Consider the following 57,671-nt stretch of genomic DNA (forward strand, 5'->3'; position numbering starts at 1 on the left):
ATCCCATTGGCGGCGCAGATGTACGCCAGCGGCCCCGCGACCGAAGGCAAGGTCAACACCCGTGTGGGCTTCTTGATCGAGTACGCCGAGTAAGGCAACCCAGGGGCCTGACACGATGAAAAGAATCGCCTGCCTGATGCTGGTTGCCACCGCGGCCTGCTCGTGGCTCTGGCTGTTGCCGCTTCCTGCCCGCGCAGGCGTGATCATCCATGGCACCCGCGTGATCTACCCCATGCAGCAGCAGGAAGTCGTGGTGCGCCTGGAGAACAAGGGGCCGCTTCCGGCGCTGGTGCAAACCTGGCTGGACACGGGCGACCGGCATTCGACACCGGCAACGGCCCACACACCGTTCATTCTCTCGCCACCGATCTTCCGCATTGAGCCGCGCCAGCAACAGGCTTTGCGCCTGCGCTATGGCGCAGGCGCCTTGCCGGCCGACCGTGAAAGCCTGTTTTGGTTGAACGTGCTGGAAGTACCACCGCTTGCCGCTGACGCTGCACACAACAACCAGATCGAATTGTCGTTCCGCACCCGTTTGCGTGTGTTTGTGCGCCCGCCGGCATTGCCCTACCCCGTCGACAGCGCCCCGGAAAAACTGCAGTGGAAGCTGGTGGCCCATGAGCAGGGTTTCGCCCTGCAAGCCATCAACCCCACGCCGTACCATATTTCCATCGCCTCGATCGAGTTGCTGAACGACGGTAAACGTTTCAGTAAAGCCGCCAACAAAGACGCCAACGACAGTCTGCTGATGCCGGACGGTGACGTGAAACTGTTTGTGCTGCCCCTGCTGCGCCATCACCCCGTCGATGCAGCCACGGTCGAATTCACCACCGTCAGCGACTTTGGTGCCCGAGTCCGTCACTCGGCCCGCCTTACCCTTCAACCGCAGGATGATCGATGACATGAAGGCCGCTACCCGCTCACACCTGCCGACCCGGTGCATGGCGTTGGTGCTTGCGCTGTTGAGCACCCTGCCCGTGCAGGCGAGTGTGGTCATCAACAGCACCCGAATTGTCTACCCGCAGGACGACAAGGAAGTGACGATCAGGCTGCACAGCAAGAACCAGGCACCGGTGCTGATCCAGGCGTGGCTGGACAGCGGCGATGAGCAATCAACACCGGATCTGGCGACAGCGCCCTTCGTCCTCACGCCACCGATCTTCCGCATGGAGCCAGGCAAGCAACAGGTGGTACGTATGGCCTACACCGGCGAAACCTTGCCCACGACACAGGAAAGCCTGTTCTGGTTCAACGTGCTGGAGGTGCCCTCACGCTCCCAGGGCGGCCAGCAGGGCGATCAGGTGCAGTTCGCCTTCCGCTCGCGCATCAAGGTGTTTTTGCGCCCATCGAACCTGCCTTACCAGGTCGAGGAAGCACCCGGGAAGCTGCAGTGGCGCTCTGTCCCGGGCGAACATGGCCAGGCGCTGGAAGTCTTCAATCCGACGCCTTACCACGTGACGTTCGAGCGCATCGAAGTGCAAGTGGCAGGGCAGCACCATGTCCGCGAACCGGCGGCGTCGGGTACGGAGAATATGGTGACGCCCGGTGGGCACGCCCGCTTTGAGTGGCCTCGCCTGCAAACCCCGATGGGCAGCGCTGCAATCGTCGAATTCCAGACGCTCGACGATTTCGGGGTCAAGACCCACCACAGCAGCGAGGTCTCTCCATGACGGCCGTTCTTCTGTAGCAATCCCACTTCGCCTTATTGAAAGCACCGTCGATTGATACCCCATTCAGTGGGTAGGGATGCCCTTTGCCGACATTCGGGGAGCCCGTTTATGGAAACGCGAAAAATGAGTTTTTACACGCTTGCCAGGCTCGTAAGCCGGCCCCGTTTAAAGCAGACGCTGCGTGGCGTGCTGTTGGTAAGCGGAGCCCATGCCATGGCCGCCAATAGTGCAGAACAGGCTGAGTTCAACCCGGCTTTCTTTACCGGCGGCCGGGGCGGGCTGCAGATCGATATTGCACGGTTCAGCCAAGGCAACGTCGTGCTCCCGGGCAACTATCGCACCGACATCCACCTCAACGGCCAATGGGTCGGGCGTGAAACCCTGACGTTCATTGCCGTGGAAGGTCAGCAGGTCGCGCAGTTGTGCCTGGAGCGCGATGTGCTGCTCAGGTTTGGCATTGACCTGCAAACCACCGAAGCCAATCAGGCGTCCCGTACGCCGTTTGCGCGCTGTGCGGATATCGGCACCTACCTGCCGGGAGCCAGCAGCCAATTTGATTCAGGTGAAAACCGTCTGGATTTGCAAGTGCCGCAGGTTTTCCTGGTGCGCAAGGCGCGGGGCTATGTCGACCCGCAGCACTGGGACAGCGGGATCGATGCCGCCTTTGTGCGGTACAACGCCAATACGTTCACCACCCAGACCGATACGCGCACACTCGGCTCCAGCTACCTGGGCCTGAATACTGGGCTCAATCTTGGCGATTGGCACTGGCGGCATAGCGGCAGCTACAGCCATTCAGAGGTTGCCTCGAGCTATCAAAGCAGCGCCACCTATGTGCAGCACGAAGTGGACACGTTGCAGTCCCAACTGATGGCGGGCGAAATCTACACGCCGGGCGAACTGTTCGATAGCGTGCGCCTGCGGGGTGCCAGCCTGTCCAGCGACGATCGGATGCTGCCCGACTCATTGAGCGGATTTGCACCGGTAGTGCGTGGCGTTGCCGAGACCAACGCGCGGGTCAGCGTGCGCCAACGCGGCGTGTTATTGGACGAAGTGTCTGTAGCGCCCGGCCCGTTTGTCCTCAACGACTTGTTTCCCACCGGGTATGGGGGCGACCTGAGCGTCACCATCACCGAGGCCGACGGCCGCCAGCGTGAGTTCATCGTACCGTTCGCCGCCAACGCCAACCTCCTGCGTCCCGGCCACAGCCGCTATGCATTGAGCGTCGGCCAGCTGGATGAAGTGGGCCTGCACCATCCGCCCGCGCTGGTGCAGGCCACGTATCAGCATGGCCTGAGCAATCTCCTCACGGGGTACACCGGCGCGACGCTCGGCGACGACTACCAATCGCAGTTGCTGGGTACGGCGTTCAACACCTCAGTAGGTGCATTGTCGTGCGACCTGACGCATTCGAGCGCGCATCTGCCGGGGCATGGTTCACGCCAGGGGCAAAGCGTACAACTGCGCTACAGCAAGAACTTCACGGACACCGGCACCCACTTTGCCCTCGGGGCGTACCGCTACTCCACCGAAGGTTTCCTGAATGTGGCTGATGCGGCACGCATTCGCGACCTGGCCATCGACGGACTGAACCCCGATAACCTGTCGCGGCTGCGCAACAGAATGGACATCAGCCTCAACCAAAGCCTGGGCAACGGTTCGGTGTACCTGACCGGTTCTTCGCAGCACTATTGGAACCGCACCCATGGCAACCTGACCTTTACCGCCGGGTACAGCGGCACGTGGCGAGGCCTCCACTATCTGCTGAGCGCACAGCGCAGCCGTGATCTGCGCAGTGAGCACGGGGACAAGCAACTGGAGCTCACCTTGAGCCTGCCACTGGGCAGCCACGCCCATTCGCCGACATTGACCACCACCGCCTATGGCGGCGATCAAGGCAGCGGCGAGCGCGCCAGCCTGGGCGGCAGCCTGGGTGAGCACAATCAGTTCAGTTACAGCGTCAGTGCCAACCGGACCCAGGGCAGCAGCAACGCCACCAGCGCCGACATGAAATACCACACCCGCCATGGCGTACTCTCCGCCAGCCATGGCCAGAGCAGCACATACCGCTCCACATCGCTTGGCATGACCGGAGGCATTGTCGCCCACGCAGACGGTGTGACCCTCGCCCCAGAACTCGGCGATACCATCGGCATCGTCCAGGCGCCTGACGCCCAAGGCGCGCGAATCAATGGCAATCACAGCGCGCAAATCGGCAAAGGCGGCTTTGCCGTGGTGCCGCACCTCACCCCTTACCGCCAGAACATCGTGGAACTGGACCCGAAGGATCTGTCCACCGATGTGGAGCTCAAGACCGCGGCCCGGAATGTGGCGCCGCGCGCCGGAGCAGTGGTGAAACTGCAGTTCGAGACGACCAGCGGCCAGGCCTTGTTGATCACGGCACTGCGCGAGGATGGCAGCTCGTTGCCGTTCGGTGCGGATGTGTTCGATGAGGACGGCGCGAGCGTCGGGGTGGTCGGGCAGGGCGGTCAGGCTTTTGTGCGCGTGCCCCGTACACAGGGGCCATTGACGATCAAGTGGGGTCCCCATGCCGGCGCCGCATGCCAGTTGCATTACGACTTGGCTGCACAGTCGAACACTGCCGGCACCCAGCGCTTACTCAATCTGGACGCGGGCACCTGCCGGCCCGATACAGCACAGCGCATGCCACCCTCGAGCGAGAGCAATGCAAGCAGTTGATCCGGCGCAGGCGAGCACTGCCATTGCACCGCTTGCCTGCAAACGCCCTATTTCTTTTGCGGGACTGAAGATGAAACGCGCCTTACAACTCCTGTCAACCGTGCTGGTCGTGCTCTCGCCGATTGCGGCACACGCCGCATGTGACAGGTATCAGAACAACACATTCACACTCACCCTTCCGTCCACAATCGTCGTACCGGACAGCCTCCCGGTGGAGTCTGAAATTGTCGTTCGGGAATTCACGGGTACGGCCCCTTCTTTCACCATGAATTGCGGCCATACTTTATTAACGATTACCGGACGCTACAGCGCAAGGTCTCACGCAAAGTACTACGAGACCGAAGTTCCGGGTGTGGGCGTACACATGCGCATCCGACATTCCGGCGCGTTTTACCCTTTCTTTGGCATGCACAGCCAACAACGCACATTCAGTGGCCCCCTCACCAGCTTCATGGCCGCGGAGTTGAGGTTCTATAAGGCCGGGCCTGTAACAGACGGGACAGTGCCTGCTGGAGACATTTGGGTGCAGAGACTGGATAACCGCCCGGAGAGTTTTACCCTGAGGCTCGGCAACGCAGTGCGCTTTGTCAGGCCCGCCGCCACCTGCGACCTGTCAGCCGGCGACGCCAACCGCACGATCTCCCTCGATCCGGTGCAAGTCGGCGCATTCGAACACTCCACCACCGTCGGCGCCCGCGAATTTGAGCTGTCGGCGCAGTGCACCAACGCCTCCAACGTCACCTTCAGTTTTTCTGGCACCCCCGCACCAGGCAATGACCGGCTATTCGCCAATACCGGCACCGCTGGCGGAGTGGCCCTATGGCTTTACTCGCGCCTCGATGGAGGCGTCCAGAACATTCTCGCCAATGGCACCGAGAATAGCCGCACGGTACCGGTTTCCGGCAACCGTGCAGTCTTGCCGCTTGGCGCGGCGTACCACCTGAACGGCACGGTCAGCCAGGGCACACTCGCCAGTACCGCCACCGTCACCATTACCTACAACTGAAACCCTGAGCACTCTTTGATGAAGATCCGAACGCGCGCCCTGCTGCTGACAATGACTACGAGCCTGGCCTCCCTGCCTGCTGTGCACGCCGATACCACCGGCACTTTAAACTTTACCGGCCAAGTCAACGCCGGTACCTGCGACCTTGCCGCCGGAGACCTGAACCGCAGCCTCGCCCTGCCGGCCATCAAGATTTCGGACTTCGATGCGACCTCCACGGCAGGCTCGCTTGATTTTGAGATTTCTGCCGAATGCGACTCGGATATACGCAAGGTGGTTTTCCAGTTCGGGGGCACACCCGCAGAGGCGAACCCCTTGTTGTTCTCCAATACCGGAACATCGAAAGGGACGGCCCTGGCGTTATCACACCGCGCGGCCAAGGCGTACGCCATCCCTGCGAACGGCACGGTCGAGCAGCGCAGCCGTACGATTGCAACAAAAGGCAAGAAAGCCGTGATACCACTCACGGCGGCCTATCACAAAACCGGCGTAGCGATCACCCAAGGAACCCTGGCCAGCGCGGTGACTGTCTCGATCACCTACAACTGAGGCACTGACAACGCACAAAAAAATGCCCCACCTTCGCAGGTGGGGCATTTTTTGTGTCCCGGAAAAATCAGGACTGACTGGTTGGCGTCGGGGTGACCGGCGTTGCAGTCGGGGTGGCGGCAGGCGTGGGTGCCGACACCGAGTTGGCCGCCGAAGCAGCCGGTGCCGTGGTTGCCGGCTTGGCGGCAACAGCAGGCTTAGGCGCTGCCGTTTTTTTCGCTGCAGCTGGCTTCTTCGCCGCAGCAGGTTTGGCGGCTGGCTTGGCCACCGGTTTCGCGGCAGCAGGCTTGGCTGCAGGTTTAGCAGCGGCAGGCTTGGCCGCGGGTTTGGCGGCTGCGGTTTTGGCGGCTGGCTTAGCGGCCGGTTTGGCAGCGGCTTTGGCTGCTGGCTTGGTCGCAGGTTTGGCAGTTGCTTTCGCAGCCACGGGTTTAGCGGTGGCCTTGGCAGCCGGTTTGGCCGCTGCGGTTTTGGCAGCCGGTTTAGCGACTGCTTTTGCAGCAGCCTTGGCCGCAGGTTTTGCAGCTGGCTTGGCGGCAGCTTTCACCAGAGGTTTGGCAGCCGTTTTAGCCGCCGGTTTGGCAGCGGCCGTTTTTGCAGCAGGCTTGGCAGCCGGTTTAGCGGCAGCCGCTTTCACTGGAGCCACTTTGGCACCGGTCAGTTTTTCGATTTGCTTTGTCAGGGTATCGACCTTGCTGTGCAGGGTCTTCAGCTCAGCTTTACTCGGCACGCCCAGGCGCGAAATAGCACTGTTGAGGCGCTTGTCCAGAGCCCCTTCGAGTTCGCCCCAAGTACCCAATACCTGTTTCTTCGCATCACTGATGCGCGAACCGGCAGTGGCTTTGGCAGCACCTACTTGTTTACCCACTGCGCTCTTGGTCAACTTCTCGGCTTTCTCGCCGTCTTTAACCAAGGTCTCGAAGAGTTTACTGCCGTCACTGTCGATCTTCGAGTAAACGCCTAAACCAGCCAGCCAGATCTTGCGGGAATACTCTTCAACTTTCCCGACCCACGAGCTGCCTTCTTTCTGAGTAGTCTTTTTAACAGCCATCCCGATGTCTCCTTAGTGTTTACGCGCGACACGTTCGAGCAATGCCGTCAGCTCTTCGAGCTTAGCAGAGAGTGTCTCCACGTCATGTTTAGACGCAATGCCAATTCGATTCAAGGCACTGGCAACGCGAGTATCAAAAGCTTTTTCAACTTTATCCAGCTGAACTTCTACCAGACCTTTGACCGCGGAGACATTACTCTTTACTTGATCAATCTGACTGTTGGCCGCATCAAGTTGTTCCACTGCAACTTTTTTGCCTTTACTTTCAACATGTTGACCAGCCTTAACCAGCTCTTTGAAGTAGTCGCCGCCCTCGCTGCCGACCTTCGCATAGGCACCAAGACCCGCCAACCAGATCTTGCGGGCGTAGGTTTTAACGTCACTCAACGCGCCGGTCTGAGCATCGATTTTTTTCTTCAGGATAACTTTGGCCATGGTGCACCTCACGCAGAAAAGGGGGGAGGAACGGCCCGCAGGAGTTGAGGACCTGGGCACAAAGTAGGCTGGAAAATTAGAATCGGCACCCTAAGTACTCGCGGATCAGGCCAAGGCTTTATCCAGGGCTTTCTCGATTTCGGACTTGATGGTGCCACTCATGGCGGACATCAACAGGCCCAGTTCCACATCAATGCGCAGCGAATCATCCGCCACCAACACGGTGCCTTTAACCCCCGAACGCTTGAGGTTCAAGGTGTCGCCGGACCACGAGGGTTCCAGGCCATATTGCTCCTGGAGTTTATGCGCCAACTTCTCGGCCTTTGCGCGTGCCCCTTCTTTACCCAGGGAATGTGCACGCTCAACGGTTATACGGGCCATTACGATGACTCCTCTTTATAGGGATTTGAATACCTTGAATGCGGCAAAAGGTCTCGGTGCGTGCCTATCTTACCTGCAGCCTTGCCAAGACAAAGCAGGCCTTGGGGATTATCATGTCCCGCATTCTCTTTTGGTGACAGCGATATGACTGATCAGCGCAAAGGCAGCGATGCCGAACCCACCACTCACTTCGGCTTCAAGAACGTCCCGGAAAGCCAGAAAGCGGAAAAAGTCGCTGAGGTGTTCCACTCCGTGGCAGCCAAGTACGACCTGATGAACGACGTGCTCTCCGGCGGCATGCACCGCCTGTGGAAACGCTTCACCATCGAGCTGTCGGGTGTACGCACCGGCAACCGCGTGCTGGACATCGCCGGCGGTACGGGTGACCTGGCGGCCAAGTTTTCCAAGCTCGTCGGCCCTACCGGCCAGGTGGTGCTGGCGGACATCAACGGCTCGATGCTCAAGGTCGGCCGTGATCGCCTGCTCGACAAAGGCGTGGCCGGCAATATCGAATTCGTCCAGGCCGACGCTGAAAAGCTGCCGTTCCCCGACAACCATTTCGACTGCGTGACCATCGCCTTCGGCCTGCGCAACGTGACCCACAAGGAAGACGCGATCCGCTCGATGCTGCGCGTCCTCAAGCCGGGTGGCCGCCTGTTGGTACTGGAGTTCTCCAAACCGACCAACGCGCTGATGTCCAAGGTCTACGACACCTACTCCTTCGCCTTCATGCCGTTGATGGGCAAGCTGATCACCAATGACGCCGAAAGCTACCGCTACCTGGCCGAATCGATCCGCATGCACCCCGACCAGGAAACCCTGAAGTCGATGATGGTAGAGGCCGGTTTCGACCGCGTGACCTACCACAACATGACCTCGGGCATTGTCGCCCTGCACCGTGGCATCAAGCCCTGATGCTGCTCAAAGGCCTTCTCGCCAGCGTCGAACACGGCCTCAACCGTGTGCTGCGCCTGGACAGCACCGCCCTGGCACGGCTCGCGCACTTGAACGGCAAGGTCATCGCCGTGGACTGCAGCAGCCCCGCCCTGCAGCTGTTTATCCTGCCCAGCGATGAAGGCCTGCTGCTCGCCACTCAATGGGCTGCCGAAGCCGACTGCACCCTGCGTGCACCGGCCTCCAGCCTGTTGCACCTGGCGCTGAGCCGCAACAAGACCGCCATCCTTCACGGCCCCGAAGTGCACCTGGAAGGCGACAGTGCGGTCCTGATGGACCTGGCCGCCGTGCTGCAGGACCTGGAACTGGACTGGGAATACGAGCTGTCACGCTGGATCGGCCCCGTCGCCACCCAGCTGATCAGTGGGCACCTGCGCAGTCGCACGCGCTGGTACCAACAGGGGTTCGCCAGCCTCAACCAGAACCTTGCCGAATACTTGAGCGAAGAATCGCGCACCCTGGTCGGCGAACGAGAAGCGCAAGCGCGCTTTCGTGAACTCGACAAGGCCAAAATCGACTTGGAACGCCTCGAGGCCCGCTTCGAGCGCTTGAGCCGTTCCCTTGATCCAAGCGATAACGCATGAAGCTGCTCGCCGTCCGCCGTTTGTTCCGTATCCAGCGCGTCGTAATCCGCTACCGCCTCGATGACCTGCTGTTCGCCCTGCCCTTGCCATGGTTCCTGCTGGCGGTGCGCTATGTGCTGCCGTGGCGCTGGTTCCCGCGCAAGCAACTGGAGCTGAGCCGGGGCGCGCGCCTGCGCCTGGCGCTGCAGGACCTGGGGCCGATCTTTATCAAGTTCGGGCAGATCCTCTCCACGCGCCGCGACCTGCTGCCCGAAGACATCGCCGACGAACTGATGCTGCTGCAGGATCGCGTACCGCCGTTCGATTCCCAGCAGTCGATGAAGCTGATCGAAGAGCAACTGGGCAAGAAGATCAGCGAGGTGTTCAGCCGCTTCGACGTCGAACCGCTGGCCTCGGCCTCGGTGGCGCAAGTGCACGCCGCGCAGTTGAAGAGCGGCGAAGAAGTGGTGGTGAAGGTGATTCGCCCGGGCCTCAAGCCGATCATCGGCCAGGACCTGGCGTGGCTGTTTATCCTGGCCCGCGCCGCCGAACGTTTCTCTGCCGATGCGCGCCTGCTGCACCCGGTGGACGTGGTCGCCGACTACGAAAAAACCATCTACGACGAACTCGACCTGCTGCGCGAAGCAGCCAACGCCAGCCAGCTCAAGCGCAACTTCGAAGGCTCGCCGCTGCTGTACGTGCCGCAGGTGTATTGGGACTGGTGCCGCCCGAAAGTGCTGGTGATGGAGCGCATCTACGGCGTGCAGGTCACCGACCTCGCGACCCTGGCCGACCAGCGCACCGACATGAAGATGCTTGCCGAGCGCGGCGTGGAGATCTTCTTCACCCAGGTGTTCCGCGACAGTTTCTTCCACGCCGACATGCACCCCGGCAATATCTTCGTCAGCACCGTCAACCCGTGGAGCCCGCAGTACATTGCGATCGACTGCGGCATCGTCGGCAGCCTGACCCCGGAAGACCAGGACTACCTGGCGCGCAACCTGTTCGCCTTCTTCAAGCGCGACTACCGCCGCGTGGCGCAGTTGCACATCGATTCGGGCTGGGTGCCGGCGGAAACCAAGCTCAATGAATTCGAAGCGGCGATCCGCACCGTGTGCGAGCCGATCTTTGAAAAGCCCCTGAAAGATATCTCCTTCGGTCAGGTGCTGATGCGCCTGTTCCAGACCGCGCGGCGCTTCAATATGGAAGTGCAGCCGCAACTGGTGCTGCTGCAAAAAACCCTGCTCAACATCGAAGGCCTGGGCCGTCAGCTGTACCCGGACCTCGACCTGTGGAACACCGCCCAGCCGTTCCTGGAACGCTGGATGCGCGAGCGGGTCAGCCCGAAAACCCTGCTGGGCAACCTGCACAGCCAGTTCGAACAGCTGCCGCACCTGGCCAACATGACCCGCGACCTGCTGGAGCGCATGTCCCAGCCCCATGCCAAAGACCCCGCACCGCCCTGGCAGAAGCGCAAGGACGACTGGTTCCTGCGCCTGCTGGGGGCCGCGCACCTGGTCGGTGGCGTGATGCTGGCCATTGGCGGGCCGCTGAACCAACTGGGCCACTGGCCGGCCGGCATCATGGTCGCCGTGGGTGTTTATCTGATCGTGCGTCGATAGCCAATCCGGTTATACACTGTCGCAAATTGCCGGAGCCGAAAATGAAAGACTGGCTGGACGAGATCAAGTGGGACAGTGACGGCCTGGTGCCGGCCATTGCCCAGGACTACAAGACCGGGCGCGTGCTGATGATGGCCTGGATGAACCGCGAGGCCCTGAGCCTCACCGCCACTGAGCAGCGCGCCATTTACTGGTCACGTTCCCGTGGCAAACTGTGGCGCAAGGGCGAAGAGTCCGGGCACGTGCAGACCCTGCACGAGATGCGCATCGACTGCGACGCCGACGTGGTGATCCTCAAGGTCGAGCAGATCGGCGACATCGCCTGCCACACCGGCCGCCACAGCTGCTTCTATCGCGTGTTCGAGAACGGCGAATGGAAGGTCGTGGAGCCGGTGCTCAAAGACCCGCACGCCATCTACTCGGCAGGACACTGACCATGAGCGATACCCTCAACCGTGTGGCCCAGGTGCTGGAGGACCGCAAAGGTGCGGACGCCGACAGCTCCTACGTCGCCAGCCTGTACCACAAGGGCCTGAACAAGATCCTGGAAAAACTCGGCGAAGAGTCCATCGAGACCATCATCGCCGCCAAGGACGCACAAATCAGCGGCGATTGCAGCGATGTCATCTATGAGACCGCCGACTTGTGGTTCCATAGCCTGGTCATGCTCGCCCAACTGGGGCAGCATCCACAGGCCGTGCTGGATGAACTGGACCGTCGCTTCGGCTTGTCCGGGCACGCCGAAAAGGCCTCGCGCCCGTCCGCTTGAATAACTTTTACTAGAGGATTTGCAGCATGGGCATTTTTGACTGGAAACACTGGATCGTCATCCTGGTGGTGGTGGTACTGGTATTCGGCACCAAGAAACTCAAAAACCTCGGCACCGACGTGGGCGAGTCGATCAAGGGCTTCCGTAAAGCCATGAACGACGATGAAAAGCCTGCCGACCCGGCCGCCAATCCGGTGCCACCGGCACAGCCTGTGCACCCCCAGGCCACCCAGCCGATCACCGAGCGTCGCACCTTCGACGTGCAGGCTGAAAAAGTCGAAGAGCCGACCCGCAAAGACTCGTGAGCACTGACTAATGTTTGGTATCAGCTTCTCTGAACTGCTGCTCGTCGGCCTGGTTGCCTTGCTGGTACTGGGGCCGGAACGCCTGCCCGGTGCCGCACGCACGGCCGGCCTGTGGATCGGGCGCCTGAAACGCAGTTTCAACGCCATCAAACAGGAAGTTGAACGGGAAATCGGCGCCGACGAGATCCGTCGCCAACTGCACAACGAACATATTTTGTCGTTGGAACAGGAAGCCCGGAAGATCCTGTCGCCGGTGCAGGAGCCCGCCAAACCGGTGGAGCCTGTGGCCGAGCACAGCATCGCGCCTGCGCCAGCGGTGGATACCCAGCCCGCCGCCCCGACCCCGACCGCTCCAACCGAGCCTGCGCCGACGCCCGCTGCGTCGCCCGCGCCCCATGACCCTACATTGCCGCCGCGAGCCCCATGAGCGCTGATAAACCGGAAAACGACCAGCATATGCCGCTGGTCTCGCACCTGACCGAGCTGCGGACCCGCCTGCTGCGTTGCGTGGCCGCGATCTTCGTGATCTTTGCCGGGCTGTTCGCCTTTACCCAGCAGATCTACACCTTCGTCTCCACGCCGCTGCGCCAGTACCTGCCGGCCGGCGCGACGATGATTGCCACCGATGTGTCATCGCCCTTCCTCACACCGTTGAAGCTGACGATGATGGTCTCGCTGTTCCTGGCGATCCCGGTGATCCTGCACCAGATCTGGGGCTTTATCGCGCCGGGCCTGTACAAGCATGAGAAGCGCATCGCCGTGCCCTTGCTGGTGTCGAGCATCCTGCTGTTCTACACCGGCATGGCCTTCGCCTACTTCCTGGTGTTCCCGTTGATCTTCAAGTTCTTCGCCGCCGCCACCCCGGCCGGCGTGGAGATGATGACGGACATCACCAGCTACCTCGACTTCGTGATGACGCTGTTCTTCGCCTTTGGCGTCGCCTTCGAAATCCCCGTGGCCGTGGTGTTGCTGGTGTGGATCGGCGTGGTCAACGTGCAGTACCTGAAGAAGATCCGCCCGTACGTGATCATCGGCTGCTTCGTGGTCGGCATGATCCTCACGCCGCCGGACATCTTCTCCCAGACCCTGCTGGCCGTGCCGATGTGGATGCTGTTCGAGATCGGCATCCTGTTCAGCGGCCTGATCAGCAAGCGTGGCGATCACCCGGATGACCAACCCGCAGACGACGACCAGCCGCCAGCGACCCAGCCGTGAACCTGCTGCTGCTGTTCGATGCCGACTTTATCGCGGCCGACCGGGTGATCCTGCGTGATCGGCGCCTGGTGCATATGCAGGAAGTCCACCGCGCCGCCGTAGGCGACAGCCTGCGGGTCGGGCGCCTTGGCGGGTTGATGGGCAACGCGCAATTGCTGCGCCTGGAAGCCCGCGAAGCCGAACTGCAAGTGAGCTTCGACCAACCACCGCCGGCCAAACTGCCCCTGACCCTGCTGCTGGCCCTGCCACGTCCGAAGATGCTGCGTCGGGTGCTGCAAACCGTGGCGGCCATGGGCGTGCCGAAAGTGGTGCTGGTCAATAGCTACCGGGTGGAAAAAAGCTTCTGGCAGACCCCCTTCCTGGAACCCGAGGCCATTCGCGAACAACTGATCCTCGGCCTGGAACAGGCGCGGGACACGGTGCTGCCAGAAATCGTTATCGAAAAGCGCTTCAAGCCCTTCGTCGAAGACCGCCTGCCGGCCATGACCGCAGGCACCCTTGGCCTGATTGGCCATCCCGGCGACTACCCAGCCTGCCCCCGTGGGCTGAATGAACCGGTTACCCTGGCCATAGGCCCGGAAGGTGGCTGGATCCCCTATGAGGTGGACCTGCTGGCCAAGGCCGGCTTGCAGCCGGTGCAATTGGGCGCCCGCATCCTGCGCGTCGAAACGGCCGTCACCGCCCTGCTCGCCCGCCTCTTCTGAACCCACCGCTGTTCCCCTGTGGGAGGTGGCTTGCTCCCACAGGATGGAGCATCGCTACAGAATCCCGCATGCCGGCCGATACCCCGTGAATAAGTCCAAGCCTTGTTCCAGGGGAGTTCGCAACATGTATCGTTGGTTAGCCGAAAAGCTGGGGAATGTCAGCGTCAAAACCAAGCTGGCGGTGGGCTTTGGCCTGGTATTGCTGTTGACACTGATGATCACCTTCACCGGCTGGAGCGGCCTGGGCAGCGTGATCAGCCGGGGCGACAAACTGGGTTACATCTCCAGCCTCAATGAGCTGACCAAGGACCTGCGCCTGGCGCGCCTGGACTACGAAATGCGCCGGGGCGAACAAGGCCCGACGGCGGTCAACGAGCTGATGAGCAAGCTTGAAAGCGGCCTGAAAACCGCCGACACCTTGATCGATCAACCCGCCGACAATCTGCTGGTGGACGAGCAATTGGCCGCGATCGCCCAATACAAGCATGCGTTCGACGATATGGTCCAGGCCGGCGCCAACCGTGAAAACGCCCGTAGCAAGCTGGGCGATACGGCCGACAATGCGGTGCTCAAGATCGGCGAGATCGAAAAATCCCTGTTGCAAGGCGACAGCGTCACCCAGTTCAACAGCGTGGTCGAGCTGAACAAGCTGATCCAACAGGCGCGCTTCCAGGTGCGCGGCTACACCTACAGCGGCAAGGTTGAAGCAGAACAGCCGGCCCTGGACGCCATTGATAACGCCCTGAAGAAAATCGCCACCCTCAACGGCACGCTGCCTGAGCAGTACGCAACCAACCTGCAGCAGGCCAGCGTTTCGCTGCAAGCCTACCGCGCGGCCGTCAGCCAATACCGAGACTCCCAGGTCGCGAGTACCGCCGCCATGAAAAAGATGGGCGAGCAGGGCGACATCTTGCTTGAGCGCAGTAAAAAACTGACCCTCTCCCAGACCGTCGTGCGCGATACCGACGCAGCCCAAGCCAAGAGCCTGTTGCTGCTGGCCACCGTGCTTGCCTTGGTCTTCGGGCTGGTAGCGGCCTGGGCCATCACGCGGCAGATCATTCTTCCGCTGAACCAGACCCTCGAAGTGGCCGAGCGCGTCGCCTCGGGTGATCTGAGCCACAACCTCATTTCACTGCGCCAGGATGAATTGGGCCAACTGCAACGCGCCATGCAAAGCATGACCGTGGGCCTGCGCGAGTTGATCGGCGGCATCAGCGAAGGGGTCACCCAGATCGCCAGCGCCGCCGAGCAACTGTCGGCCGTCACAGAACAAACCAACGCGGGGGTCAACAGCCAGAAAGTCGAGACCGACCAAGTGGCCACCGCCATGAATGAAATGGCCGCCACCGTGCAGGAAGTGGCGCGCAATGCCGAGGAAGCCTCCGAAGCCGCAGTGGCCGCCGACCAGCAGGCCCGCGAAGGCGACAAAGTGGTCGGCGAAGCGATCGCCCAGATCGAACGCCTGGCCACTGAAGTCGGCAACTCCACGGTCGCCATGGCCGATCTGAAGCGCGAAAGCGACAAGATCGGCAGCGTGCTCGATGTGATCAAGTCCGTGGCCCAGCAAACCAACCTGCTGGCGCTCAACGCGGCCATTGAAGCGGCGCGGGCCGGTGAAGCCGGACGCGGTTTCGCGGTGGTGGCCGATGAAGTGCGCAGCCTGGCCCAGCGCACCCAGAAGTCCACCGAAGAGATCGAAGAGCTGATCGTCGGCCTGCAAAGCGGCACCCAGCAGGTGGCGAACATCATGGACAACAGCCGTGGCCTCACCGACAGCAGTGTCGAGTTGACGCGCCGCGCCGGCAGCGCCTTGGAGAACATCACACGTACGGTCTCGACCATCCAGGCGATGAACTCCCAGATCGCCACCGCCGCCGAGCAGCAAAGCGCCGTGGCGGAAGAGATCAATCGCAGTGTGTTGAACGTGCGCGATATCTCCGAGCAGACGGCTTCGGCCAGTGAAGAGACTGCCGCATCGAGTACCGAACTGGCGCGCCTGGGCACTCATCTCCAGGCGTTGGTCGGCCGATTCCGGGTCTGACCCCTTCCCCGCGTGGCGACCCGCCCTGGGTCGCCGCCTGCAATCTGTGAAATTTCCTACGCGTTTATCAGCCCCACCTCTGCGCCGAGAGAACTAGCGTTCAATTCAGCTCAATGTGCCTGCGCATGTTGAGAACGCCCACTGTTCACTTGTCGGAGGTTGATCATGCTTCGTCGAATGACTTACCTGCTGGGTGACGCCAGTGTCACTCTCAAACTGGCCCTGGGCTTCTCCCTGGTCCTGGCCTTGAGCCTTGTGATTGCCGTGACTGGCTGGCAGGCGTTGGCCGCGTCCCTTTACCGCTCGCAGACCCTGACCGTGCTCGCACAATTGGCCGTGACGGGTGAAGAACTGCGGGCCGACCGAATCGTTTACCGCACCCTGGACGATACCAACAGCCTCAACAAATTGAGCGTGAGCATAGAAAAAATCGACGGATTCCTGAGCGAGCTTTCCAACCGGCTCAAAGTCCCCAAATCCATTCAATACCTGCAGGAGATGACCCGCCTCTCCGCAACGTTCAAAACCACGCTCAAGGAGGTGCCCGCCCTGGTCGAGAAACGTGAGAGTGCCCGTGAACAACTGAAGCAGAGCTCCGTACGCACCGGTGACGTGCTGGCACAACTGGCCAGCGACTTACCCGACCAGGAGGATGAAAAAGCCCTCGATGCCATCGAAAACCTGCGCCAGGCCATAGAGCAGGCGGAGGATCGAGCCCAAACCCCTGCCTGGGCCGCCAGCTCGCTGGATGCCTACGCCCAGGCCGTCAGCGACGCCGAGCGCAACCTCGAACTCGCCCAGGCTGGCGTAGCAAAATTGCCGGTCGACAGCGGCGCCCTGAAAAATACCGTGCTCAGTATCCGCACCCACCTCACACGCCTCAAGGACACGCAACTCACAACCGAGGGCGCGCAAAAGCAATTGGAACAGCAACTGGACGAACTGCTCGCCCAGAGCGACCTCTTGAGCCAGGACCAGACTCAGCGGCGCGAACGCGAAGCCGAACAGGCCCGCACCCAAACCCTTGGTACAACCGCTGCCGCCTTGCTGTTGGGCACTCTGGCAGCCTGGCTGATTGCCGGGCAAATCGTGAAACCGCTGCGCAAAGCGCTGTCCGCTGCCAATCGCATTGCGCAAGGCGACCTGAGCCATGACGTGCAATCCCGACGGCGTGACGAGTTGGGCCAACTGCAACGCAGCATGAGCCAAATGACGCTGAACCTACGGGGGCTGATTGGCAACATCAGCGACAACGCTCGGCAAATTGCCAGCGCCGCCGAAGAGCTTTCCGCCGTGACCGAACAAACTCGCGCCGGGGTGAATCATCAGCGCGATGAAACCGAGCAGGTCGCCGCCGCCATGAACCAGATGCTCGCCACCGCCCAGGAGGTTGCGCGCCACGCCGAGCAGGCTTCGCTCGCCGCCGGACAGGCCAATCAACAGACTGAGCTGGGCGATCAGGTGGTGACGGATGCCGTGGCGCAAATCGAGCACCTTGCCCATGAAATGGCGCGCGCGGGTCAGGCCATGGTGGGGCTGCAACGGGAAAGCCAGAAAATCAGCAGTGTGCTGGATGTGATCAAGTCCGTGTCACAGCAGACCAACCTGCTGGCGCTCAACGCTGCCATAGAAGCCGCACGGGCCGGCGAGGCCGGTCAAGGCTTCGCGGTGGTCGCCGATGAGGTGCGCGGTCTCGCCCAACGGACCCAGCAGTCCGCCGAGGAAATCGAAGAGCTGATTGGCGGCCTGCACAGCGGTACACAACAGGTGGCCGACATCATGGACTACAGCCGCACCCTGACCGACAACAGCGTCGGCCTGGCCCGCAATGCCGGGGACTCCCTGACGGAGATCGCCCGCACGGTGTCGGTCATCCAGGAAATGAACCCGCAGATCGCCGCTGCCGCCGAGGAGCAAAGTGCGGTGGCCGAAGAGATCAATCGCAGCGTATTGAAGGTACGCGACGCCTCGGAGCAAACCGCCGCCGCCAGTGAGCAGACGGCAGCGGCCAGTATCGAACTGGCGCGGCTGGGAACGGATTTGCAGCAATGCGTGGGGCGGTTCAAGGTATGAACGCCCCGCGCCCTATAGCACCTGGCGCAGGAACGCCTGGGCGCGCGGGTCTTTGGGCGCCGCGAAGAACTCGGCCGGGGCCGCATCTTCCAGCAACTTGCCATGATCGAAGAACAGCACCCGGTCCGCCACTTCACGGGCAAAACCCATTTCGTGAGTGACGCAGACCATGGTCATGCCTTCCAGGGCCAGGGTCTTCATCACGTCCAGCACTTCGCCGACCATTTCCGGGTCGAGGGCCGAGGTGGGCTCGTCGAACAGCATCACCTTGGGCTCCATCGCCAACGCCCGGGCAATCGCCACGCGCTGTTGCTGGCCGCCGGAAAGCCTTGATGGAAACTCGTTGGCTTTCTGCGCAATGCCGACCTTTTCCAGCAGCGCCAGGGCCTTGGCTTCGCGCTCCTTCTTGCCGCGCTTGCGCACGACTTTTTGCGCCAGGCACAGGTTTTCCAGCACGGTCATGTGGGGGAACAGGTTGAAGTGCTGGAACACCATGCCGACTTCACGGCGATAGGCATTCACATCGGTTTTCGGATCGGCTAGTTGCAGGCCATCGATGCTCACCGAGCCGGAATCGAACTCTTCCAGGCCATTGAGGCAACGCAGGAACGTGGACTTGCCGGAGCCGGACGGGCCGATCACCACCAACACTTCGCCCTTGGCCACCTGGGTGGTCACATGGTCCACCGCGCGCACCACATGCCCGCGGGTATCGAAGACTTTTACCAGATCGCGGACTTCAATCACTTTGGGCGAGCCTCCGCTCAAGCCGGCTGGCCATTTTCGACAGCGGCAGGTTGATCAGCAGGTACAACCCTGCGACGCAGAACAGGATTTCAAACGGCGAGAACGAGGTGGTGATCACTTCGCGACCGCTTTTGAGCAGCTCGGTAATCGCGATCACCGAGACCAGCGAGGTGTCTTTCACCAGGCTGATAAATTGCCCGGCCAGCGGCGGCAACACACGCTTGAAGGCCTGCGGCAGCACCACATGGCGCATCGACTGGCTGGCGCTCAGGCCCAGGGAGCGAGCCGCCTCGTTCTGGCCACGGGTGATGGACTGCACCCCCGCGCGGACGATTTCCGCCACATAGGCGCCGGTGAACAGCGACAGGGCGGCGATCCCGGCGAATTCCCGGGACAGGTTGAGCACCGTGCCGATAAAGAAATAGAAAATGAAGATCTGCACCAACAGCGGCGTGCCCCGCACCAGCTCGACGTAGATCGTCGACAGGTCGCGCAGGGTCGGGTTATTGGACAGTCGGCACAACCCGGTGGCAAGACCGATCGCCAGGCCGAGAATCCCGGATACCACCGACAGCCACAACGTGGTCCACAGGCCCCACATCAAGGGCCCCAACGCCCAATGGCGGTTAACCCCGATGACGTCGCCTTCGGCCACATCATCGCCGCGCGCCACTTGCAGGCTGTTGTCGGCCACGCTCACGCGCTGTTCGACGCCGGCATCGTTGCGCAGGGTGACTTCGGCCACATCGCCCTTGCGGACCAGCTCCACGACAGTGGAGATGTCCGCAGCGCGCTGGGACTCTTCGGCCTGGTAGGCGAAGTATTGCGGGACCCGGTTCCAGCGCCATTCGTAGGACATCAGCGAGGTGGCGTAGTACAAGGCGCCAGCCAGGCCGACCAGCACGACCACGGTCAGCAGGTGCCAGGGCCATTGGGCTTTTTTCTGTTTCATCTACTCAGCATCCAAAAAATCGAGGCCCGCACACCTGAGGTGGCGAGCGGGCTCCCCACAGCAAGCCCTCTCACACCAGAAAACAGTCCCGCTTTATTCCATGTCCTTGAGCCACTCGGAGCTCTTGAACCACTTGTCATGGATGCGATCGTAGGTGCCGTCGTTCTTGATCTGGTGCAGGAAGTTGTTGATGAAGTTGATGCTGTCGTAGTCACCCTTCTTCAGGCCGAACGCCAGCGGTTCAAAGGTGAAGGGTTCTTCGAGGAACACCAACTTGCCGTTACCGACTTTTTTCTCGGCGACCACGTTGTACGGCGCGTCATACACGAAGGCATCGGCCTTGCCGTTGACCACGTCCAGCACACCTTCCTGCTCGTTGTCATAGCCGTGGTACTTGGCCTTGGAGATCAGCTTCTTGGCGACCATCTCACCGGTGGTGCCGAGCTTGGAGGTCAGGCGGTACTTCTCGTCGTTCAGGTCTTTGTAGGACTTGATGGTGCCTTCCAGGTCCTTGCGGATCAGCAGGGTCTGGCCAACCACAATGAAGGGTTCGCTGAAATTCAGGCGCAGGTTGCGTTCCTGGGTCAGGGTCATGCCGCTGCCGATCATGTCGAACTTGCCGGTCAGGAACGCCGGGATGATGCCGTCATAGCCGGTGGACACCAGCTCCAGCTTGACGCCCATGGACTTGGCCATGGCCTTGAGGATATCGACCTCGAACCCAATGATTTCGCCCCGTTTGTCGGTCATTTCGAACGGCATGTAGGTCGGGTCCATGCCGACTTTCAGCGTGCCGCGCTTGACCGCATCATCGATGGCACCGGCCTGGGCGGCATTGGCCGCAACCAGCGCGGCAACGCCGAGCAGCAGCATCGAAAGATACTTTTTCATCATCAAGTCCCCTGAACGATTCTTATACGGTCGGCGCGCAAAAGGGCTGCACCAATTCGGGGTGCGATCCTAACCCACTCATTGCCTGTCACAAAGGTTTCACGGGTATTTGTTATCTGCGTATGTCGGAAAAGTCCCACAACAACGCAGCCAACTGCTGGGATAGACGCTTGCGTTGGCAGCGCTGGCAACGGATTGATGTGTAAGAAGTTATGACTTCCAGTCGACCTCTACCAGCCAGTCCATGTCCTTGAACCACTTGTCGTGCAAGCGATCGTAGGTCCCGTCCTGGGCGACTTGATTGAGGAAATGGTTGATCCAGTTGAGGCTGTCAAAATCGCCTTTTTTCACGCCAAACGCCAAGGGTTCAAAGGTGAATGGCTGTTCAAGCGCCAGCAGCTCGCGGTTTTCCGGCAAGCTCAGGGCGATCAGGTTGTAGGGCGCATCATAAATAAAGGCATCGGCGGCACCGTTCACCACTTGGCGCACAGCTTCCCGGGGCGTTGCAAAACTGCTCAAGCGCGCCGCCCCCAGGAAGCGTTGCGCCGCCGCCTCGCCAGTGGTGCCCTGGACGGTGGTGACGCGGTAAGTGGCGTCGTCCAGGTCTTCGACACTGGTGACCTTGCCACTCAGGCTGGGGTGCAGCAATACGGTTTGCCCCACCACGATAAAGGAGTCGCTGAAATTCAGCTTCAGGTTGCGCTCCTGGGTAACGGTCATGCCGCTGCCGATCAGGTCGAACTTTTTCGCCTGCAGCCCAGGCAGCAACTCGGTATAGGGCACGCTGACCAATTCAAGCTCAACGCCCAGGGCCTGGCTCATCACCTTGAGCAGGTCGATTTCAAAGCCAACGATACGGCCCTCTTTATCGGTCATTTCAAAGGGGACATAGGTGGGCGTAGTACCCACTTTCAACACACCACGCCGAACCGCATCGTCGATGGCACCGGCCTGCACCAGAGCACTGTGAATCAATGCGATAACGCCGATCAGCAATGCCGAACAATACCTTTTGATCATGAATCCCCCTGTGACCGAGTCAAATTTGGGGGGCGATCCTACCCCACTCGCGGGCACGCAAATACGCCTCGGACAAGGGACTTTTGTTTCGAAATAACAAGGAGTTAGGGCGATAGAGAAACGCTGTAGGACCAGCGCTTCGAACGCCCCCGAAGTGAACCCTCGGGGGCGTCTGAATCAGGCCGGTTGGGCCTGGGACGACAGCGGCTGCAGCGGCAGTAACGGCGCGTGCGGGTCGGCCTTGATCGAATTACGCCAGGCAGCGAGCCACTCGGCGTGCCCTTCGCTCCAGATCTGCTCATGCAAGCGGGCCAGGGCTACCGGGTCGCTGAGCAACGCCAGGCGTTCGCCGTTGTTGAGGCCGGCAGGGCCGACTTTCAACGCGTGGCGCACACGTTCGGTACGCAGGTACTCGATCGGCTCGGCCTGACCGTGACGCGAGGTCGCCAGGGCACAGGCCAGGGCGTTCTGCTGCGGGTCGACCACCGAGCGCACGAAGCCGTCTTTCAGCGCGTGCCAACGGTTTTCGTGGGTGTACTTGTCGGTGGACAGCAACGCTTGCGGCGGATTGTATTCCTCAGGGATCAGGAACAGGCTCTCATCGCGGGACTTCAGGCCAAGGTTGACCCGGCTGGAGATCACCGATACCGGGATCGACAGCATCAACGAACCCACGATCGGTACCAGCCACCACAGGAAGCTCGGGTTCAACCACACCACCAGCAGGGCCCAGAAGAAGCCCAGCAGGGTCTGCGTGCCGTGACGCTTGATCGCTTCGCCCCACGGGGTGGAGTCGTCGTCACGCTGCGGCGAGTTCCAGGTCGCGGCCCAGCCGAGGAACGCGGCGAGCACGAAACGGGTGTGGAAAATCATCCGCACCGGCGCCAGCAGCATGGAGAACAGCATCTCCAGCAGCATGGACATGGTTACCTTGAACTTGCCACCGAACTCTTTCGCGCCCTTGGCCCAGATCAGGATGATGCTCAGCAATTTCGGCAGGAACAGCAGCACGATGGTGGTGGAGAACAGCGCCACCGCCTTGTCCGGGTGCCATTGCGGCCACAGCGGGTACAACTGGCGTGGCGCCATGAAGTACTGCGGCTCCATCAGGGTGTTGACCGCCAGCAAGGCCGTCGACAGCACCAGGAACAGGAACCACAACGGTGCCGACAGGTAGGACATCACGCCAGTCAGGAACACCGCGCGGTGCACCGGGTGCATGCCCTTGACCAGGAACAGGCGGAAGTTCATCAGGTTGCCGTGGCACCAGCGACGGTCACGCTTGAGTTCATCCAGCAGGTTCGGCGGTAGTTCTTCGTAGCTGCCCGGCAGGTCGTAGGCAATCCACACGCCCCAGCCGGCACGGCGCATCAGCGCCGCTTCAACGAAGTCGTGGGACAGGATGGACCCGGCGAATGCCCCTTTACCCGGCAATGGCGCCAAGGCGCAGTGCTCGATAAACGGTTTCATGCGGATGATCGCGTTGTGACCCCAGTAGTGGGATTCACCCAGCTGCCAGAAGTGCAGGCCGGCGGTGAACAGCGGGCCGTACACGCGGGTGGCGAATTGCTGCATGCGCGCATACAGGGTGTCCATGCCCGACGCACGCGGCGCGGTCTGGATAATCCCGGCATCCGGCGTGGCTTCCATCAGGCGCACCAGGCTGGTCAGGCATTCGCCGCTCATCACGCTGTCGGCGTCGAGAACCACCATGTACTTGTAGTCGCCGCCCCAACGACGGCAGAAGTCGTCGAGGTTGCCGCTTTTACGCTTCACGCGTCGGCGACGGCGGCGATAGAAGATCTTGCCGAAGCCACCCGCCTCACGGCAGACGTCGAGCCAGGCTTGCTGCTCGGCGATGCAGATGTCGGCCTCGTTACTGTCGCTGAGCACGAAGAAGTCGAAACGATCGAGGTCACCGGTGGCGGCCACCGATTCGAACGTCGCGCGTAAACCCGCGAATACCCGCGGCACGTCTTCGTTGCAGATCGGCATGACCAGCGCAGTGCGCGCGTCTTTCGGGATCGGCTCGTCGCCGGCACTTTTACCGGAAATCCGGTATTTATCGTGGCCGGTGAGCAGTTCGAGAAAGCCCATCAATGCAGTCCAGAAACCGGCCGAGACCCAGCAGAACAGGATCCCGAACATGATCAGGATGCTGGTCTGCAGGGCGTAAGGCAGCACCTGGGTGGCGGTTTGCAGCAGGGTCTGGTTGCGGATCTCGTCGAAGTCGACCAGCGACCAGCCCTGGTACGGCATGATGCCTTTCATGTACCAGCCGGCCACGATGGTCTGGCCGAGCATCAGCACCAGCAGGATGTAACGACGAATCGAACCCACGGTACGCCAGCGGGCTGCCGGCAATACGCGCTCATCCTTCGGCGGGGCCGGCGGGTTGCTGCGGCCGGTGATCCGCCGCCAGCCGCGCACCAGGATATTGGTGCGCCACGGCTCAGGTACCACGCGGGTACGGCGGATCGGCGGCGTGGCCTTGAGGCACACGCGCCCACTGGCGTCGAGCCCGAGCATTTCGGCGTCTTGCAGCTCTTCGGCCGTGCTGAGGGTCAAGCGGCGACCCACCGACGCCTGGGCGGCGTCGACGGGTGCATCGAACGCCTTGGACGACAAGCGCTCGTGCAACTCGGTGAAGGATGTGCAGCCCGCCAACTCGGCGCGCTGCTCAGCGGTCATCGGAAGATGCGCCAGGTACTCGGAGAGAGTCTCTGGCTGGACTTGAGAATTACTCATCGGCAGGCAACTGATAGCTCCAGGTTTCGGTCAGGACTTGCTCGGTCTTGATCGGCTCCGGTGTGGCTGGGGCAGCTTCTGGCTGCTTGGCTTCCTTGTCTTTCGCGTCTTTCTTGGCCTGTTTCTCGTGTTGCTTGGCCAGAACCTTATCGGCCTTCAGCACCTGGGTCGAAACATGCTCAGGCTCAGGCGGCGTGATGTCCTGGACCAGGGCTGCACGCATCTCGGTCGGCTTGCCTGCGTCCTTGATCTTCATACGCAGTGTCAGGCGCCAGCCTTTGGTGTGTTCGTTGTAGCGCACGCTGTTTTCTACCAGCTCGGCGTTGTCACTCACGCTCACCTGGCTACGCACCGGGGCGTCCGGCAGCAGTTTCTTCAAGGACGGGCCCTCGAAGTCCACCAGATACGCCACGCTGCCATCCGGCTGACGGATCAGGTTGGATTGCTTCACATCACCGGTGGAACGCAGGGTCTGCTTGACCCAGGCGCTGTCCGGCGAATGGAACGCGGCATCATCGAGGGTCCAGTGCAGGCGGTAGGCCACTTCCAGCGGCTTGCCGACTTCCGGCAACTCCGCCGGGCTCCAGAACGCAACGATGTTGTCATTGGTTTCGTCGGCAGTCGGGATCTCAACCAGGTCGACGGAGCCCTTGCCCCAGTCGCCTTCAGGCTCGATCCACGCACTCGGGCGCTTGTCGTAGTTGTCGTCGAGGTCTTCGTAGTGGCTGAAGTTGCGACCGCGTTGCAGCAGGCCGAACCCACGCGGGTTCTCCACGGTGAAGTTGCTGACCGACAGGTGTTTAGGGTTGTTCAGGGGGCGCCAGATCCACTCGCCGTTGCCAGCATGGATCGACAGGCCGCTGGAGTCATGCAGCTCGCGACGGTAGTTGAGCACCTTGGACGGCTGGTTGGCGCCGAACAGGAACATGGAGGTCAACGGAGCAACCCCCAGTTTGCTGACCTTGTCACGCAGGAACATCTGGGATTTCACATCCACAACCGTGTCGGTGCCCGGACGCAGGATCAGGCGATAGGCGCCGGTCGCACGTGGGGAATCCAGCAGGGCAAAGATCACCAGGTGCTTGTCACCCGGTTTTGGACGCTCGATCCAGAACTCGGTGAAACGCGGGAATTCTTCACCCGACGGCAGCGCGGTATCGATCGCCATGCCACGGGCGGACAGGCCATAGACCTGATCCTTGCCGACGACGCGGAAATAGCTGGCGCCGAGCATGGTCATGATTTCGTCTTGCTTGTCGCCCTTGTTGATCGGATACAGCACACGGAAACCGGCGTAACCCAGCTGCTCGGTGGCTTTAGGATCAAACTTCACGTCGCCGAAATCGAAGCGAGTCGGGTCGTATTTGATTTCCTGGACGCTGTCGGCGGTCACTTCGTTGATTTTCACCGGTGTATCGAAATGCATACCCTGGTGATAGAAGGACAACTTGAACGGAGTGTTCTGATCGGCCCATTCGGCTTTTTCGTTGCGGAAACGAATCTTCTGGTAGTCCGCGAACTTCATTTCGCGGAATTCGTTCGGCAGATTGCTGCGCGGAGCTTCGTATTTCTGCCCGGCCAGCTCTTTTGCCTTGGCCGACACATCATCCAGACTGAATGCCCACAGTTGACCCGCGCCGAACAGGCAAAACAGGGCGGAGCCCGTCACCAGTGCGTTTCGTAACCGTTTAGCAGACAATTTTGGTGCATTACAGGGACTAACAATCACGAGCAACCCTCGCCGAAAACAGATCAAAAAACCAACGGCCAGCTATCTATATGCCAGGTTGGCGAGCATTGTTCCGACTCCCCTGGGTCAAAATGATTCCCCAGTGGTTATCGGACAAGTCTCTACCTAAGTCAAAAATGGACCAAACAACGCTGATCCCCGTAGCGCGCGATTATCTAGTAGCCCGCGAGACAACGCATCAGGGACAACGAAGTATTTGTAGCGAAACCCTACGTTTTTAGGCATTAAAGTCGTTTTTAATACATTCATGTCTGTAAGAGAAAGGTCACAGGGCCATCATTGACCAAATGCACCTGCATATCCGCGCCAAAACGCCCCGAGGCCACCTTGCCATGCAATTGTTGCGCTTGTAACAGCAAGTGATCAAAAAGCGCCGCTCCCAGGGCCGGCGGGGCAGCGGTGGAAAAGCTCGGCCGCAGGCCGCTCTTGGTATCCGCCGCCAAAGTGAACTGCGATACCAGCAGTAATCCCCCATCGATATCCTTCAACGACAGGTTCATCTTGCCCTCGTCGTCGCTGAACACCCGGTAGTTAAGCAGCTTGTGCAGCAGTTTGTCGGCGCTCTCGGGTGTATCTGAAGGTTCGACGGCCACCAGCACCAGCAAACCTTGATCAATCGCTCCGACGATTTCATCCGCCACTTCGACCCGGGCGCTACGCACCCGTTGCAGCAAGGCCTTCATGCTTCTTCTGGCGGCAGATCAAGCAGGCGCCGTGCCATTTCGCCGGTCGCGCGCACCAGTGCATCGGTAATCCCGGGCTCGGACGCCGCATGGCCCGCTTCACGGATGACCTGCAGTTCGCTGTTCGGCCAGGCCTGATGCAGCTCCCAGGCGTTATCCAGCGGGCAGATCATATCGTAGCGGCCATGGATGATGACGCCAGGCAGATGGGCGATCTTGTGCATATCGCGAATCAGCTGGTTGGGCTCCAGGAAGGAGTTGTTGGTGAAGTAGTGGCACTCGATACGCGCGATGGACAGCGCGCGCTGAGGCTCGGAAAAGCGCTCCACGTGCTGCGGGCTCGGGCACAGGCCGAGCATGCGCCCTTCCCAGCCGGACCAGGCCTTGGCGGCGTGCATCTGGGCGATCTGGTCGTTGCCGGTCAGGCGTTTGTGGTAGGCCGCGATCATGTCGTGACGCTCATCGGCGGGAATCGGCGCGATGTAGTCCTGCCAGTAGTCCGGGAACAGGCGGCTGGCACCGGCCTGGTAGAACCATTCGATGTCCTGGGGGCGGGCGAGGAAAATACCGCGCACGATCAGGCCATGCACACGTTCGGGGTGGGTTTGCGCGTAGGCCAGGGCCAGGGTCGAGCCCCAGGAGCCGCCGAACAGCACCCATTTGTCGATGCCAAGATGTTCGCGGATGCGCTCGAGGTCGGCGACCAGGTCCCAGGTGGTGTTGTTCTCCAGGCTCGCGCGGGGGGTGGAACGGCCGCAGCCACGCTGGTCGAAGGTGACGATGCGGTACAGGTTGGGATCGAAATAGCAGCGGCTCTGGGCATCGCAACCGGCGCCAGGGCCACCGTGGATGAATACGACAGGCAAGCCTTCGGGGGAGCCACTTTCATCGACGTACAGCGTGTGGGTGTCATCGACTGCCAGATCGTGCCGGGCGTAGGGTTTGATCTGCGGGTACCAAGTCTGCATTGCGCGCTCCGTAGGGGGTCGGGTTCATCCCTGGGGGGACGTCTTTTATTTTGCCGTCTGGCACTATAAACCCGAATTGTGCAATGAGCATGTCCTTGAGCGCTTAGAGCTGCGTCAGTAGTTCGCTCCTCAGGTAATCCAACAGGTAGCCGTACAGCCGATCCACCTCCGGGGCCTGGCCCTTTGCGCGTAGACAGCCGTGGACCAGGCCTTTGCCCGGATACAACAGTGCAGGCACACCGGCCTGTTGCAGGCGCTCGGCGTACAGCACGCCGTCGTCGCGCAGCGGGTCGAATTGGGCTACTGCGATCAAGGCCTTGGGCAAACCACTGAAATCATCGGCCAGCAGCGGCATGGCATAGGGCGATGGTTTAGCCAAATCGCGCAGGTAGAGCGCCAGGTAGTAGTCGGTGTCGGCAGTGCTGAGCAGCGGTGCATCCATGCAGTCACGGCGCGAGGGCAAATCGGCCGGGCCGCCCAGCCCGGGGTAAATAAGGACCTGGGCCCGCGGCATAGGCTGGCCATCATTGCGCAACCCCAGGCACAACGCCGCCGCCAGGTTGCCGCCTGCGCTGTCACCGACCACCGCCAGGCGTTGCCGATCGATGGCGTGCGGGCCCTCCTCTGCCTGGATCGCCTGCCACACCGCGCGACAGTCGTCGTATGCAGCCGGGAATGGGTGCTCGGGCGCCAGGCGGTAGTCGATGGCGATCACCAGCACCCGGAGGGCATTGGCCAGCTCGAAGCAGATGAAGTCGTGGGAATCCAGGCCGCCGACCACCCAGCCACCGCCGTGTATATAGAGGAGACATGGCCAGCCGTCGGCGGGTGGCGGTGTGGGGGGCAGATAACTGCGCACGTCCACGCCGGCCAGGGTGAAGTCCGTGAGCTGCAAGCCTTCCGGTTTCGGCGGGGTGAATGCCTGGCACATGCGCTGGTAACTTTGGCGCTGGCTCGTCAGGGAAGAGTCGGCGCAGGTGAAGGACTCGGTTTTTGCGACGAAGGCCGCGAGTTGCGGGGATATCGGGTACATACGCGATGATCTCTGGCGCGGCAGGTTCAAGGTGGGGGCTTCCGATTGCGATGGATCAGTCACTCGATAGGTGGCCTGGCATGGCGCTATCGGGGCAGTCGTATCTGCACATCTTCGGTGAAAGCATAACCTGAGGTAATGAAGTCCTTGTGGTGAGCGGGCTTGCCCCGCGCTGGGCTGCGAAGCAGCCCTAAAACCCCACACGCTGAGTACTAACAGAAAATCCCGGCGCCTTTATTGGGGCTGCTTCGCAGCCCAACGCGGGGCAAGCCCGCTCACCACAGCGTTATGCGTCAACCCTTAAGATACCCATGGCTATCGGGGCTGCACTTGGCTTAGGGTTTGAGGTAGGCCTGGAGCGACGCCAAGCCATCGCTGCCATCAAATGCTGTAACCCCGGCCAACCAACGCTGCAAATCCTCGGGGTGGTCGCGCAGCCATTGCCTGGCCACGTCCTGCGGCGACTGGCGCTCCATGATCGGCACCATCAACTGGCTTTCCTGGGCGGCGGTGAAGGTCAGGTTCTCGAGCAATCGGTTAGCGTTGGGGCAGCGTTCGGCAAAGTCCGGCGCGATCACGGTGGAGACCGTTGCGCGCCCTTCGTCAGGACCGAACACGTCTTCGCTGCCAGTGAGATAGGCCATTTTCATATTGATGTTCATGGGGTGCGGGGTCCACCCGACAAATACCACGAACTCCTTGCGGTTCACCGCGCGCTGCACCGCCGCCAACATGCCAGCCTCACCGGAAGCCACCAGCTTGAAGCCGCCCAGACCGAAGTGGTTGGTGTCGATCATTTTCTGGATATCGGTATTGGCGCCGCTGCCGGGCTCGATGCCGTAGATCTTGCCGCCCAGCTTGTCCTTGAAACGGGCGATGTCGGCAAAGGTCTTCAGCCCGGCGTCAGCCACGTATTGCGGCACGGCCAGGGTGGCCTGGGCATCGGCGAGGCTGGGTTTATCAAAGACCTTGACCTGCCTGGCGGCCAGAAACGGCGCGATGTTGTTGTCCATCGCCGGTTTCCAATAGCCGAGGAACACGTCCAGGCGTTTATCGCGGATACCGGCAAAGATGATCTGCTGCACGGCGCTGGTCTGCTTGCTGTCATAGCCCAGGCCGCTGAGCAGCACGTCGGCCATGCCCGAGGTGGCGACCACATCGGTCCAACTGACCACGCCCATGCGCACGGTTTTGCAGGAGGCCGGTTCGGCGGCCATGGCTTGGGCACTGAGGAGTGCGGCGCCGGTGAGGGTCAACAGGTAACGGTTGAACAGCCTTTTCATAAAAGAGGTCTCACTCGGCAGCTTTTATTATGGGAAGTGGCGTCTGGTGCGCCATAACCACAACCTTACCGAGCGAGACCTCTCCCAACACGACCTGTGGCGACTGTGAGTTGCACAGGGGCGACCGTTCGTCACTCGTAGCGCTTGCGCCCCCACGCCAGCAAGCCTTCCAGCAGCTGCTTCAACACCACTTGCGTCGGCTCGGCCAGATCCGGGCGATAGCGGAACGGCTCGAACTCTTCCATATACGTGCTCTGGCACAACTCCAGCTGCACCGCATGGATATCCTGCGCAGGATTGCCGTAATGACGAGTGATATGCCCGCCCTTGAAGCGCCCGTTCAGCACATGGGTGTACTGAGGATGGGTGGCACAGATGGCCTCGAGCTGGCTCGCCAGTTCCGGATCGCAGGCGGCGCCGTTGAAGGTGCCGAGGTTGAAGTCCGGCAGCTTGCCCTCGAACAGGTGCGGGATCACTGAGCGGATCGAGTGCGCATCGAACAGCAGCGCATAACCGAACTCAGCCTTGAGCCGCGCCAGTTCCTCTTGCAGCGTACGGTGATACGGGCCCCAGATCTTTTGCAGGTAACTGGCGCGCTCTGTCTCGCTCGGCTCCAGCCCTTCGCGGAACAACGGCACGCCCTCGAACAGGGTCGCCGGGTACAGACCGGTGGTGGCACCGGCGTACAGCGGCTTGTCGTCCGAAGGCCGGTTCAGGTCAATGACAAACCGCGAGTACTCCGCCGACAGGGTGCTGGCGCCCAGTTCATCCGCGAAGTCATACAGCGTGGGGATGTGCCAATCGGTGTCCGGCAGGCTTTGCGCTTCGGGGATCAACCCGGCTTCCACCGCAGGCGTCAGGCGCAGGCCGGCGTGGGGCATGCTGATCAGCAGCGGCACACGGCCTTGTTTGAAGTTCAGAACCTTATCCACAGCAGTGCTCCTTATAGGGTGACGTCGACGCCGTGGCGCACGACGCGTTTATCCAGCTCACCGCCCAGCCAGTAGGCGAGGTCGGCGGGGCGATCAATCTGCCAGGCGACAAAGTCGGCCACCTTGCCCACTTCCAGGGAGCCATGGGTGTCGCCCATGCCCAGGGCGGTGGCCGCATGTTGTGTGACACCGGCCAGGGCTTCTTCCGGGGTCATGCGGAACAGGGTGCAGGCCATGTTCAGCATCAGGCGCACCGACAACGCCGGCGAGGTGCCGGGGTTGAGGTCACTGGCGATGGCGATCTTCACACCGTGCCTGCGCAGGGCGTCCATCGGCGGCAGTTGGGTTTCGCGCAGGAAGTAGAACGCCCCCGGCAGCAACACCGCGACGGTGCCGGCAGCGGCCATGGCGATGGCGTCTTCTTCGGTCATGAATTCCAGGTGATCCGCCGACAGCGCGTGGTAACGCGCCGCCAGGCTGGAGCCGTGCAGCGACGACAGCTGCTCGGCGTGCAGCTTCACCGGCAGGCCGAGTTGCCGGGCGACCTTGAACACCCGCTCCACCTGCTCGGTGGAAAACGCCAGGTATTCGCAGAACGCATCCACCGCGTCCACCAACCCCTGCGCCGCCAAAGCCGGCAGCATTTCATTGCAGATGTGCTCGATGTAATCGTCGGCGCGGTCCTTGTACTCCGGCGGCAATGCATGGGCCGCCAGGCACGTGGCACGCACGCTGACCGGCAGCGCTTCGCCCAGGCGCCGAGCCACCCGCAACATCTTGCGCTCGTTGGCCAGGTCCAGGCCGTAGCCGGACTTGATCTCCACGGTGGTCACGCCGTCACGCAGCAGGCTGCGCAGGCGCTTATAGGCGCTGGCGAAGAGTTCATCCTCCGTGGCGGCGCGGGTGGCACGCACGGTGCTGGCAATACCGCCGCCCTTGGCCGCGATGTCGGCATAGCTCACGCCCTCGAGGCGCTGCTCGAATTCGCCGCTGCGATTGCCGCCAAACACCGCGTGGGTGTGGCAGTCGATCAGCCCGGGGGTGACCCACGCGCCTTGCAGGTCATGCACCTGGGCGTAATTCGCCGTCGGTACTTCGCTGCGCGGACCGATCCACTCGATGAGCGAACCGGCGGTGACCAGGACGGCATCCTCGATGATCGAGTATTTGCCCTGGGCCATGGTTGCGACGTGGCAGTGTTGCCAAAGCGTTTTCATCAACGCCTCCCTAAGTTATCGATGAGACAAGGCCGGGTCGTAATGGACCTTGGCCGCTTGCCCGGCGGCGGGCTTGACCCACAGCAGATAGGCAACGACCAGCAACACAATCCACACCGCACCGACCAGCAAGGCCGCCTGGGTGTCCGGGAAGTAACCGAGCACGCCAAACACAAACAGCATAAACACGATGGCCGCAGCTGGTGCGTAGGGCCAGAACGGCACCGGGAATTTCAATTCGGCGACCTGCTCTTTCGTCATCGAGCGGCGCATAGCGACCTGGGTGAACAGGATCATCAGCCACACCCACACGGTGGCGAAGGTGGCAATCGACGCGATCAGCAGGAACACGTTTTCCGGGATCAGGTAGTTGAGCAGCACACCGCCGAGCAAGGCGGCGCCCATCACCACCACCGTCATCCACGGTACGCCTTGCCTGGACAACCGGGCAAAGCCCTTGGGCGCCTGCCCTTGCTGCGCCAGGCCGTACATCATGCGGCCGGCACCGAAGATGTCACTGTTGATGGCCGACACGGCCGCCGAAATCACCACGATATTGAGGAGGGTCGCCGCCGAGCCTATCCCGAGGTTGCTGAAGATCTGCACGAACGGGCTGCCCTGGCTGCCGATCTGCGGCCATGGGTAGATGGCCATCAAGACAAACAACGTCAGCACGTAGAACAACAGGATGCGCAGCGGCACGGCGTTGATCGCCTTGGGGATCACGCGCTGCGGGTCCTTGGCTTCACCGGCGGTGATGCCGATGATCTCGATGCCGCCAAACGCGAACATCACCACGGCAAACGAGGCGATCAGCCCACCAATGCCGTTGGGCATGAAGCCGCCGTGGGCCCACAGGTTGCTCAGGCCGCTGGCCTGGGTTTCGCCGGCCGAGTGGATGCCGAACAGCATGATGCCGAAACCGCCGAGGATCATCGCCACGATGGCGCCGACCTTGAGCAGCGACAGCCAGAACTCCATCTCGCCAAAGACCTTGACGTTGCACAGGTTCAGGCCGCCGATCAAAAACACGATGCCGAGCACCCAGACCCAGCGTGCGACCTCGGGAAACCAGAAGCCCATGTAGATGCCGAAGGCGGTGACGTCGGCGAGACAGACGATGATCATTTCAAAGGCGTAGGTCCAGCCCAGGATAAAACCGGCCAACGGGCCCAGGTAGGTGCTGGCGTATTGGCCGAAGGAGCCGGAGACCGGGTTGTGCACGGCCATTTCACCGAGGGCGCGCATCACCATGAACACCGCGGCGCCGCCGATCAGGTAGGCCAGCAGCACGGCGGGGCCAGCCATCTGGATGGCCGAGGCGGAACCGTAGAACAGCCCGGTGCCGATCGCGGAACCGAGGGCCATGAAGCGAATATGTCGGGCGCTCAGCCCGCGTTTCAAACCCTTTTCTTGCTGGTGCATTTCTCGTCCCTAATTATTTTTATCCTGAGAAAGTTGTTTGTGGTGAGCGAGCTTGCTCGCGCTCGAGTGCGAAGCGCTCGCGGCCTTTTTTGGGGCTGCTGCGCAGCCCGGCGCGAGCAAGCTCGCTCACCACAGAGAGCCATGCCGCTCTCTGAACCGCTTACAGGCTCGGCAGCAACGTGGCCGGCACCAGCTCATTCAGGCAGCGGCTGGCGAGCAGTTCGCTGGCGGCGATGATGTCCGGGGCGAAGAAGCGGTCCTTGTCGTAGAACGCCACTTTGGCGCGCAGGATGCCACGGGCTTTTTCCAGTTTCGGCGAGGTTTTCAGGCCTTCGCGCAGGTCCAGGCCCTGGCACGCGGCCAACCATTCCACCGCGAGGATGCCGCGGGTGTTCTCGGCCATTTCCCACAGGCGCTTGCCGGCCGCCGGGGCCATCGACACGTGGTCTTCCTGGTTGGCGGACGTCGGGATGCTGTCGACGCTATGGGGATGAGCCAATGCCTTGTTCTCACTGGCGAGGGCGGCGGCGGTCACCTGGGCGATCATGAAACCGGAGTTCACCCCGCCATTGCCCACCAGGAACGGCGGCAGTTGCGACATGTGCTTGTCCATCATCAGCGAGATACGACGCTCGCTCAGGGAGCCGATTTCGGCGATGGCCAGGGCCATGTTGTCAGCGGCCATGGCCACCGGTTCGGCGTGGAAGTTGCCACCGGAGATCACGTCACCCTCAGCGGCAAATACCAACGGGTTATCGGACACGGCGTTGGCTTCGACCACCAGTACCTCGGCCGCCTGGCGCAACTGGGTCAGGCAGGCGCCCATGACTTGTGGCTGGCAGCGCAGGGAGTACGGGTCCTGCACCTTGTCGCAGTTCTGGTGCGACTGCGACACCTGGCTGCTCTCACCCAGCAGGTCACGATAGGCCGCCGCCGAATCGATCTGCCCACGTTGACCGCGAGCCGCATGAATACGCGCGTCGAACGGCGAGCGCGAGCCCAGCACCGCTTCCACGGTAAGACCGCCGCACGCCAGGGCGCCGGCGAACAGGTCTTCGCCTTCGAACAGGCCACGCAAGGCGTAGGCGGTGGACACCTGGGTGCCGTTGAGCAGCGCCAGGCCTTCCTTGGCGGCGAGGGTCAGCGGCGTCAGGCCGGCGACTTTCAGCGCGTCGGTGGCTTCCAGCCATTCGCCCTTGTAGCGCGCCTTGCCTTCGCCCAGCAGCACCAGGGACATGTGCGCCAACGGCGCCAGGTCACCGGAAGCGCCAACGGAGCCTTTCAGAGGAATATGCGGGTACACCTCGGCATTGATCAGCGCAATCAGCGCGTCGATCACCTGCCGGCGAATCCCGGAGAACCCACGGCTGAGGCTGTTGACCTTGAGTACCATGACCAGCCGCACCAGCGCATCGCTGATCGGCTCACCGACGCCGGCGGCGTGGGACAACACCAGGGAACGCTGGAGGTTTTCCAGGTCTTCGCTGGCGATGCGGGTCGAGGCCAGCAGGCCGAAACCGGTGTTGATGCCGTAGGCGGTGCGGTTCTCGGCGAGAATCTGTTCCACGCAGGCCACACTGGCTTCGATCTGGGCCGAGGCACTGTCATCCAGGCGCAGGGTTACCGGCTGCTGGTAGATGGCCCGCAGTTGGGCGAGGCTCAATTGGCCTGGAATCAGGTTTAGCGCAGTCACATTCATACTCCTTGTGAATTATTCTTTTGAAATAAGTGTTCAGTGCAGATTCGGTAATGCGGTGTCCTTGAGCACCTTGGCGGCGGCCGCAATATCCGGCGCCAGCCAACGGTCCTGCTCATAGGCCGGCACCACTTCACGCAACAGGCGCCAGGCGCGATCGGTGCCCACGCCGAAGCGCTGGTCTTTCAGGAATTCGAAGGCCTGGGCCGCCAGCAGGTACTCGATGGCGAGGATCTGGGTGACGTTGGCCACTACCTGGTGCAGCTTGAGCGCGGCGTTGGTGCCCATGCTCAGGTGATCTTCCTGCAGCCCCGAGGTGACGAAGTTGTCGAGCACCGCCGGTTGCGCCAACTGGCGGTTCTGTCCGCACAGCGAGGCGGCGACGTACTGCACGATCATCATCCCGGAGTTGACCCCGGGGTTGCTCACCAGGAACGCCGGCAGGCCGCTGACGTGGGGGTTGATCAGGCGGTCGAGGCGGCGCTCGGCCACCGAGCCGATTTCGGCCAGGGCAATCGCCAGCAGGTCGGCGGCCAGGGCGACGGACTGACCGTGGGGGTTGGCCTGGGACACCACGCGGTAGTGGTCCGGCGTGCCGAGCACCAGCGGGTTGTCGGTGGCGCTGTTGAGTTCGGTCTCGATCTGGCGAGTGGCGTGTTCCACCTGGTCGCGCGCCGCGCCGTGAATCTGCGGGATCGAGCGGATGCTCAGGGCGTCCTGTGTGCGGATGCCTTTGCTGCTCGCAATCACCTCACTGCCATCGAGCAACGCACGCAGGTTGCGGCCGACATGCTGCATGCCCGGGTGCGGCTTGAGGGCGATGATTTCTTCGTCGAAGGCATCGATCTGGCCGCGTTGGGCCTCGAAGCTCATGGCGCCGATCACGTCGGCCCATTGCAGCAAATGATGGGCGTCGGCCAGGGCCAGGCAGCTCAGGCCGGTCATGCACGGCGTGCCGTTGACCAGGCACAGGCCGTCCTTGGCGCCGAGGACCACCGGCTGCAAACCTTCTTCGTCCAGGGCTTGTTGCGCCGGCACGATCCGGCCGCGATAGCTCACATGCCCGACACCCAGCAGCGCCACGCCGACATGGGCCATATGGGTCAGGTAGCCCACCGAGCCCTGGGACGGTACTTGCGGCGTGATGCCGTGGTTGAGCAGCGCCAGCAGCGAATGCACCACCTGCGGATGCAGGCCGGATTTGCCGTGGCTGTAGTTGATGACCGCCGCGCAGATGATTGCGCGGGTCTGCTCGTCGCTGAGGACCGGGCCGACGCCACAGGCGTGACTCAACAGAGTATTGCGCGACAGCTGGCTCAGTTGCTCGCCTTTAAGCGACACGTTGCACAATGCGCCCAACCCGGTGTTCACGCCGTAGGCGCGTTCGCCGCTGGTGACGATGCGCTGCACGATGGCCTGCGCATTGTCGATCCGCGCCCAGGCCTGGCCCGAGAGTTCGAGCACCGCACCGTGACGGGCCACGGCGACCACGTCCTGCCAGCGCAGCGGAGTGTCGGCGATGATGATTTTTACTGCCTGGGACATTGTTGACCTCTTCATATTCTCTACAGCTTTGCCGGCCTCACCACAGAACCTGGGTCAAACCACCGCCGCACGCCGCTGGACAAACCGGTCCACGTACTCATCCGCCGGCGAATGCAGGATCTCCCTCGGCGTGCCGACCTGGATCAGCTTGCCGTCCTTGAGGATCGCGATGCGGTTGCCGATACGCACGGCCTCGTCGAGGTCGTGGGTGATGAACACGATGGTCTTGTGCAGGGTCTTTTGCAGCTCGAGCAACTGATCCTGCATCTCGGCGCGGATCAGCGGGTCGAGGGCGCTGAAGGCTTCGTCCATCAGGATGATGTCGGTGTCAGCGGCCAGGGCGCGGGCCAGGCCGACACGCTGGCGCATGCCACCGGAAAGCTGGTGCGGGTATTTGTTTTCGTAGCCCTTGAGGCCCACGGTTTCGATCCAGTGCAGCGCGCGTTCGGCGCAGACCTGCTTGGTTTCGCCACGCACCTTGAGGCCGTAGGCGACGTTGTCGAGCACGCTCTTGTGGGGCAGCAGGCCGAAGCTCTGGAACACCATGCTGATCTTGTGCCGACGGAATTGGCGCAGGGCATCCATGTCCAGTTGCAGGATATCTTCGCCGTCCACCAGGATCGCGCCGCTGGTGGGGTCGATCAGGCGGTTGAAGTGGCGCACCAACGTGGATTTGCCCGAGCCCGACAGGCCCATGATCACGAAGATCTCGCCGGTACCGATGCTCAGGGACAAATCGTTCACGCCGACCACGCAGCCGGTCTCGGCCAGCACCTGGTCCTTGGTCTTGCCTTGGCCGACCATGGCCAGTGCGTCCTTGGCGCGGGCGCCGAAGATCTTGAAGACGTTTTTAACTTCGATTTTGCTGACAGTAGTCATTTGCTCGCCTCATGCCGTGGACGACCATAGGCCTGGGTAATGCGGTCGATGACCACGGCGAGAATCACGATCGCCAGCCCGGCTTCGAGGCCACGGCCGACGTTGAGGGTCTGGATGCCGACCAATACGTCTTCACCCAAGCCACGGGCGCCGATCATCGAGGCGATCACCACCATCGACAACGCCATCATGGTGGTCTGGTTGATACCGGCCATGATGCTCGGCAGCGCCAGCGGCAATTGCACGCCGAACAGCTGTTGCCAGCGGTTGGCACCAAAGGCGTTGATGGCTTCCATGACTTCGCCGTCGACCTGGCGAATCCCCAGGTCGGTCAAGCGAATCAGCGGCGGGGCGGCATAGATCACCGTGGCGAAAATCGCCGGTACCTTGCCCAGGCCGAACAGCATCAGCACCGGGATCAGGTACACGAAGCTGGGCATGGTCTGCATGATGTCGAGCAGCGGCATCAACACCGCACGCAGGCGATTGCTGCGCGCCGACAGGATGCCCAGCGGGATGCCGATCAACACCGAGATCACCGTGGCGACCATCATCAGCGCCAGGGTCTGCATCAGCTTGTCCCACAGGCCGACCGCGCCCACCAGGAACAGCAGACCGACGATCACCGCCGTGGTCAGCACCTTGCGGGTGGCATGCCAGGCAACGGCGCCGACGATGGCCAGCATCAGCCACCAGGGGGCCGCGCGCAGCAGCCCCTCCAGGTTGACGATGGCCCACAGCAGGGTGTCGGAGATGTGCCGGAACACATCGCCGTAGTTGGTAACCAGTGAATCCACCCAACCATTGACCCAGTCGGCGATGGAAAACGTAAAACTCTCAGGAAACATAGCGTGCTCTCGATCCAGTGGGTTGTGGCCAGGCGCCCGGCTACCCATGAGGGTAGCCGGGCACACTTGACCTACAAGGCCGCGTCGATTTTCTTGGCTGCCTCGTCGCTCACCCAGGCGTGCCAGACTTCAGGATGTTCCTTGAGGAAAATTTTCGCCAGTTTCGGCGACTCAATACGCTCCTTGGCCATGCGCCCCAGGTTCTGGTTCAGCAGGTCGATGGGCAGGTTGACTTTTTCCAGCACGGCCACCAGTTCCGGGGCTTGTTCGTGGAAGGTCTTGGACAGGCCGACCTTGATGCTCACGGTCTTATCCACACCGGGTTTTTCTTCCAGCTTGACCAGGTCGACCTGGCCCATCAGCGGGGTTGGCGACCAGTAGTAGAACAGGATCGGCTCGCCACGCTTGTAGCTCGACAGCACCGCCGCATCCAGCGCCGGGCCGGTGCCTGGGCGGAAGTTGGTGTAGGTGCTTTCCAGGCCGTAGCTCTTGAGCATTTCGCTGTTGTCCAGCTCGCAGGTCCAGCCGGCCGGGCAGTTGTAGAAGCGGCCCTTGGACGGTTCTTCCTGGTCCTTGAACACCGCGGCGTACTTGGCCAGGTCGGCGATGTTTTTCAGGTCCGGCGCCTTGGCTTCCAGCTTGCGCTTGGCGTCGCCTTCGATCACGTAGCGCGGTACGTACCAGCCTTCGACGGCGCCCACCACCGGGGCACCGACACCGACGACTTTGCCGGCCTTCTCGGCCTTGTTCCAGACTTCGCTGCGGCCGACCCATTCTTCGGCAAACACTTGGATGTCGTTGCTGCTCAGGGCGTTTTCCATGGTGATGGAGTTGCCCGGCAGGCTGTCGGTTTTGCAGTCGTAGCCTTTTTCCAGCACGGTTTGCAGGATGTCGGTGAGCAACATGCCGCTTTCCCAGTTCAGGCCGGCGAATTTCACCGGTTTGCCGGATTCACACCAACCGGCCGCCTGGGCGCCAGCAGTGGCCAGCAAGCCCGCGGAAAACACGGTGGCCAACAGGGTCTTATGCATTTTCATTGTTGTGACGCTCCCAAATCTTGAAATGGATTACGGCAGTCAGTAGGCATCCTGCCCTGTCCACGTCCCATCAGGCCTGTGCAACCAGCCCGTTTGTCGTCGTCGGTGCAGCGCCCTGCTCTGTCGGCAGGGTCAGGTGTTCAGGCGTTGCGCGAGGCCACTTTTTCGCCGCCCAGTAATAGAGCGCGGCGGGAAGAACCAGGCCGATGATCCAGGAAATATCCACATCCCCCAGGGCCGCCACCAGGGGACCGGTGTAGAACTTGGTGGAGATGAACGGCAACTGCACCAGCACACCGAAGACATACACGCTGATACCGAGCAGGTTCCAACGGCCATAGCGCCCGTTCGGATCGGCCAGCGCCGGTACGTCATAGCGATCGCGGGTGATGCAGTAGTAGTCGACCAGGTTGATCGCGCTCCATGGGGTAAAAAACGCCAGCAGGAACAGGATGAAGGACTTGAACGCCCCCAGGAACGAGTGCTGCCCGAGCAAGGCGATCAGGGTCGCGGTACCGACGATGGCCAGTACGAAAAACAGGCGCTGCAAGCGCGTGACCTCGAGGCGACCGCGAAAGCCGCTGATGATCGTGGCAATGCACATGAAGCTGCCGTAGGAGTTCAGCGTGGAGATGGTGACCTTGCCGAACGCGATGCTGAAATACAGCAGCGCCGCAGTGGCTCCGGTACCGCCCAGGCCGACGATATAGGCCACTTCGTGACCGGCAAATTGCCCGTTGGACATGGCCGCCGCGAACACGCCGAGGATCATCGCCACCTGCGCGCCAACCACCGAACCTGCACCTGCGGCAAGAAAGGTTTTCAGCGAGGACGTGTTGCTCGGCAGGTAGCGTGAATAGTCCGCCACGTATGGGCCGAAGGCGATTTGCCAGGAGGCCGCGAGCGACACCGCCAGCAGGAAGCTGCTCCAGCTGAAGTGGCGGATTTGCAGGAGTGCGCCAACGTCGGCCTGGCTCATCAGACGGCTGAACAGGTAGACAAAGGCAATCACGCCAATGACGCTGGCAACGCGACCGATGAAGTGGATCACCCGGTAACCGAGCACCGTGACCAGCACGATGACACTGGCGAAGATCAGGATCCCGACGCTGTCGCTGACACCAAACAACTGGCCCAGGGCCTGGCCGGAAAGCACGGTGCCGGTTGCGGTGAAACCAAGGTACATCAGGCAGACCAGCACGATCGGAATCGCCGCGCCGTACACACCGAACTGCACCCGGCTGGAGATCATCTGCGGCAGGCCCAGCCTGGGCCCTTGCGCCGCATGCAACGCCATGACGCCGCCGCCCAGCAGTTGACCGATCAACAGACCGAACAACGACCAGAACACATCACCGCCCAGCACCACGGCCAGGGCCCCGGTGACGATCGCGGTGATCTGCAGGTTGGCACCCAGCCACAGGGTGAACTGGCTCAATAGACGACCGTGTCTTTCCGCTTCCGGGATGTAGTCGATCGAACGTTTCTCGATCAACGGGGTGGTGCTTGCACGCGCGTCACTTGCAGCCATGGGTGTTCAACCTCTGATGGATTGTTTTCAGGGTGGTGCTGGCTTACTTGATCATTGGAAGATTGAGACCCTGCTCTTTGGCGCAATCGATCGCGATCTGGTAACCCGCGTCCGCATGACGCATCACACCAGTGGCCGGGTCGTTGTGCAGCACACGGGCAATGCGCTCCGCCGCTTCGTCGGTACCGTCGCAGACGATGACCATGCCGGAGTGCTGGGAGAAGCCCATGCCGACGCCGCCACCGTGGTGCAGCGAAACCCAGGTCGCGCCGCTGGCGGTGTTGAGCAAGGCGTTGAGCAACGGCCAGTCGGACACGGCGTCAGAACCGTCCTGCATGGATTCGGTTTCGCGGTTCGGGCTGGCGACCGAGCCGGAGTCCAGGTGGTCACGGCCGATGACGACCGGTGCCGACAACTCGCCGCTGCGCACCATCTCGTTGAACGCCAGGCCGAGCTTGGCGCGTTGGCCCAGGCCGACCCAGCAGATACGCGCCGGCAGGCCCTGGAAGCTGATGCGCTCGCGCGCCATGTCCAGCCAGTTGTGCAGGTGCGCGTCGTCGGGGATCAGCTCTTTGACTTTGGCGTCGGTCTTGTAGATGTCCTGCGGGTCGCCCGACAGCGCAGCCCAGCGGAACGGGCCGATGCCACGGCAGAACAGCGGGCGGATGTACGCCGGTACGAAGCCTGGGAAGTCGAAAGCGTTTTCCACGCCCTCTTCCTGGGCCATCTGGCGAATGTTGTTGCCGTAGTCGAAGGTCGGGATGCCTTGCTTCTGGAATTCCAGCATGGCTTTGACGTGCACCGCCATCGACTGCTTGGCGGCCTTGATCACGGCAGCCGGTTCGGTCTTGGCGCGGGCGCGGTATTCGTCCCAGGTCCAGCCGGCCGGCAGGTAACCGTTGAGCGGGTCGTGGGCGCTGGTCTGGTCGGTGACCATGTCCGGGCGCACGCCACGCTTGACCAGTTCCGGCAGGATTTCAGCGGCGTTACCCAGCAGCGCGATGGAGATCGCCTTGCCTTCCTTTGTGTACTTGGCGATGCGGGCCAGGGCGTCGTCGAGGTCGGTGGCTTGTTCGTCGACATAGCGGCTGTTGAGGCGGAAATCAATGCTGACCTGCTGGCATTCAATGTTCAGCGAGCACGCGCCGGCGAGTGTCGCGGCCAGAGGCTGTGCACCGCCCATGCCGCCGAGGCCGGCGGTGAGGACCCAACGGCCCTTGAGGTTTGAATCGTAGTGCTGGCGACCGGCTTCGACGAAGGTTTCATAGGTGCCTTGGACGATGCCCTGGCTGCCGATGTAGATCCAACTGCCGGCGGTCATCTGGCCGTACATGGCCAGGCCCTTGGCGTCCAGTTCGTTGAAGTGCTCCCAGCTGGCCCAGTGCGGTACCAGGTTGGAGTTGGCGATCAGCACACGCGGGGCATTGCTGTGGGTCTTGAACACGCCGACCGGCTTGCCGGATTGCACCAGCAGGGTTTCATCGTCATTCAGGTGGGTGAGGCTCTCGACGATCTGGTCGTAGCACTCCCAATTGCGCGCTGCACGGCCAATACCGCCGTACACCACCAGTTCTTTGGGGTTCTCGGCCACTTGGGGGTCGAGGTTGTTCATGAGCATGCGCAGCGGCGCTTCAGTCAGCCAGCTTTTGGCAGTGAGCTTGTTACCGCGGGCGGCGCGGATTTCGACGTCACGGTATTTTGTAGGCTTGGTCACAACAAGAACTCCTCGGCGATCGATGCGCGAACATGGATGGTGCGAAGGAGAGTCTTACGCACACATCTTTACTTGTACATACAAGCATATGCAATCAAGCGGCCAACTTTCTGAGGAAGGTATTCGGATTTTTCTGAAAAGCGCGTACGAGCCTTGGAAATCAGGGCTTCGAGGCATGATGAAATTTCTTGCGAAGGGGTTGTATAGCGAAGGGGGTTTGTCACGACAGCGCAGTTTTGCGCCACGCTGGGGCGTTCGGTAACAAATTGGTGCGAGACCTGGAAACAGATCGCAAGAACCGTGAGAAACAAATGTGGGAGGGGGCTTGCTCCCGATTGCGGTGTGTCAGCCCAGGATATACCGACTGATCCACCGCTATCGGGGCAAGCCCCCTCCCACATTTTTTAACCCCGCAGGGTCAGTTCGATGATGCAGCAGCGACCCGTGACGGAAATATCCAGCAGACCGCTGTTACCGTCCACTTGCAGGCAATCGTGATGACCCAGTACCTGGTCCAGCACCTTGACTTCATCCGCCACGCTGAACACCAGCACTGTCTGCGCGGTACTGAAAAACCGCTGCACACCATCCACCCACTGCAACCGCGCATGGTAACGCTGGGGCGAGTAGATCAGGTTGAAGTCGCGGATAGGCCCGGTAATCAAGCGGCATGAAACCTGGCTGTCGCCTTTGAAGGCGAACGGTTGCAGCGGTAACAACCCGCGCTGCTCCTCGCCATCCACGGTCAGCACCATGCCTGCGCCTTTGATCACGGTGATCACGCGCTGGTAGCCGGCAAAGGTGGAAAACCCGCCAGACTCGCCGATATCGGCAATCGACAGGCGCCAGCCGAAGCCTTCCAGGCCCTCGCCGGCATCGCGGGTGATTTCTTCGGTACTGCCGCCGCCGTTTTTCCACGGCATGCGCACGTAATCGGCGGCGCGCCAGACTTTTACTGCACTCATTTACTGAACCGTCCTTCCAGGCTGTGACGAGAACCGGGGTGGATCAAACGCGCGGCAGTCACCGGCTGACGGCCGGACCAGGTACGCCGGCGAATCAACAGGCACGGCTCGCTCGGCTCGATCTGCAGCAACTTGCACTCGGCAACGTCGGCGAGAATCGCCTCGACCACGTGCTCGCCTTCGGTCAACGGCGCCACTTGGTTGAGATAGGCATAGGGGGTTTGCAGGGTGAAGTCCTGTTGCAGGTATTCCGGCGCGACCAGGGCGTTGACGAAACGGTCCTCGATTTGCACGGGAATATCGTTTTCGTAATGCACGATCAGCGAGTGGAACACCCGCCCGCCTTCACGCATTTCCAGGGCGACGGCGCGTTCGGAACCGGCAGCCTCTTCACCCAGGGTGATGACCTGGCAGGTATGCCGATGACCGCGGGAGGCGATCTCATCGGCAATGTTGTGCACTTCGAACAGCGCCGACTGGCTCTTGGGCTCGGCGACGAACGTGCCGACGCCTTGCATGCGCACCAGCAAACCTTCGGCGGTGAGCTCGCGCAGGGCACGGTTGATGGTCATGCGGCTGAAGCCCAACTGGCTGACCAGTTCGCTCTCCGACGGTACGCGATAATGGGGCGGCCAGTTGCCGTTGAGGATCTGCTGGCTGATCATCTGTTTGACGCGGGCATACAAGGGCGCCGGACTTTCGTCCATGTGGGCAGCCAGTGAAGACTTGGCGGGCGGAGTCGGCACAGGGAATCCTTGCAAGGGGAAAAGATGCATAGATTGCCGGAGTTTACCGAGCAGGCAAACGTCTGTATATGTATATACAAATAAACACACGACCGGGGTGCTCTAATCATGTCCGCTTTCTTTGCCGAACGCGCGCTGCTGCCTAGTGGATGGGCCAACGATGTACGTCTTGAAGTCAGCGCCGATGGCCTGCTGACACAGGTTGAGGCCAACGCCAGCGCAGCCGGTGCCGAACGGCTCAGGGGCCCGGTATTGGCGGGCATGCCGAACCTGCACTCCCACGCCTTCCAGCGCGCCATGGCCGGGTTGGCCGAAGTGGCCGGCAACCCGAATGACAGTTTCTGGACCTGGCGCGACCTGATGTACCGCATGGTCGGCAAGATCAGCCCGGAGCAACTGCAGGTGATCGCGCGGCAGTTGTATATCGAGATGCTCAAGGCCGGCTACACCTCGGTGGCCGAATTCCACTACGTGCATCATGACGTCAGCGGCCAGCCGTACGCCGACCGTACGGAACTGTCGCGGCAGATCAGCCAGGCCGCAGCGAGTAGCGGCATCGGCCTGACGCTGGTGCCGGTGCTCTATACCCACTCAGGGTTTGGCGGCCAGGCGCCGAATGAGGGGCAGCGACGGTTTATCAACAGCACCGAACATTACCTGGACCTGCAAGCGCACCTCAAACCGATCCTCGCGGCGCAACCGGCGCAGCAACTGGGGCTCTGCTTCCACTCCCTGCGCGCGGTTACGCCACAGCAGATCAATGAAGTGCTGGCCGCCAGCGACAAGACGTGCCCGGTGCATATCCATATCGCCGAACAGCAAAAGGAAGTCGACGACTGCCTGGCCTGGAGCGGCAAACGCCCGTTGCAATGGCTGTACGACAACGTCGAGGTCGATGAACGCTGGTGCCTGGTGCACGCCACCCATGCCAACCCGGAAGAAGTGACGCGCATGGCCAAGAGCCGCGCGATTGCCGGCTTGTGCCTGACCACCGAAGCCAACCTGGGCGACGGGATTTTCCCGGCCGTGGATTATCTCGCCCAGGGCGGACGCCTGGGCATCGGTTCCGATAGCCATGTGTCCCTGAGCGTGGTGGAAGAACTGCGCTGGCTGGAATACGGCCAACGCCTGCGCGATCAACGGCGCAATCGCTTGTATCGCAGCGACCAGCCGATGGTCGGCCGTACGTTGTTCGATGCGGCGCTGGACGGCGGCGCACAGGCGCTGGGGCAGCCGATCGGTCGACTGGAAGTGGGCAAGCGTGCGGATTGGATCGTGCTGGACGGTAACGATCCTTACCTGGCGACAGCCACCGAAGACGCGATTCTCAACCGTTGGCTGTTCGCTGGGGGTGATCGGCAGGTACGGGATGTGCTGGTCAACGGCAAGTGGGTCGTGCGCGATGGGCGACATGCTGGCGAGGAAGACAGCAGCCGAGCGTTCACGCAGGTCTTGAGGGATTTGTTGGGCTGACTAATGTGGAAGGGGCTTGCCCCCTCCCACATTTAATTGATGGGGTTTTCGCGTTACTGCGAAGTCTTCGCCATCTGCTTATCCGACGTGCGCCAGATCAACCGCGTGGTGTCATACCCTTGCTGCCGCGCCCTGCTCAACAGGTCTTCGCGGGTGTCCGCGCTGACCGTCGGCGTGCGTGACAGGATCCACATATAGCGCCGGCTCGGGCTGCCGACGATGGCGGTCTTGTAGTCATCGCTGACGTACAGCACCCAGTAATCGCCCTTGGCGACGCCTGGCAGCAGTGACGTAAACCAGTTGTTGAATTCCACCCAGAGCTTGTCGGTCTTGCCAGGCACCTGCGGCGTGGCCGTGCCCTTGGCTTCTTCCCACTTCCACTCGGTGGTGAGGCAGCGGTTGAATACCGACATATCGCCATCAGGCAGCAATGTGTAGCGGGCTTCGGACTGCGCGCAGTTGCGCTGGAAGTACATCGGCAATCGAGCCAACTCATACCAGGTGCCCTGGTAACGCTTGAGGTTGACGTTGCTCGCTGTCTTGGGTTGCAGATCATCGCCAGAATGGCTGGCGCAGCCCGCCAAAAACAGGCTGGCGCAAAGGAACAAAACAAAACGCATCATTCTTCTTCTCCCGCAGGCTTTCGCCCCGGTTTACTTCAGGCCTTGCCCGGAAAACATAAGAACTTTGTCACCGGCATATTGAACGCTGATAAAGCTGTTTTTATCGCCCCATGTGCAGCTGGACATGCCCAGTGCGCCGGAACAATCGGTCGGCTTGCCCAGCAGCGACTCCACCTCGGCCTTAGGCATGCCGGCCGACAACTTTGCGTAGTTTTCTTGATTGACCTTGCTGCAAGCGGCCAACAGCACGCAAAAGGCCAGCAAAGCGAGACGGCGTAACGACATGGAATAACTCCTGGAGGGACGAAGCAGCTTGGGTATCTGCCAGAAGCTTAGAAGGGAAAAGAGGTGTCTGGTTCCCGACGAACGAAAACAAAAAAGCCCCGAAAACGCTGAAACGTTTCGGGGCTTCTTTAAGGGTGAACCGGCTCACAACAACGCCGTTCACTTATCGCCGCAGCTTACTTCTTGTGGTAGGCGGTCACACGCTCAACTTCTTCCTTGGAACCCAGGAACACCGCCACACGCTGGTGCAAGCCGTCGGGCTGGATGTCGAGGATGCGCTGGTGGCCATCGGTGGACGCACCGCCCGCCTGCTCTACCAGGAAGGACATCGGGTTGGCTTCGTACATCAGGCGCAGTTTGCCCGGCTTGGACGGCTCGCGGCTGTCGCGTGGGTACATGAACAGGCCGCCACGGGTCAGGATACGGTGTACGTCGGCCACCATCGCCGCGACCCAACGCATGTTGAAGTTCTTCTTCAACGGGCCTTCTTCGCCTTCCATCAACTCGTTCACATAGCGCTTGACCGGTTCTTCCCAGTGGCGCTGGTTGGACATGTTGATCGCGAATTCCTGGGTGGAAGCCGGAATGGTGATGTCTTCATGGGTGAGGACGAAGCTGCCCATTTCACGGTCCAGGGTGAAGCCTTTGACGCCATCGCCCAGGGTCAGCACCAGCATGGTCTGTGGGCCGTAGATCGCGTAGCCGGCAGCGACCTGCTCGGTGCCTGGCTGCAGGAAGGCCTTTTCGTTCAGGGCTTCGTTCTGGCTCAGGTATTCGTTCGGGCAACGCAGTACCGAGAAGATGGTGCCGACCGGGGCGTTGATGTCGATGTTGGACGAACCGTCCAATGGGTCGAACACCAGCAGGTAGGCGCCTTTCGGGTATTTGCCCGGGATCTGGTAGGCATTGTCCATTTCTTCGGACGCCATGCCGGCCAGGTGACCGCCCCATTCGTTGGCTTCGAGCAGGATCTCGTTGGAAATCACGTCGAGCTTCTTCTGCACTTCGCCCTGCACGTTTTCAGTGCCCATGCTGCCCAGGACACCACCCAATGCGCCTTTGGACACGGCGTGGCTGATTTCCTTGCAAGCACGCGCCACCACTTCGATAAGGAAGCGCAGATCGGCAGGCGTGTTGTTGCTGCGGGTCTGCTCAATCAAATAGCGACTCAAGGTAACGCGGGACATGGAAGGCTCCGATGAAGGGGGGGCTAAAAACCCGCGCAGTTTAACGCGAGTCGGGGCGTATTTCCTCCTATCAGAGGATTTAAACCCAATAGAGTTCATGGACTTTATTTAACGTGCCACCGGTGGCTTGCGCAGCAAACTGTAGGCCATGCCTCCCAGCGCCGCCACGCCGAGCAGTAATACGGCCCAGAGTCCGAGTTTTTTCCAGTTCGGCCCGCTGTCGACAGCCGCCGGGACCGGTGGCGAAGTGACCGCGACGGCCCCGGCCACCTTGGCCTGTCCCAAGGTGTTGAGGCGCTCGGCGGTGTAATCCGGGATCAGCGTCGACAACGGCAGGTTCGCCGCCTTCACCGAGGCATTCCCCAGCGCCAGCGTGAACGGCGGCTCGCCCCGCGCCAGGAACACCAACTGCGTGGCGCGCACCGCGAAGTGCAGGGCCGGCGCTTCGACGCCCAGGCCGCCGCCGCGCTCGTCGACCTGCAACTTGAGTTCGGTGACCGTCTGGCCGGGCAGTTGCAACTCGTCCTGCACCACGTCCTGGCCATTCTGGGTCAGGCGGTAGAGCAGACCATTGCTCAGCGGCTGCCAGGCTTGATTGCCATCGCGTCGCCCCGCTAAGGTCACCGGCGCCAGCGTATTGGCCTGCTTCAGCTCGACACGCAAGCGCTCGACACCCAGCCCGGTGGGCAACTTCCAAGTGTACTCACCCGCCTTGAGCCGCGTGCCCGAGAGCGGCTGCGACCATACCAGCGGCAGCGGCAGGCTGCTGCTGGTGGCACTGGCCAACCTGGCCGAGGTCAGCAATGGTGCCGCCTGCCCCTTCCACACCAGGCGCAGGTAACGCGCGGACTGGCCCGGCAAACTGACGTCATGCTGCTCGACCCGCTCGTCGGCAAACGACAAACGCGCCACTTGTCCATCGCCCCAGGATTGCCAGTGCTGCAAGTCATCACTGGCTTCAATGCTGAAGCGCTGGAAGCCCTCCTGCTCGCGGCTCCAGTCCAGGCTCAACTGCTGCAACGGCGCCTTGATTTTACTGGCATCGAGCACCCAGCCGCGCAGCACCTGCTTGCCGGGCTTGGGTGCGGTGGACGGTTTGATTTCCACCAGGGTGCCTTCGGCCGTGGTTTTCATCACCACACCGGGCAAGGTTGCCTGGGTGTCGGCGGCATACAGCGGGAACCACTTCACGTCGGTGACTTCACGACTTTCGGTGCGTTGCGACGCTTGACGCGCCAGCGCGTAGGCCTGGGGTTCACCGGCGGCGTTGAACACGCGCACATCGCTGAGATCAGCCTGGCGCGCATTCAGTTGCACGGCCAAGGGCAACTCAAGGCGATACCAGGGGCCGTTGCCGCTGACGCTCAGCGGCACCTGGCTGCTGAAGTCGGCCGGCGTTTCCTGCGCCCACGCCGACAACGCCGTACACATGCCCAGCACGACCACGCTTAACTTACCGATCAAGAGGATGCTCCTTCAGTGTCCAACACAGGTTCGGCACGCTTGGGCGGCAGCGGCGCAAAGTAGCCCACCACCAGCAACAACCCGCCCACGCCGATAAACGACACGATCCGCGCCAGGCCGCCACGGTTGCTCAGCTCGACGAAGAACAGCTTGGCCACCACCACCGCGATCAGCGCCGCGCCGATCAGCCAGACTTCGCGGCGATGGCGCAGGTGGCCGCCGATCATCAGGCCGAGGGCGATCAGGGTCCAGACAATCGACAGGCCGGCTTGCACCAACATCGACGCCAGCAACCCATCCAGATGGAACGGCACGCCGCCCCAGTGGTGGGCGGTGCGCATCACCAGTGCCGTAAAGAACGCGAACAGCGAAACACCGGCAATGCCCTGGGCAAGCAATTCGGCACGCGGCCCGCGCTGCGGCGCCACGCTGCGCGACCACAGGTACACGCCCAGCAGCGCAAACAGCAAGCCCAGGTCCAGCGGGTTGAGCAGCGGCACATAGGGCAATGGCTCGGCCGTGCCGTCACTGAAGGTATTCGCCAGCCAGAACCAACCCAGCATCAGTATCGCCAAGGGCAGTGCCGCCAACACGCGATATTCCCGTGGATACGCCGACACCGGCCACGGCCAGTTGCGCGGTGCGGCAGCCAGCACCAGGTACAGGCTTGGCAGGATCGCCCAGCCCAGCCAGCGCCAGGCGTTGTATTCGCTCGACAGCAACAACAGGCCGTAGCGCAACTCCAGCGCCAATACGCCGATCAACATCCAGCCACCCAACACATGAGCAACGCTCAGGACGGTGGCCGGCACCAACGTCGCCAAACGCCGCAGCGCGATGAAATGCACCCCGAACACCGCCAGCCACGCCAGCCAGCCGTAGTGCGCTGCCGGGTGGTAATAATTATGCGCAGACACCAGCAAAACCATCCCCGCCGCCGGCATCAACAGGGTGCAGAGCATGCCCAGGGACGACCAGCGCAGGCGCGTCGCGAGCAACGCCCAGATCGCCACGCTGACCGCGGCAATACCCAGCAGGCACGCACCCCGCAGCTCATCGGGTATAAACCGCAGCACTTCAGCGATCAGCGCCAACGCCCACCACGCCGCGCCCCACACCAGCAGCAGGTCAGACAGGCGTTGCAGCTTGAGCACGGCAAACACCGGCGCATGGGGTTCACGCTGCAGGCGCCAGGCGCCGATCAAGGCGGCCAGGCCCAGCACCATCGGTGTCCAGAAACCGCTGTGCCCCAGGGGACGCACACCCTCGCTGGTCAAAGGCCCGAGCAGCTCCGGCACCGCCAGCAGGAACGACGCGCCGCCGATCACTTGCAGCAGCAACCCAAATACAAAACTGACGCGCTGTTGCAGGTACAGGCTCAACCAGATGATCAACAACCCACTGGCCGCCCACACACCGCTGGCGCTTTCCCATGGCAGTACAAACAGCACGGCGAGGTTGATCAGCACCAACCCGGCCAGCAGCACCACAGACAGCCCGCGCAACAGCCGTACATCGCTGCGCACCATGTCGTCGCGCGCCGCCAGCAGCATGCCGCCGATCAACGCCAGGCCGATCAACGACGCGCTGAGCAGGCCGCTCCAGCCGGCGTTGAATACCGCTGCCGAGTCGCCGCCTTGCAAGCGCAGCAGGAACAACGCCCCGCCCAGCAGTTGCACGGCGAACGCCGTGAACAGGAACGTGCGCGAGCCAATCCGCAAGCCGATGAACAGGGTCGCCAGGCCGGCGAGCGCCCAACTGATGGCAGTGCCTTGAGTCAGCAACAGCAGCGGCGCGAGCAGGTACACGAAAGTCAGGCCGAGGCTGGCCAGAACCGGCAGGCCCTTGCGCTCCCACTCCGCCGCCTGCTGCGTCGCGGCCCTGCGCAGTTGGTCGAAGCTGAACAGCAAGGCCGCGCCCAGCAGCAACGCCCCCAAGGGCGCCCCCTCCAGCAGCGTGTGCTCGCCGATGCGCAGTTCACTGAGAAACGCCAGCGCCGAACCCAATTGCAGCAACAGGCCAAATGCCCGCGCCAACGGCCGCTGCTGGCGCAAGCCGAGCCAGAAGATCCCGGCACCTTCCACCGCCCAGGCGGCTGCGGTCCAGCGGGCATCGAGGCCCAGGGGAATCGCCAGGCTGGCAAAGATCACCCCCAAGGCCAGGCAGGTTTCCGCCAGCAGCAAAGCGCGCCCGCCACTGAGCACGCGGGCCAGGCTCATGTAGAGGATGCCCAGGCCCAGCGCACTGAACGCCGCGGCGAACTCAAGGTGCTGCACCAGCGCGAACTGCAGGCCAAACCCCACCAGCGGCGGGCCGAACAGCATGCTGCCGTCGACGTAGTCGCCTTTGGATACCGACCAACGCAACAACGCATCACGGCCTTCCGGCGCGTCGCCCATCTCCCGCAACTTGCGCCGGGCGAACAACAGGCCGATAGCCAGGTACATCAGGAAAAACAGGATCAGGAACGGCTCGGTACTCCACAGCAGTTCCGGCGTGTAGGAGCGCATGCCCCAGGCAAAGCCGATGCCGAAGGTGCCGACAAAGCCGATCAGGTTGAGCAAGCGCCAGGCCTTGAACCAGGCGATGGCGAGGATACCGGCGTTGAGCAGGGCAAAATAACTGAACAGCGCGACATGATTACCGGCGCCGGTGGACGTGAGGATCGGCGCCGCGAAGCCGCCGAGCGCGGCCGCACAGGCCAGTCCCAACGCATCCTGGGTAATCGCCAGGATCGCCGAGAACACCGTGACCGCCACCAGCAGGCCCAACGCCGCGCTCGGGTCGATCAACGGGTGCAGGCGCATCGCGGCAAACACCGTCAGGTACAGCACCGCGATCCCGGTGCCTTGCAGCATCAAGCCGTAGTTGCTGTTGCGCAACCGCAGCCACCAGCCCAGGCCCAACAGGCCAAGGGCCGCCGCGGCAACGCCGGCGTAACGCAGTTCGATCGGCACCACCATGCCTTCGGTGGCGTAGCGCAACAGGAAGGCCAGGCCGAGAAACAGCAGCACCACGCCGACACGCAGCACGGTGTTGCCACCAAACAGCCAATTGCGTGCGCCGCCGATGGCGCGTTCGATCAGGTTTGGGCCACGGGGAGCGGCAGGTTCTTGAGGCGGGCGTGGCGTCGGGGCAGGCGTCCAGACCTCATCCGGCAATGGCTGGCTCGGTTCGGCGACCATGGCGACAGGTGCCAATTCAGCCGGCAGCTCCCACACCAGTTCAGGCACCTTGGCGACAGGTGCCGCCTTAGGCACAGGCGGCTCGACAATGACAGTGCGTGTCGGCGTGGGTACTTCCAGTTGCCGCAGGCGCTCACCCAGGGCGATCAACGCCTTCTGCGTGGTTTCCAACTGAACAGCCTGTTGCTGCGCCTGGGTCGCCAGCTTCGACAGGCGAATCGCCTGGCCGATGCCCAACCCCAACAGCGCACCGATGCCCGCATCATAGAACGACTCATCGAGCGTCCAGCCGAGCACCAGGCCAATCAGCATGAAAATCCATTGCATGGTCGATATTCCCTGAGCAAACCGTGCTGTAGGAGCGAGCTTGCTCGCGAAGATCGCAAAGATACCGCGTTAAATCAGAAAGCACGCGTTATCGTTGGCGTTTTTCGCGAGCAAGCTCGCTCCTACAGTAGATCTAGTCCAGGGCTTTCCAGATCTCCGTAGCGTACTCGCGGATCGTCCGGTCCGACGAGAACCAGCCCATGCGCGCGGTATTGAGCACCGCCGAACGCCACCACGCCTTGGAATCATGCCAATGCGCTTCGACCCGCGCCTGGGCATCCCAGTAGGAATCGAAGTCGGCGCAGACCAGGAAGCGGTCGTAGTCGATCAACCCGTCGATCAAGCCCACATAGCGGCCCGGATCGTCCGGCGAGAACACCCCGCCGCGAATCGCTTGCAGCACATCGTTCAGACGATGGGACGCCGCAATATCGGGCCCGGCGTTGAATTCCCCGGCGTGTTTACGTGCCTCGACCTGCTGTGCGCTGAGGCCGAAGATAAACATGTGATCGGCGCCCACGCGCTCGTGCATCTCCACGTTGGCGCCGTCCATGGTGCCGATGGTCAGCGCGCCATTGAGGCCGAACTTCATGTTGCTGGTGCCCGAGGCTTCAAAGCCGGCGGTGGAGATCTGCTCCGACAAGTCCGCCGCCGGAATGATGCTTTCCGCCAGGCTGACGTTGTAGTTGGGCAGGAACACCACCTTGAGCAGGCCGCGTACGGTCGGGTCGTTGTTGACGGTGCGCGCGATATCGTTGGTCAGCTTGATGATCAACTTGGCCTGGTGATAGCTGGCCGCCGCCTTGCCCGCGAAGATCTTCACCCGTGGCACCCAGTCGGTACCCGGCTCGGCACGGATCGCCTGGTACAGCGCCACGGTGTGCAGCAGGTTGAGCAACTGGCGCTTGTATTCGTGGATACGCTTGACCTGCACGTCGAACATCGCCGCCGGGTTCACCGAAATGCCCAGGCGCTCATGGATGATCTCGGCCAGCGCACGCTTGCTGTGCAGACGCTGGTCGGCAAAGGCTTTGCGGAAGGTCTGTTTCTCGGCGAAGGTTTCCAGCTCGCCCAGGCGGGTTTCGATGTTGTCGAGAATGTCCGGGCCCAAGGCTTCCACCAGCATATCGGTGAGCTTGGGGTTGGCCTGGTACAGCCAGCGGCGGAAGGTAATGCCGTTGGTCTTGTTGTTGATGCGCTCCGGGTAGAGCTTGTGCAATTCGGAGAACACCGTGCTGCGCATCAGTTGGGTGTGCAGGCCGGACACGCCGTTGACGCTGTGGGAGCCGAGGAACGCCAGGTTGCCCATGCGTACACGGCGGCCGTTGTCTTCTTCGATCAGGGACACGGCGCGCAGTACGTCGAAGTCATGGATGCCCTTGGCGCGCAGCGCATCGATGTGCTGGGCGTTGATCAGGTAGATGATCTGCATGTGCCGGGGCAGCATGCGCTCCATCAGGCCGACCGGCCAGGTTTCCAGGGCTTCGGGCAACAGGGTGTGGTTGGTGTACGACAGGGTTTCGACGGTCACATCCCACGCGGCTTCCCACGGAATGTCGTGCAGGTCGACTAACTGGCGCATCAACTCGGCCACGGCGATCGAGGGGTGGGTGTCGTTGAGCTGGATCGCCGCGTGTTCGCCCAGGCTCAGGACCGAGCCGTGCATGTTTTTGTGGCGACGCAGCAGGTCTTGCAAGGAGGCGGCGACGAAGAAGTATTCCTGACGCAGGCGCAGTTCCTGCCCCGCTTCGGTGCTGTCCGCCGGGTAAAGCACTCGGGAGATGCTCTCGGCGCGGGCTACTTCGGCGACGGCGCCCAAGTGGTCACCGGCGTTGAAGCGCTCCAGGTGCAGGTCTTCCACCGCCCGGGCACGCCACAGGCGCAAGGTATTCACGCTGGCGCCGCGCCAGCCGACCACCGGGGTGTCGTAGGCAACGGCGCGCACGGTTTCGTTGGGCGTCCACACCTGGATCAGCTTGCCGGAGGCATCCGGCAGGGTTTCGACGCTGCCGCCAAAGCCAATCGGGTAAATCACCTCGGCCCGCTCGAATTCCCACGGGTTGCCGAAATCCAGCCAGCGTTCGGTCTGTTCCTGCTGCCAGCCATCGACAATCGCCTGGCGGAACAAGCCGTGCTCATAACGAATGCCATAACCGTGACCGGCGATGCCCAAGGTCGACATGCTTTCCATAAAGCACGCGGCCAGACGGCCGAGGCCGCCGTTGCCAAGCGCCGCGTCGGGCTCGAGCAGGCGAATGCGTTCGAGGTCCACACCCAGCTCGGACAAGGCTTCGCGAGCGATCTCCAGCACGCCGAGGTTGCTCAGGCTGTCGTAGAGCAGGCGGCCGATAAGGAATTCCAGGGAGAGGTAATACACCCGCTTCTGGCCTTTGCGGTAGATACGCCGCGTGTGATCCATCCAGTGGTCGACCATCTGGTCGCGGGCGGCCAGGGCAATGGCTTCGAACCAGTCGTGGTCGAAGGCATGGTCCGGGTCTTTGCCCACCGCGTAGGTGAGTTTGGTCAAGACAGCATCGCGGAATGCGGCTACCTCTGCTTCTCGTGCAAGCGGTTCCTGAGACATCGGTGTGACCTCGGGCGAGATTGAAGGAGTTGCTAGAGCCTAGTCGGTCTGACAGACGGTAGACGCTCTGGTTCGGCAGTTTTTTAACTCATTCACCTTTAATACGCTTTTGATGCAGGGGTCGTGCCCGATCAGCCCTCATCCGCGCCTTTGAGCTGAAATCCGTAAAATATTGTTCAAAAAACCACCAATCCCGGTATGATCGCGCGCCCGGATACCGCCCCACCTTTTGGAACCCTGATGAAGCCTCAACTGATCGCCGCCGCGGAACTCGACCGTCTCGAGACTTGGCAGAAATACTCCGCCCATATGTGCGGCGGCTGCGTGTCCAGCTGCTGCACGCTGCCGGTTGAGGTGAAGATCAAGGACCTGATCCGCATTGGCATCGTCGATGAGTTCGAGCGCGGCGACCCGCCGAAGAACATCGCCAAGCGGTTGCAGAAGGAAGGCATCGTCGAGCGCTACAACAACAAATCCGAGATTTTTACCCTGCAGCGCATGAGCAACAACGACTGCCTGTACCTGGATCGTAAGACGCGCTTCTGCACTATTTATGACAAGCGCCCGGATACTTGCCGCAACCACCCGAAGATCGGGCCGCGCCCGGGGTATTGCGCGTACAAGCCGAAGGAAGTGGTGCGCGAGACCAAATTCAAGACCCTCGACAAGTTCTGATTCGGGTTTTGTGGGGCTCTCAAGGGCCCTATCGGGGGCTTGCCCCCGATGAGGCCAGTACAGCCACCCCAAAATCTGCAGGCATAAAAAAACGCCCCCGGCCTTTCGACCGGGGGCGTTTTTCATTCAGCCTGAGTTAACTCAGTTCTTGGCTTTCTTGGCAGCGCGGGTACGCTCGCCTTCGTCCAGGATCTTCTTACGCAGGCGGATCGACTTCGGCGTCACTTCGCACAGTTCGTCGTCCTGGATGAACTCCAGGGCCTGTTCCAGGGTGAAGCGAACAGGTGGAACCAGGGCGATGGTTTCGTCTTTACCCGAAGCACGCATGTTGTCGAGCTTCTTGCCTTTGGTTGGGTTGACACCCATGTCGTTGTCACGGCTGTTCAGGCCAACGATCTGACCGTTGTAGATCTCTTGACCGTGTTCAACGAACAGCTTGCCACGCGCCTGGAGGGTTTCCAGGGAGTAGGTCAGCGCCTTGCCGGTTTCTACCGATACCAGGACACCGTTCTGACGGCCGGACATGTCGCCGGACTTCATGGTGTCGTAGCGATCGAAGATCGAGGTCAGGATGCCAGCACCGTTGGTCAGGGTCAGGAACTGGTTACGGAAACCGATCAGACCACGAGCAGGGATGTTGTATTCCAGACGCACACGGCCTTTGCCATCCGGCACCATGTTGGTCAGGTCACCCTTACGCAGGCCCATCTCTTCCATGACCTTGCCCTGGGATTCTTCAGGGGTGTCGATGGTGACGTTTTCGAACGGTTCCTGCTTCACGCCGTCAACCTGACGGATGATCACTTCAGGACGACCAACGCCCATTTCGAAGCCTTCGCGACGCATGGTTTCGATCAGTACCGAGAGGTGCAGCTCACCACGGCCGGAAACCTTGAACTTGTCAGCCGAGTCGCCTTCTTCAACGCGCAGTGCAACGTTGTACAGCAGCTCTTTGTCCAGACGTTCCTTGATGTTACGGGAAGTCACGAACTTGCCTTCTTTACCGCAGAAAGGCGAGTCGTTTACCTGGAAGGTCATAGAAACGGTTGGCTCGTCGACGGTCAGAGGCTTCATCGCCTCGACAGTGTCCGGCTGGCACAGGGTGTCGGAGATGAACAGCGAGTCCATACCGCTGACGCACACGATGTCGCCGGCGAAGGCTTCTTCAACGTCGATGCGGTGCAGGCCGTGGTGACCCATCAGCTTCAGGATACGACCGTTAC

The 57,671-nt window shown here is 61.8% G+C and carries 50 protein-coding genes and 3 pseudogenes (2 of these 53 running past the window's edge); 21 read left to right on the forward strand and 32 right to left on the reverse strand.

Annotation, left to right across the window (positions count from 1 at the left end; genetic code table 11):
• The 6 genes from AC07OP_RS13950 to AC07OP_RS13975 form a co-directional block, all read left to right on the forward strand.
• On the forward strand, positions 1–93 hold the final stretch of the coding sequence (locus tag AC07OP_RS13950; protein ID WP_115486475.1) for a fimbrial protein. Its footprint begins 486 nt before the window's first position; only the last 93 of its 579 coding nucleotides appear in the window; its start codon lies off the left edge, out of view; the stop codon is at positions 91–93.
• A 22-nt stretch (positions 94–115) separates the two neighbouring features.
• Positions 116–901 (forward strand): fimbrial biogenesis chaperone, encoded by a 786-nt coding sequence (locus AC07OP_RS13955; protein WP_495101379.1) that lies wholly within the window; start codon positions 116–118, stop codon positions 899–901.
• Between the two features lies 1 nt (position 902).
• Positions 903–1,670 (forward strand): fimbrial biogenesis chaperone, encoded by a 768-nt coding sequence (locus tag AC07OP_RS13960; protein WP_495101380.1) that lies wholly within the window; start codon positions 903–905, stop codon positions 1,668–1,670.
• A gap of 123 nt (positions 1,671–1,793) precedes the next feature.
• Positions 1,794–4,370, forward strand: a complete 2,577-nt coding sequence (locus tag AC07OP_RS13965; protein ID WP_495101381.1) for a fimbria/pilus outer membrane usher protein — start codon at positions 1,794–1,796, stop codon at positions 4,368–4,370.
• Positions 4,357–5,376: a fimbrial protein gene (locus AC07OP_RS13970; RefSeq protein WP_319804777.1), complete on the forward strand. Its 1,020-nt coding sequence runs from the start codon at positions 4,357–4,359 to the stop codon at positions 5,374–5,376. The genes AC07OP_RS13965 and AC07OP_RS13970 overlap by 14 nt, the downstream gene beginning before the upstream one ends.
• Positions 5,377–5,394: 18 nt before the next feature.
• The gene (locus AC07OP_RS13975) at positions 5,395–5,925 is read left to right on the forward strand and encodes a fimbrial protein (protein WP_115486479.1); all 531 of its coding nucleotides are present in this window, start codon (positions 5,395–5,397) and stop codon (positions 5,923–5,925) included.
• Between the two features lie 67 nt (positions 5,926–5,992).
• Here the strand turns inward: AC07OP_RS13975 and AC07OP_RS13980 are convergent, their stop codons facing one another.
• From AC07OP_RS13980 to AC07OP_RS13990, 3 genes are all read right to left on the reverse strand, one after another.
• Positions 5,993–6,973, reverse strand: coding sequence for a phasin family protein (locus AC07OP_RS13980; RefSeq protein WP_495101382.1), 981 nt, complete (start codon positions 6,971–6,973; stop codon positions 5,993–5,995).
• Between the two features lie 12 nt (positions 6,974–6,985).
• Complete coding sequence (locus AC07OP_RS13985; RefSeq protein WP_065940773.1) at positions 6,986–7,408, reverse strand: phasin family protein; 423 nt, start codon at positions 7,406–7,408, stop codon at positions 6,986–6,988.
• Between the two features lie 105 nt (positions 7,409–7,513).
• Positions 7,514–7,789, reverse strand: a complete 276-nt coding sequence (locus AC07OP_RS13990; RefSeq protein WP_027605029.1) for a polyhydroxyalkanoic acid system family protein — start codon at positions 7,787–7,789, stop codon at positions 7,514–7,516.
• A gap of 144 nt (positions 7,790–7,933) precedes the next feature.
• Between AC07OP_RS13990 and ubiE the strand changes: the two genes are divergently transcribed.
• The 13 genes and pseudogenes from ubiE to AC07OP_RS14055 all read left to right on the forward strand — a co-directional run bounded on the left by ubiE (position 7,934) and on the right by AC07OP_RS14055 (position 18,035).
• Positions 7,934–8,704, forward strand: a complete 771-nt coding sequence (gene ubiE, locus AC07OP_RS13995; protein WP_003171186.1) for a bifunctional demethylmenaquinone methyltransferase/2-methoxy-6-polyprenyl-1,4-benzoquinol methylase UbiE — start codon at positions 7,934–7,936, stop codon at positions 8,702–8,704.
• The gene (locus tag AC07OP_RS14000) at positions 8,704–9,327 is read left to right on the forward strand and encodes a ubiquinone biosynthesis accessory factor UbiJ (protein ID WP_495101383.1); all 624 of its coding nucleotides are present in this window, start codon (positions 8,704–8,706) and stop codon (positions 9,325–9,327) included. Before ubiE ends, AC07OP_RS14000 begins: the two co-directional genes overlap by 1 nt.
• Entirely contained in the window at positions 9,324–10,928 is a 1,605-nt protein-coding gene (gene ubiB, locus AC07OP_RS14005) for a ubiquinone biosynthesis regulatory protein kinase UbiB (RefSeq protein WP_027605031.1), read from the forward strand. Before AC07OP_RS14000 ends, ubiB begins: the two co-directional genes overlap by 4 nt.
• A 41-nt stretch (positions 10,929–10,969) precedes the next feature.
• Positions 10,970–11,362 carry a phosphoribosyl-AMP cyclohydrolase gene (gene hisI / locus AC07OP_RS14010; protein WP_012721796.1) on the forward strand — a complete coding sequence of 131 codons (393 nt, stop codon included), beginning with the start codon at positions 10,970–10,972 and terminating at the stop codon, positions 11,360–11,362.
• 2 nt (positions 11,363–11,364) lie between these two features.
• A complete protein-coding gene (locus AC07OP_RS14015; protein ID WP_027605032.1) occupies positions 11,365–11,697 on the forward strand; it encodes a phosphoribosyl-ATP diphosphatase in 333 nt (110 codons plus the stop codon).
• 26 nt (positions 11,698–11,723) lie between these two features.
• Positions 11,724–12,002 carry a twin-arginine translocase TatA/TatE family subunit gene (locus AC07OP_RS14020; protein ID WP_003171180.1) on the forward strand — a complete coding sequence of 93 codons (279 nt, stop codon included), beginning with the start codon at positions 11,724–11,726 and terminating at the stop codon, positions 12,000–12,002.
• 10 nt (positions 12,003–12,012) lie between these two features.
• The gene (gene tatB / locus AC07OP_RS14025) at positions 12,013–12,429 is read left to right on the forward strand and encodes a Sec-independent protein translocase protein TatB (protein ID WP_098480521.1); all 417 of its coding nucleotides are present in this window, start codon (positions 12,013–12,015) and stop codon (positions 12,427–12,429) included.
• Entirely contained in the window at positions 12,426–13,217 is a 792-nt protein-coding gene (tatC, locus tag AC07OP_RS14030) for a twin-arginine translocase subunit TatC (RefSeq protein ID WP_027605034.1), read from the forward strand. Before tatB ends, tatC begins: the two co-directional genes overlap by 4 nt.
• A complete protein-coding gene (locus AC07OP_RS14035; protein WP_253492977.1) occupies positions 13,214–13,921 on the forward strand; it encodes a 16S rRNA (uracil(1498)-N(3))-methyltransferase in 708 nt (235 codons plus the stop codon). Before tatC ends, AC07OP_RS14035 begins: the two co-directional genes overlap by 4 nt.
• A 214-nt stretch (positions 13,922–14,135) precedes the next feature.
• Positions 14,136–15,104 (forward strand): annotated as a pseudogene (locus AC07OP_RS14040) (methyl-accepting chemotaxis protein); the annotation flags it as partial.
• 144 nt (positions 15,105–15,248) lie between these two features.
• Complete coding sequence (locus tag AC07OP_RS14045) at positions 15,249–15,962, forward strand: methyl-accepting chemotaxis protein (protein ID WP_371921651.1); 714 nt, start codon at positions 15,249–15,251, stop codon at positions 15,960–15,962.
• Between the two features lie 177 nt (positions 15,963–16,139).
• Positions 16,140–17,177, forward strand: a pseudogene (locus tag AC07OP_RS14050) (methyl-accepting chemotaxis protein); the annotation flags it as partial.
• Positions 17,172–18,035, forward strand: coding sequence for a methyl-accepting chemotaxis protein (locus AC07OP_RS14055; RefSeq protein ID WP_495109911.1), 864 nt, complete (start codon positions 17,172–17,174; stop codon positions 18,033–18,035). The pseudogene AC07OP_RS14050 and the gene AC07OP_RS14055, both read left to right, overlap by 6 nt.
• A 12-nt stretch (positions 18,036–18,047) precedes the next feature.
• On the opposite strand, the gene AC07OP_RS14060 is transcribed toward AC07OP_RS14055, so the two are convergent.
• The 22 genes and pseudogenes from AC07OP_RS14060 to hutC all read right to left on the reverse strand — a co-directional run bounded on the left by AC07OP_RS14060 (position 18,048) and on the right by hutC (position 44,606).
• The gene (locus tag AC07OP_RS14060; protein ID WP_027605038.1) at positions 18,048–18,782 is read right to left on the reverse strand and encodes an amino acid ABC transporter ATP-binding protein; all 735 of its coding nucleotides are present in this window, start codon (positions 18,780–18,782) and stop codon (positions 18,048–18,050) included.
• A complete protein-coding gene (locus AC07OP_RS14065) occupies positions 18,775–19,734 on the reverse strand; it encodes an amino acid ABC transporter permease (RefSeq protein WP_065925730.1) in 960 nt (319 codons plus the stop codon). The genes AC07OP_RS14060 and AC07OP_RS14065 overlap by 8 nt, the downstream gene beginning before the upstream one ends.
• Before the next feature lie 93 nt (positions 19,735–19,827).
• A complete protein-coding gene (locus AC07OP_RS14070) occupies positions 19,828–20,625 on the reverse strand; it encodes a transporter substrate-binding domain-containing protein (RefSeq protein WP_065940764.1) in 798 nt (265 codons plus the stop codon).
• Positions 20,626–20,835: 210 nt separating this feature from the next.
• Entirely contained in the window at positions 20,836–21,645 is an 810-nt protein-coding gene (locus AC07OP_RS14075; protein WP_495101385.1) for a transporter substrate-binding domain-containing protein, read from the reverse strand.
• Between the two features lie 175 nt (positions 21,646–21,820).
• Positions 21,821–24,393 (reverse strand): annotated as a pseudogene (gene mdoH, locus AC07OP_RS14080) (glucans biosynthesis glucosyltransferase MdoH); the annotation flags it as partial.
• Entirely contained in the window at positions 24,386–26,065 is a 1,680-nt protein-coding gene (locus tag AC07OP_RS14085; RefSeq protein WP_222935589.1) for a glucan biosynthesis protein G, read from the reverse strand. The gene AC07OP_RS14085 and the pseudogene mdoH, both read right to left, overlap by 8 nt.
• Positions 26,066–26,388: 323 nt before the next feature.
• Complete coding sequence (gene dtd, locus AC07OP_RS14090) at positions 26,389–26,826, reverse strand: D-aminoacyl-tRNA deacylase (RefSeq protein ID WP_495101386.1); 438 nt, start codon at positions 26,824–26,826, stop codon at positions 26,389–26,391.
• Entirely contained in the window at positions 26,823–27,794 is a 972-nt protein-coding gene (gene pip, locus AC07OP_RS14095) for a prolyl aminopeptidase (RefSeq protein WP_027605045.1), read from the reverse strand. The genes dtd and pip overlap by 4 nt, the downstream gene beginning before the upstream one ends.
• A gap of 103 nt (positions 27,795–27,897) precedes the next feature.
• Complete coding sequence (locus AC07OP_RS14100; RefSeq protein ID WP_495101387.1) at positions 27,898–28,827, reverse strand: alpha/beta hydrolase; 930 nt, start codon at positions 28,825–28,827, stop codon at positions 27,898–27,900.
• 335 nt (positions 28,828–29,162) lie between these two features.
• On the reverse strand, positions 29,163–30,110 hold the full coding sequence (locus AC07OP_RS14105) for a choline ABC transporter substrate-binding protein (protein WP_495101388.1): 948 nt from the start codon (positions 30,108–30,110) through the stop codon (positions 29,163–29,165).
• Positions 30,111–30,241: 131 nt separating this feature from the next.
• Positions 30,242–31,042, reverse strand: coding sequence for an N-formylglutamate deformylase (gene hutG / locus AC07OP_RS14110; protein WP_141156520.1), 801 nt, complete (start codon positions 31,040–31,042; stop codon positions 30,242–30,244).
• An 11-nt stretch (positions 31,043–31,053) separates the two neighbouring features.
• The gene (gene hutI / locus AC07OP_RS14115) at positions 31,054–32,259 is read right to left on the reverse strand and encodes an imidazolonepropionase (RefSeq protein WP_495101389.1); all 1,206 of its coding nucleotides are present in this window, start codon (positions 32,257–32,259) and stop codon (positions 31,054–31,056) included.
• A 15-nt stretch (positions 32,260–32,274) separates the two neighbouring features.
• Positions 32,275–33,684 carry an amino acid permease gene (locus tag AC07OP_RS14120; protein WP_065925740.1) on the reverse strand — a complete coding sequence of 470 codons (1,410 nt, stop codon included), beginning with the start codon at positions 33,682–33,684 and terminating at the stop codon, positions 32,275–32,277.
• 160 nt (positions 33,685–33,844) lie between these two features.
• Positions 33,845–35,383 carry a histidine ammonia-lyase gene (gene hutH / locus AC07OP_RS14125; protein WP_141156518.1) on the reverse strand — a complete coding sequence of 513 codons (1,539 nt, stop codon included), beginning with the start codon at positions 35,381–35,383 and terminating at the stop codon, positions 33,845–33,847.
• 33 nt (positions 35,384–35,416) lie between these two features.
• The gene (gene hutH, locus AC07OP_RS14130; RefSeq protein ID WP_495101390.1) at positions 35,417–36,925 is read right to left on the reverse strand and encodes a histidine ammonia-lyase; all 1,509 of its coding nucleotides are present in this window, start codon (positions 36,923–36,925) and stop codon (positions 35,417–35,419) included.
• A 54-nt stretch (positions 36,926–36,979) separates the two neighbouring features.
• Positions 36,980–37,804 carry a quaternary amine ABC transporter ATP-binding protein gene (locus AC07OP_RS14135; RefSeq protein ID WP_073524655.1) on the reverse strand — a complete coding sequence of 275 codons (825 nt, stop codon included), beginning with the start codon at positions 37,802–37,804 and terminating at the stop codon, positions 36,980–36,982.
• Positions 37,801–38,652: an ABC transporter permease gene (locus tag AC07OP_RS14140; protein WP_495101391.1), complete on the reverse strand. Its 852-nt coding sequence runs from the start codon at positions 38,650–38,652 to the stop codon at positions 37,801–37,803. Before AC07OP_RS14140 ends, AC07OP_RS14135 begins: the two co-directional genes overlap by 4 nt.
• A 71-nt stretch (positions 38,653–38,723) precedes the next feature.
• Positions 38,724–39,689 carry an ABC transporter substrate-binding protein gene (locus AC07OP_RS14145; RefSeq protein WP_027605054.1) on the reverse strand — a complete coding sequence of 322 codons (966 nt, stop codon included), beginning with the start codon at positions 39,687–39,689 and terminating at the stop codon, positions 38,724–38,726.
• A gap of 70 nt (positions 39,690–39,759) precedes the next feature.
• Positions 39,760–41,220, reverse strand: coding sequence for a purine-cytosine permease family protein (locus tag AC07OP_RS14150; RefSeq protein WP_495101392.1), 1,461 nt, complete (start codon positions 41,218–41,220; stop codon positions 39,760–39,762).
• Between the two features lie 43 nt (positions 41,221–41,263).
• Positions 41,264–42,934 carry a urocanate hydratase gene (gene hutU, locus AC07OP_RS14155; protein ID WP_065940753.1) on the reverse strand — a complete coding sequence of 557 codons (1,671 nt, stop codon included), beginning with the start codon at positions 42,932–42,934 and terminating at the stop codon, positions 41,264–41,266.
• A gap of 404 nt (positions 42,935–43,338) precedes the next feature.
• The gene (locus AC07OP_RS14160; protein ID WP_421534413.1) at positions 43,339–43,899 is read right to left on the reverse strand and encodes a HutD/Ves family protein; all 561 of its coding nucleotides are present in this window, start codon (positions 43,897–43,899) and stop codon (positions 43,339–43,341) included.
• On the reverse strand, positions 43,896–44,606 hold the full coding sequence (gene hutC, locus AC07OP_RS14165; protein ID WP_223841674.1) for a histidine utilization transcriptional repressor HutC: 711 nt from the start codon (positions 44,604–44,606) through the stop codon (positions 43,896–43,898). Before hutC ends, AC07OP_RS14160 begins: the two co-directional genes overlap by 4 nt.
• A gap of 147 nt (positions 44,607–44,753) precedes the next feature.
• On the opposite strand from hutC, the gene AC07OP_RS14170 reads away from it, so the two are divergent.
• On the forward strand, positions 44,754–46,118 hold the full coding sequence (locus tag AC07OP_RS14170; protein WP_495101393.1) for a formimidoylglutamate deiminase: 1,365 nt from the start codon (positions 44,754–44,756) through the stop codon (positions 46,116–46,118).
• A gap of 53 nt (positions 46,119–46,171) precedes the next feature.
• On the opposite strand, the gene AC07OP_RS14175 is transcribed toward AC07OP_RS14170, so the two are convergent.
• The 6 genes from AC07OP_RS14175 to AC07OP_RS14200 all read right to left on the reverse strand — a co-directional run bounded on the left by AC07OP_RS14175 (position 46,172) and on the right by AC07OP_RS14200 (position 55,773).
• Positions 46,172–46,741, reverse strand: a complete 570-nt coding sequence (locus AC07OP_RS14175) for a lipocalin family protein (protein ID WP_027605060.1) — start codon at positions 46,739–46,741, stop codon at positions 46,172–46,174.
• Positions 46,742–46,771: 30 nt separating this feature from the next.
• Complete coding sequence (locus tag AC07OP_RS14180; RefSeq protein WP_027605061.1) at positions 46,772–47,026, reverse strand: hypothetical protein; 255 nt, start codon at positions 47,024–47,026, stop codon at positions 46,772–46,774.
• A 176-nt stretch (positions 47,027–47,202) separates the two neighbouring features.
• Entirely contained in the window at positions 47,203–48,213 is a 1,011-nt protein-coding gene (locus tag AC07OP_RS14185) for a class 1 fructose-bisphosphatase (protein ID WP_027605062.1), read from the reverse strand.
• A gap of 108 nt (positions 48,214–48,321) precedes the next feature.
• Entirely contained in the window at positions 48,322–49,674 is a 1,353-nt protein-coding gene (locus AC07OP_RS14190; protein ID WP_495101412.1) for a DUF3999 domain-containing protein, read from the reverse strand.
• Complete coding sequence (locus AC07OP_RS14195; RefSeq protein ID WP_495101394.1) at positions 49,674–53,189, reverse strand: DUF2339 domain-containing protein; 3,516 nt, start codon at positions 53,187–53,189, stop codon at positions 49,674–49,676. The genes AC07OP_RS14190 and AC07OP_RS14195 overlap by 1 nt, the downstream gene beginning before the upstream one ends.
• Positions 53,190–53,322: 133 nt before the next feature.
• Positions 53,323–55,773 (reverse strand): glycogen/starch/alpha-glucan phosphorylase, encoded by a 2,451-nt coding sequence (locus AC07OP_RS14200; RefSeq protein ID WP_065925746.1) that lies wholly within the window; start codon positions 55,771–55,773, stop codon positions 53,323–53,325.
• A gap of 240 nt (positions 55,774–56,013) precedes the next feature.
• On the opposite strand from AC07OP_RS14200, the gene AC07OP_RS14205 reads away from it, so the two are divergent.
• Positions 56,014–56,448, forward strand: a complete 435-nt coding sequence (locus AC07OP_RS14205; protein WP_024072902.1) for a YkgJ family cysteine cluster protein — start codon at positions 56,014–56,016, stop codon at positions 56,446–56,448.
• A 141-nt stretch (positions 56,449–56,589) separates the two neighbouring features.
• On the opposite strand, the gene typA is transcribed toward AC07OP_RS14205, so the two are convergent.
• A protein-coding gene (typA, locus tag AC07OP_RS14210; protein ID WP_034117299.1) for a translational GTPase TypA crosses the window boundary here: on the reverse strand, positions 56,590–57,671 show its 3' portion. Its footprint extends 739 nt past the window's final position; 1,082 of the gene's 1,821 nt are visible here — the last part of the coding sequence; its start codon lies beyond the right edge, outside the window; its stop codon occupies positions 56,590–56,592.

The organism is Pseudomonas sp. GW821-FHT09D08 (assembly GCF_059416305.1).

Excerpts from the sequence above, each read along its gene's own strand:
- AC07OP_RS13955 (WP_495101379.1), top strand. The coding sequence starts at position 116 with ATGAAAAGAATCGCCTGCCTGATGCTGGTTGCCACCGCGGCCTGCTCG.
- AC07OP_RS13960 (WP_495101380.1), top strand. The coding sequence starts at position 903 with ATGAAGGCCGCTACCCGCTCACACCTGCCGACCCGGTGCATGGCGTTG.
- AC07OP_RS13965 (WP_495101381.1), top strand. The coding sequence starts at position 1,794 with ATGAGTTTTTACACGCTTGCCAGGCTCGTAAGCCGGCCCCGTTTAAAG.
- AC07OP_RS13970 (WP_319804777.1), top strand. The coding sequence starts at position 4,357 with ATGCAAGCAGTTGATCCGGCGCAGGCGAGCACTGCCATTGCACCGCTT.
- AC07OP_RS13975 (WP_115486479.1), top strand. The coding sequence starts at position 5,395 with ATGAAGATCCGAACGCGCGCCCTGCTGCTGACAATGACTACGAGCCTG.
- AC07OP_RS13980 (WP_495101382.1), bottom strand. The coding sequence starts at position 6,973 with ATGGCTGTTAAAAAGACTACTCAGAAAGAAGGCAGCTCGTGGGTCGGG.
- AC07OP_RS13985 (WP_065940773.1), bottom strand. The coding sequence starts at position 7,408 with ATGGCCAAAGTTATCCTGAAGAAAAAAATCGATGCTCAGACCGGCGCG.
- AC07OP_RS13990 (WP_027605029.1), bottom strand. The coding sequence starts at position 7,789 with ATGGCCCGTATAACCGTTGAGCGTGCACATTCCCTGGGTAAAGAAGGG.
- ubiE (WP_003171186.1), top strand. The coding sequence starts at position 7,934 with ATGACTGATCAGCGCAAAGGCAGCGATGCCGAACCCACCACTCACTTC.
- AC07OP_RS14000 (WP_495101383.1), top strand. The coding sequence starts at position 8,704 with ATGCTGCTCAAAGGCCTTCTCGCCAGCGTCGAACACGGCCTCAACCGT.
- ubiB (WP_027605031.1), top strand. The coding sequence starts at position 9,324 with ATGAAGCTGCTCGCCGTCCGCCGTTTGTTCCGTATCCAGCGCGTCGTA.
- hisI (WP_012721796.1), top strand. The coding sequence starts at position 10,970 with ATGAAAGACTGGCTGGACGAGATCAAGTGGGACAGTGACGGCCTGGTG.
- AC07OP_RS14015 (WP_027605032.1), top strand. The coding sequence starts at position 11,365 with ATGAGCGATACCCTCAACCGTGTGGCCCAGGTGCTGGAGGACCGCAAA.
- AC07OP_RS14020 (WP_003171180.1), top strand. The coding sequence starts at position 11,724 with ATGGGCATTTTTGACTGGAAACACTGGATCGTCATCCTGGTGGTGGTG.
- tatB (WP_098480521.1), top strand. The coding sequence starts at position 12,013 with ATGTTTGGTATCAGCTTCTCTGAACTGCTGCTCGTCGGCCTGGTTGCC.
- tatC (WP_027605034.1), top strand. The coding sequence starts at position 12,426 with ATGAGCGCTGATAAACCGGAAAACGACCAGCATATGCCGCTGGTCTCG.
- AC07OP_RS14045 (WP_371921651.1), top strand. The coding sequence starts at position 15,249 with ATGAATGAAATGGCCGCCACCGTGCAGGAAGTGGCGCGCAATGCCGAG.
- AC07OP_RS14055 (WP_495109911.1), top strand. The coding sequence starts at position 17,172 with ATGACGCTGAACCTACGGGGGCTGATTGGCAACATCAGCGACAACGCT.
- AC07OP_RS14065 (WP_065925730.1), bottom strand. The coding sequence starts at position 19,734 with ATGAAACAGAAAAAAGCCCAATGGCCCTGGCACCTGCTGACCGTGGTC.
- AC07OP_RS14070 (WP_065940764.1), bottom strand. The coding sequence starts at position 20,625 with ATGAAAAAGTATCTTTCGATGCTGCTGCTCGGCGTTGCCGCGCTGGTT.
- AC07OP_RS14075 (WP_495101385.1), bottom strand. The coding sequence starts at position 21,645 with ATGATCAAAAGGTATTGTTCGGCATTGCTGATCGGCGTTATCGCATTG.
- dtd (WP_495101386.1), bottom strand. The coding sequence starts at position 26,826 with ATGAAGGCCTTGCTGCAACGGGTGCGTAGCGCCCGGGTCGAAGTGGCG.
- pip (WP_027605045.1), bottom strand. The coding sequence starts at position 27,794 with ATGCAGACTTGGTACCCGCAGATCAAACCCTACGCCCGGCACGATCTG.
- AC07OP_RS14100 (WP_495101387.1), bottom strand. The coding sequence starts at position 28,827 with ATGTACCCGATATCCCCGCAACTCGCGGCCTTCGTCGCAAAAACCGAG.
- AC07OP_RS14105 (WP_495101388.1), bottom strand. The coding sequence starts at position 30,110 with ATGAAAAGGCTGTTCAACCGTTACCTGTTGACCCTCACCGGCGCCGCA.
- hutI (WP_495101389.1), bottom strand. The coding sequence starts at position 32,259 with ATGAAAACGCTTTGGCAACACTGCCACGTCGCAACCATGGCCCAGGGC.
- AC07OP_RS14120 (WP_065925740.1), bottom strand. The coding sequence starts at position 33,684 with ATGCACCAGCAAGAAAAGGGTTTGAAACGCGGGCTGAGCGCCCGACAT.
- hutH (WP_141156518.1), bottom strand. The coding sequence starts at position 35,383 with ATGAATGTGACTGCGCTAAACCTGATTCCAGGCCAATTGAGCCTCGCC.
- hutH (WP_495101390.1), bottom strand. The coding sequence starts at position 36,925 with ATGTCCCAGGCAGTAAAAATCATCATCGCCGACACTCCGCTGCGCTGG.
- AC07OP_RS14135 (WP_073524655.1), bottom strand. The coding sequence starts at position 37,804 with ATGACTACTGTCAGCAAAATCGAAGTTAAAAACGTCTTCAAGATCTTC.
- AC07OP_RS14140 (WP_495101391.1), bottom strand. The coding sequence starts at position 38,652 with ATGTTTCCTGAGAGTTTTACGTTTTCCATCGCCGACTGGGTCAATGGT.
- AC07OP_RS14145 (WP_027605054.1), bottom strand. The coding sequence starts at position 39,689 with ATGAAAATGCATAAGACCCTGTTGGCCACCGTGTTTTCCGCGGGCTTG.
- AC07OP_RS14150 (WP_495101392.1), bottom strand. The coding sequence starts at position 41,220 with ATGGCTGCAAGTGACGCGCGTGCAAGCACCACCCCGTTGATCGAGAAA.
- AC07OP_RS14160 (WP_421534413.1), bottom strand. The coding sequence starts at position 43,899 with ATGAGTGCAGTAAAAGTCTGGCGCGCCGCCGATTACGTGCGCATGCCG.
- hutC (WP_223841674.1), bottom strand. The coding sequence starts at position 44,606 with ATGGACGAAAGTCCGGCGCCCTTGTATGCCCGCGTCAAACAGATGATC.
- AC07OP_RS14170 (WP_495101393.1), top strand. The coding sequence starts at position 44,754 with ATGTCCGCTTTCTTTGCCGAACGCGCGCTGCTGCCTAGTGGATGGGCC.
- AC07OP_RS14175 (WP_027605060.1), bottom strand. The coding sequence starts at position 46,741 with ATGATGCGTTTTGTTTTGTTCCTTTGCGCCAGCCTGTTTTTGGCGGGC.
- AC07OP_RS14180 (WP_027605061.1), bottom strand. The coding sequence starts at position 47,026 with ATGTCGTTACGCCGTCTCGCTTTGCTGGCCTTTTGCGTGCTGTTGGCC.
- AC07OP_RS14185 (WP_027605062.1), bottom strand. The coding sequence starts at position 48,213 with ATGTCCCGCGTTACCTTGAGTCGCTATTTGATTGAGCAGACCCGCAGC.
- AC07OP_RS14195 (WP_495101394.1), bottom strand. The coding sequence starts at position 53,189 with ATGCAATGGATTTTCATGCTGATTGGCCTGGTGCTCGGCTGGACGCTC.
- AC07OP_RS14200 (WP_065925746.1), bottom strand. The coding sequence starts at position 55,773 with ATGTCTCAGGAACCGCTTGCACGAGAAGCAGAGGTAGCCGCATTCCGC.
- AC07OP_RS14205 (WP_024072902.1), top strand. The coding sequence starts at position 56,014 with ATGAAGCCTCAACTGATCGCCGCCGCGGAACTCGACCGTCTCGAGACT.